This window comes from Acidimicrobiia bacterium (genome assembly GCA_036271555.1).
GTDB lineage: Bacteria > Actinomycetota > Acidimicrobiia > IMCC26256 > PALSA-610 > DATBAK01.
In genome coordinates, this window is sequence record DATBAK010000028.1 from 1 (window position 1) to 57671 (window position 57671).

Here is a 57671-nt window from a genome sequence, read left to right on the forward strand (position 1 = left end):
CAGACAGGGAGAGGGTGGCCCGTCCGATCACTCCCGGGTAGGCCGCTGGAACCGTCGGGTAACCGCCGGTCGAGAGGGATGGCCGCCCCGGGCGCGCGAGCGCCCGGACAGAATCCGGCGTACAGGCCGACTCACCACCACTTGAGCCTCCGACTGGGGCTTTTGCTCCGGTTCGAGGTGCGGCCGTCCTCGAATTGTCCTCAGGTTGTCGGAACCAGCGGGAGCTTGCCGAGATCGGCGTTACCGAACCCGTGTTGCTCGAGCGGCGCTCCCGAGACGTGACCGCTGGTAGGCGGGGTTCGTGGCGGACAGCTCGCCCGTCTGCGCAATGGCCTGAGCGTTCGACAGCCGTACCTCGCGAGGCGTCGACCTTGCGCCGTAGTCCTCCGCCGACCGCGGCGGCGAGCGGCCGCGCCGGCATGACCTGCGAGTGCGTCGTGGTCCCGCGCAAGTCGAGCATCTCTCGAGCAGGTCGTTGCGCAGCCGGTCGAGGTCGTCCGCCGGCAACCGGCCGCGTCGCGTCGCCTCGCTGATGAGCGCTTTTCGACTATCCGGGCGGCCGCCCTGCGAGCCCCGGCGCTCAGGGCGACAACGAGCACGCGAACCTGACGTCGCGAAGCGTTCCGAGCCAGAAGCGAACGTCGTCGGCTTGCTCGAACGGGTCGTCACTCATGAAGGCAACGCTACGACGAGCGCGTCACCATGGCACGCGTTGCCGCCACCATGTAATAAGCGGCTTGCATCGTGGCGACATAGCGCCAAATACCCTGCCACTTAGGCACTCGCATTCGACACTATGCGCAACGGGCGTCATGTTGTCTGAACTGCGGGTTCGCGCCGAACGGGGCTTGCTCGGCCTCGAACTGCCTGACGACGGCACAACTTCGTACACGGTGACATCGGACGCCGACGGCGACTACCGCCTGTCGAGCTGGTCGATGTGGCGGTGTCACGGCTTCGATGGCGGTGCGACTTCTCCCGCTCCGACGTAGCTCGCCAGCAGTTCGTCGTGCGCGGCGGCGGCCGGCCCCGACCAACCGACGACGCCCTGCCGCATGATGACGACGTCATCGGCAAGCGCGAGCGCGCGATGGGCGTACTGCTCGATGAGCAGCACGGCCACGCCGGCGGCCTTCGCGTGCGCAAGCGACTCGAACACGACGTCGACGAGCTTGGGCGCGAGACCGAGTGACATCTCGTCCGCGATGAGCAACCGCGGCGGCGCAGCGAGCACGCGCGCAAGAGCAAGCATCTGCTGCTCACCACCCGACAGCGTGCCGGCAGCCTGTGACCGCCGCTGGCCGAGGATCGGGAACAGCTCGACCGCGCGATCCAGCGCGCCTGCCCGCTCGCCGCGCGGCACGGCGAAGCGCAGCATCGCGCGCAGGTTGTCGCCGACCGAGAGGTGCGGGAAGATCCCGCGCCCCTCGGGCACGTACGCGACGCCCCCGCGGCTGAGCCGGTACGGAGCCCAGCCCGCGACATCGACGCCGTCGAGTGAGACACGGCCCGCCGCGGGAACCACATGACCCGCGACCGCTGCCGCGAGTGAGCTCTTGCCGGCGCCGTTCGCGCCGAGCACGGCGAGCACACCGCCCGCCGGGAGCGCGAAGCTCACGTCGGCCACCGCGCGTGCCTCGCCGTACGTGACGCAGAGACCGTCGACTTCGAGCAACGGCACCGCCGCGCTCACGACCTCGCCCCGAGGTAGGCGGCCTGCACCGCGGCGTCAGCGCGGATCTCGGGCGACGAGCCGGTGGCAATCACGCGACCGAAGTCGAGCACCGTCACCGAGTCGGCGAGTCCGAGCACCATGTCGACGTTGTGCTCCACGAGCACGAGCGCGACGTCTTCCTGCTCGCGCACCCGTCGCAACGTGGCCGAGAGCTCGGCCGTCTCGTTCGCGTCGAGGCCCGACGACGGCTCGTCGAGCAGCAACACCGACGGCTGTGCGGCGAGCGCGCGTGCGACCTCGACGAGTCGGCCCGTGCCGAGGCCGATGGCACGCGCGCTCGTGCCCGCGACGGAGTCGAGCCGGAGCTCCTCGAGGATCGCGTCGACGACCTCGTTCTCCCGCGGTGTCGGCCGGTTTCCGAGCCCGATGAGGTCGAGCGGCAACGCGCGCGCGAGCGACGCGAGCGTGCGGCGCTGACGGGCGCGGTACGCGACGACCAGGTGCTCGCGCACCGTGAGCTCCCCGAAGAGCTCCAGCCGCTGGAAGGTGCGCGCGATCCCTCGGTGCGCGCGGGCCTGGGGCGAAGCGCGCGTCACGTCGACGCCCTGCATCCAGACGCTCCCGCCCGCGGGCCGCAAGAGTCCCGAGAGCACACCGAAGCAGGTGCTCTTGCCCGCGCCGTTCGGCCCGATGAGCCCGACGATCTCGCCGGGCCGAACGCTGAGCCCGACGCCGTCGAGCGCCACGAGCCCACCGAAGCGGACAGTGATGTCGCGCGCCTCGAGGAGCGCGGAGGTCGAGTCGCTCATGTCGCCCCCGCGGCGCGTGCCGCGCGGCGGCGCGCCCGCGCGTCCCGTCGCTCGCCATGCTGGTGCGCGACGTCGACCACGATCCCCCGCGGCTCACGCGCGAGCGCGATCGCGCCGAGACCGAACAGCAACGTCGGGAGGTTGAGCCATCGTCCCGAGAGGTGGTCGGTGACGAGCTGCGGCAACACGGCGAAGGAGAGACCCGCGAGCAGCGCACCGGTGATGGAGCGCACGCCCCACGTCACCGTTACGGTGAGCCATACGACACCGATGAGCGCGTCGAACTGGTTCATGTTCGCCCGACCCGCGTAGCTCGCGTACAGGCCGCCGCCCACACCCGCGATGAACGCGCTGAGTCCGAAGGCGACGAACTTCGACCACACGATATTGATCCCGAGTGTCGCGGTCGCGGCCTCGCTCGACCGTGTGGCCGCGAGATTGAGCCCCGTCGTCGACCGCTTCACGTTGCGCACCAGCAGCGCGAACACGACGAAACACACGACCAAGAGGTAATAGAACTCCTTGTCGGTGTTGAGGCCGACGGGGCGCGGCACCTCCACTCCCTGGCCGAAGTTGCTGACGCGCGGTTCCTGGAAGTACGTGTTCTGCACGAGCTGCGTGAAGGCGAGTGTCGCGAGCGCGAGGTACAGGTCCCCCAGGCGGAGACTCGGCAGCGCCGCGAGCAGCCCGATCGGCACGACCACGAGTGCGGCGAGGAGGACGGCGAACAGGAGGGGAATGCCGTGGTTGAACGCGTACTGCGCGGTGAGCGCGGCCGCGATGCCCGCGAAGGTGATCTGGCAGAGCGAGATCATCCCGCCCTCACCCGTGACGACGACGTACGACAGGAACGCGATCGCGAGCGCGAGTCCGCTCGCGACGATGCTGAGCCACAACCCGTTCAGGAACGCGGGTGCGATCAGCACGGCCGTGAGGCACACCGCTATCGGGAACAGTCGCCGCCACAGCGGCTGCTGCGTCCCCGTGATCGCGACCGCGCGCGGCTCGATCCTCGCGCGCGTGTCGACCGCGAACCGCTCCTCACGCAGGCCGTTGTACGCGAGCAGGAACACGAGCATCACGATGAACGGGATGCTCGGACGGAGCCCGAGGATCAGCGGGTTGTTCGCGGACGCGAAGTGCGTCAGAAAGTGCTGGAATTGCTGGCTCGCCGACAGCTCCTGGAGCAGCCCGAGCAGCATCGACCCCGCGAACGCGAGCACGAGACTGTGCATGCGCGCGACGACCATCGCCGCGAAGGAGCCGAGCAGTAGAAACGTGAACTGCTCAATGGTGAAGCCGCGCAGCGCGCCGAGGAGCACGCCGGCTGCGCCCGCGAGCATCGTGCCGATCATCCACGACACCGCGGTGACGAACGAGGTGTTTACGCCGTTCGCGCCGGCCATGCGCGACGAGTCGACCGCAGCGCGCACCGAAAGCCCGTACGGCGTCGCGCGCAGGAGCACGGTGAGGAGCACGGCGATCGCGACGGCCGCGAGGACGACGACGACTTGGTTCGAGTCGACCGCGACGCCGACGATCTTGTACTCGTGCGGTGGCGACCAGAACATGCTCGGCCGCACGTCGGCATCGATCGTCGGATAGAGAATCGACGCGAGCGCGGGCAGCGCCACGGACAACCCGACGGTCGAGACGAGCCGCACGAACGACGGCGTCTCGCCGAGCCTCCGGAACAGTACGAACCACAAGAGCAGGCCGAGCAGCGGCGAGAACCCGAAGATCGTCACGACGCCGGCGACGTGCGCGTTCCAGCCCCAGTCCTGCACGGCTTCGTAGAACGTCACCGCGACGAAGAACGCGATCGCGCCGTGCGCGAAGTTGAACACCCGCGACGACGTGTACGTCAGCACGAGGCCAAGGGTCGCGATCGCGTAGACGCTACCGACGACGACGCCGGCGACGATATAGGTGCTCACGAACGACGCTCGCTCGGCGCCGCGATCAGAAGTGGATCGGCGTGCCGCATTGCTGCTGCCCGCCGAACTGCGGCACGAACTTCGCGTTCACCACCTTCACGTAGTACGCGCAGGCGAACTCCTTGCCGAATCCGGTCTCGAGGTTCACGGGGTCGAACGCGCCACCGCCTGTGTAAGCGGTCTCCATGCGCAGGTTGTTGATGAACGCCTTGCGCGTCGGACACGAGACCCCCGCGTCCTTGATGCCCTGGATCGTGATCTCGCCCGACAGCCAGCCGATGTAGCTGATCTGGTTCTGCACCGCGCCCTTCGGCATCGCCGCGTTGAACGCCTGAAACGCCGGAGGGTTCGACTCGAAGGGCTTGAACTCGAGGCCGAAGAACGCGCCCTCCATGCCCGGCAGCGAGAGCACACGCGGGTCGTAACCTCCGGGGAATTGCACCTCTTTCATCACGACGCCGTCCTTCTTCAACTGCGCGGACAACGACGTATTCGGGATGAAGTCCATGCCGGTGAGGACACCGTTGGCCCCCGACTGCTTGATCGCTTGCGCTTCGGCGGTGAAGTCACTCGCACCCGCGGGCACGCTCTCGTTGTCGTACACGATCTTGATCCCGCCGACTTGCGCGATCGCCTTCTTGTTGCGGGTCAGGAAGTCGACGCTCGCCGCATTCCCACCGCCGATGAGCGCGAGCTTGGTGACCCCCTCGCGCTTCATGAGGTCGGCGTCGCGGTTGTTGTAGACGTGCCCGGGGTCGGCAGCCGTCGGCAACCGGAACGTGAACATGTTCGTGTCGATGCTCCACGCGGGCACGCCGACGTGCCAGCCCGTGACGGGAATGCTGTGTGAGTTCAGGTACGCCGCGCCGCCACCAGACGCGCTCGTCACTTCGATGATCGCCCAGACCTTTGCGTTCTCGACGAGGTCGCGGACCTGTTGGAGGTTCTTCGTCTGATCGGCCGCATCGTCGCGGATGACGAGCTGGATCTTGCGCGTGCCGAGCTCGCCGTCGCTGTTCGCCTTGTCGATGCGCGCCTTGATGCCCGCGAGCGAGTCGGAGAACGACGCGGCCTGCGGACCGGTCTGCGGCGCGATCACGCCGACCTTGATGCTGGAGTCGCTGATACCGGGCTCGTCGACGCAAGGGTTCGGCGCCGCGATCTTCGTGAGCTTTGCGAACTGGTTCCCGGATGAGCTCGTCGGCGACGATCCGCCCGATCCCGACTTACTGCTCGTGTTGCTGCACGCGCCCAACCCGAGTGCCAGCACCGCCGTGGCAACGAGCACCAAACGATGACTCCGCACGAACGAACCCCCCGGCTCGAGCACATGGTCGCGCCCCGGTCGGTCCCTCCTCCGGAACCTGACGGGCGAGTCAGCAGTGTCGCACAGGATCAGGATCGACAGCGCGAATGGGCGCGACGTATCGCGCTCGCGACGCGACCTCGATCTGACCCCCGACCGGCGAGCGCACGACATCCGGAGCGAAACGAATGACGGTTCTCACGGGGTGGACCCTCGCTGCGCGCTGCGCACGGCCACGCCCTGCCACGTGCAGCGCGACGGATACGTCATCGTCTGCTCGACGGGCGGGCCGGCTGCGGCAGCGCGGCATCAGTCGCGGCTGCGATCGCGTCGCCATACCGCACTTCACCGCTTGAATAGACGTTGGTCCACTTGCCGTTGGCGTAGGTCGCGCACGGGTGCGTTCCGGGATACGTGATGCCGATCGGGCAGAGATGGATGCCGACCTGAAGCCCGATGTCGGTGCGCACATCGATTTGCCCGGCCGCACAGCCGTCCTTCTTCGGCTTCACCTCTGTCGGCAGGCAGGGGAGCGTCTGCGCGTACACGCCATCGTTCGACACCGAGCGATTCGCCGCGTCGGAGACCGCGACGTTCGAGTACGACGGCGCGAGGCTCTCCGCGATGCCGTAGACGCTCGTCACGGCTGCATTCCAGTCCGCATCCCTGCCGATCGGAGCACCCTCCAGGAAAAGGACCGTCGACGCGTGCGCGGCCGAAAAGAACGCGCTCAGGTCAGACCGGTATTTGGCGAGGTACGCCGGAGAGTTGTACGCAAGCGGCACACCATCGACGTCGTCCATGCACGGCGAGTTCGAGTTTCCTTCGGTCGCGAGAACGACCGCCGTCGGGTGGTACTTCGCGATGTCGCCGGGTAGTCGTTGCAACCAGTCGCAAGGCGCGGTGGTCGGCACCGCGAAGACATGCCGCGTCCAGACCTTGCCATTGATGCCTTTGGCAATGAACTTGGCCGACTCCCAGACGAGCGAGTCCCCGTAGATGAGCACAACGGGCTTCCTCACCGGAGCGGCAACCGCCGCGTGCGCGGAAACGACGCTGGTCGCGGCGATCACCGCGAGACCGATGGCGATGACACGGCGCGTCGACGCGCGCGGCGTCTGCAAAATCCCCACGAAGAAACCGCCCCCACAAGCCGCCCGTTTGTTGCGGGCGGAACAGTAGGCACGTGACTCGCCCCCTACAAGGACCAAATTCTGGCGCACTCACGCTGCGAAATGCTGAAACGAGCGTTGCCTTCGACGTCGGCTATAGCGACAATGCGCCTCGGCTCAGGCGCACGTGCACGGCGACGCGCCGCAACGAGGACAGCCGGCGGCGTAGCGCGCGACCGCGTCATCGAGTGAGAGACCGAGTTGGTTCGCCAACGAGGCGAGCCACGCGAGCGTGTCACCGAGCTCGTGCAACTGCTCGTCGCGCGTACCCTTCCGCACTGCCTTCGCGAGCTCGCCCACCTCTTCGGCGAGCCACGCGACCGTCGCCGGGATCCCCCGCGCGCGATCGCGACTGCCGTAGGTCGCTTCCATCTGCTGCTGTAGCTCGGCCAGATCCGTCATGAGACGAGAGTCTGGCCCGAAGCCCTAGAACCCGCGGCGCGCCGTGCGTTCCTCGCGCGCCTTGCGGCGCGCCTCGATGCTCTCGACGATCGCCTCGGCCGCTCGCGTACCACCGAGATGCTCGGAGAGCAGCGCGTCCAAGTCGACGTGTCGGGACGCGTGCTCAAAATCGTCATCGCGCGACGAACCGTCGCGTCCGCCCGTTCGTGACCGCATCGCCCGCCCTTCTGGTCGAAGGAGGAGTCGGCCTGTGTACGCGTCTGCTTGAAGCCTTTCGAGGCGGATCGAGGCCGCTACCCGACCTCGCCGGAGCTCCGGGAGGCGGATTCACCCCGGGCGGCCTCGAGCTTGCGCCCGAGCTCCTCGGCGTTCGCGCCGCAGTCGATCAGCGCGGGGAAGATCTCGCTCTCCTCGATCTTCACATGATCGACCACATTGCTCTGCAACGCCTCGAGCAGACGCGTGAGGTCCGTGGGCGGCGCCTCGTAGATCTGCGCGACCAGCGTGCGGATCGCCGCGTGCTCGGCCTCGGCGTCGTTCACGATGTCGTCGCCGCCGTCGACGATACGTCGGACCTCGGGATACAGCACCGACTCTTCGATCTCGGCGTGCAGCGTCAGCGCGTCGCACACCTGCCGGACGACGACGGGATCGGCGTCCTGACGCGCACGAGTGAGGAGATCGTCGATCTCTCGGTGGTCAGTGGTGAGGGATTCGAAGATGTCAGCCATTGCAGTCGTTGTCGCGAACCTGGGCTCCGGCGAAACGCTCGAGTCACTCAAGTTCGAGGACCGCCCCGCCGACGCGACGTTTTCCGGACCTCTGGCCGCGGTACACCCCGACGACCACGCCCCGGCAGCAGCTCGAGGGAGGGCCGGTCGATGAACTTCGGAATCGCAGTCTTGGTCGTGCTCGGCGTTTGGGCCGTCGTCTCGATCGTGGTGTCCGTGACCATCGGCAGCCTCGCGGAGTACCGCGACTCCGACCGCTTCCACTTCGTCGACACCGATCGGACCGACCAGGCCGAGCGCGAGGAACGACCCGACCGCATCGCGTCGTAGCGCCGCATCACGCGGACTCGACGAGCGCGCGGCCGTAGTAGTCGTTCTCGTCACGCACGCCCGGGAGCGCGAAGAAGTAGCCGCCGCCGACCGGGCTGACGTAGTCGACGAGCGGTTCGTCGACGAGGCGCTGCTGCACCGCCTCGAACTGGCGCCGCACATCCTGCTGGTAGCACGTGAACAACAGACCCAGGTCGAGGTTGCCGTTCGAGTCGATGCCGCGGTCGTAGTTGTAACCGCGCCGAAGAATGCGGCTGTCGTCGGTCGCCGCGGTGCGCGGGTTGGCGAGCCGGATGTGCGCGTCGCTGCGAATCACGAGCCCCTGCGGATCGCGCGTGTATGCGGGAACGTCGCGCTCGCGATTCCCGTCGAGCGGTGCGCCGGTGTCGCGCCGGCGTCCGATCATGTTCTCCTGCTCGTTCAACGACACGCGATCCCAGAACTCGACGAGGTTCCGGATGACGCGCGCGACGAGATAGCTGCCACCCGTCGTCCACGCGGGCTCGGGCGCGCGTCCCGACACCCACAACAGGTCGCGCGCCACCGACGCGTCGGCGATTTCCGGATTGGCGATGCCGTCCTTGAAGCCGAGAAGGTTGCGCGGCGTGCCGGACGGACGGGGCGGGCTGACGAATCCGTCGACGCGCCAGCGCGGTTGCATCGCACCGCGCACGTGCTTCGTGACGTCTCGCAACGCGTGCAGCACCGTGTCGGCGTCGTGCGCGCAGAGCTGCACGCTCACGTCGCCGTGGCAGCGCGCAGGATCGAGATCGTCGTTCGGGAACGTGCGCATCGGTGTGAGGTGCGCGGGCCGCACGCTCGCGAGCCCGAACCGCGCGTCGAACAGCGACGAGCCGACACCGACGATCGACGACAGCGCGTGGCGCGGCAGCGTCGGCCCGAGCAACCCGTTGTCGACGGGCGGTGCCGCGGGCCCCGCGTCCTCGGGCGCTCCCCCGTCGGCCAGGCGCCGGAGCCGGTCGGTCAACGTCCGGAGCAGCTCGCGCAGCTCGGCGCGGTCGCCGGCGACGACGTCGAACGAGCACAGGATCGTGAACGGCGTCGGCGGAGCGAGGATCTGCGCCTGGTAAAGCCCGTGGAACGGCGGCCGGTCGACCGCGCCGGCCGCCCCGGCCGACGCCGTGGCTCCGAACGCGTCGAGCCGTCCGCCGGCCGTCGCCGCAACCCCCGCGCCCGCGGCCGCGCCCGCGCCGAGCCGCAGGAACTTCCGGCGCGAGAAGCCGTCAGCTGTCATCGGAGCCCCGGGGTAGCTCGAGCACGTCGGGGATCGGGCTCAGCTGCTCGACCAACCCGCTCACCGCGGCGTCGATGCGCTCGCGATCCGCGCGCGACAGATCCGAGAGCGGCGTCCAAACGTCACCAACGTGCTGTGCATCGAGCAACGCGGCGAGCTCGCGCAGGCCCGATGTCGCGCGCGCGAGCAGCGCGGGATCGCGCGTGCGCAGCAGCGGCGCGATCGCCGACAGCGCGAGCTGGGTGCCGTCGACGTTCGCGCGCACGGTCGCGAGGTTCGTGTGACTTCCCTCGTCGGTGTCGCCGGTGAGCTCGAACTGCAACGAGTTCTCGAGGATCTCGTGCGTGCGCAACGACACGTCGTTCGGACCCGTCTGCAAGCGCGGGAACGCGGCCACGAGCGCGTGCACCGAATGATCGAGCTGATCCGCAACCGCAGCGGCACGCGACGACTCCGAAGACGCACCACCCCACAGATCCAGCTCCAACTCGTGAAAACCCTGGAACTGCGGATCGTCGACACCGCGAGGCAAGCCGTCGGCGCGCCCGTTGATCTCGGCGTCGTAGGCACCGAACGTGCCGTACGCCGCGCCCAATCGTTCGTACTGCATGTGCGCGACGAGCCAGTCGTGGCGCGCGGCGTCGAGCCGGCCCGCGTCGACGTCGGCGCGCAATGTGTCGGTCTGCTGCGCGAGCACGCCCATCGCGCGACTCACCGACGCGCGATACGTCGTGGTCGCCGCCGCGAGCTCGGTGTACGTGACCGGCACGAACGGATGCGCGTCGGTCACCGGCCGACCCGTCACCCGCACCACCGCCGAGAACGACACGGTGCCGTCGGCGCGGCCGCAGCGCCACGAGTACCGGCCCGGCGGCAGCGCGATCCGCAGCCCACGCGTCGTGTGCGCGGCCAGCACCTCGATCTCCGCGTACACCGTGCGCTGATCGGCGCCGACGAGCGAGACGTCGTACGTCTGCGCGGTCGCGTTCACGACCGACACCGTCGGATGACCCGATCGCGGCGCGCGCCAACCGCGCGCGCACGTGTTCGTCGAGATCTCCACCGTTGTCGACGGCGGCGCGGCGGCGCTCGTGCCGCCGCCACGGGTGACGACGATCGCGGCGATCGCGGCGGCGCCGAGCGCGCCCGCCGCGACCGCCACCCACTGGAACGTCCGCCGCCTCCTCACGAAGGGCAAGCGTAGGAACCTCGTCCGGGTCGAGCCGGCGCCTCCTCAGAAGCTCCGGCTCGATCCGGCGTCGTGCACCGCGGTGGGCGTGGTCGGCTCACCCGTCGCGGGATCGAGGTACAGCGGCCGCAAGGGCTTGGCGGCCGTGAAGTCGAACAGCCCATTGAGTGGGCCGGCGACCGTCGCGGCGGAGCCCGGGATCTGTCCGAGCTTCCAGTTCGCGGCGATGAACTTGTCGATCGACGACTGGTCGACGACCTTGTGGCCCACGAAGTCGGCGCGTGCCCGGGCCGAGATCACGATCAGCGGCAGGCGCGGCCCGTAACCGCAACGCCCCTGCTCGTTGCCGAGGTACGTCGTGCCCGTGCCGCACTGGTGCGAGCCGGTCAGCGCGTCGGCGGTGGTCTGCGACGGGTTCGTGACCCCGCTGAACGCGTGGTCGTACCAACCGTCGGAGTCGTCGTAGGCGACGACGATCGCGGTCGACTTCCACGTCGGCAGCTGCTCGAGCGCGTTGACCTCGCTCACCACGAACTGCTGCTCGTCGAGCGGGTCGGAGTAGCCCGCGTGCGCGTCCTGGTACGCGGGCGCCTTCAGGAAGCTCACGGCCGGCAGGTGGCTCGCGGGCAACGTGCCCGCGTGGATCGCGGCGACGAGCTGGTCGAACACGCTCATGTCGTACTGGTGGTTGGCGGTGTTGAACTTGCCCGGCTTCGCGGTGTCCTTGCCGACGACCGACAGCGACTTGGGCGCGAGGTGGTGCGGGTTCGCGGTCGACGCGTAGTAGTCGAACGGCTCGTGGTGCGGCACGTAGTCGGCCTTCGTGCCGTATTGCCCGGTGCCGCCGAGGGCGACGCCGACGTTGTGCGTCGCCGCGCACACCGCGCGCCCGGGCACGTTCAGCTGGTCGTAGTTCTTGGTCGTCGAGGCGGGACCGGTGTAGGCCGACGTCGGCGCGAAGCCGCCCTCGAAGAAGCCCCAGCTGAGACTCGCGGCGTCGAGGAGATCGCCGATGTTCTTGCCGGTCATCCCGACCGCGTCCCGGCTCGAGCAATCGTCGTAGTACGGCTGCGCGTCACCGATCAGCGAGTAGCCACCGTTGCCGTCGGCGACCGCGTCTCCGTTCACCGTCGCGGGCGGCGTGGGCAGCGCGCCGCGCACTGCATGCGTCGCGTCGATGCCGCCGGTGTCGCCGGCGGCGAGGTTGATCGCTCCGGGTGACGACGGGCCGAACGTGGTCGCGTAGAAGCTGTCGCTGATCGCGAAGTTCTGCGCGTAGTTCCAGAGCCCGGTCACGGTGTTGCCGTCGTAGTAATCCATGACGTCGCTCGCCGCGCAGGCGTGGCCGGCCGGCGACGACCCGCTCGCGGTGCCGACCGCAGCCGGGAACTTGTCCATCAGGCCGCCGTCGAACGCGTTCTGCTCGGGTGTGTACGAGTGATTCTGGTCGCAGGTGAGGATGTCGCCCGCGTTCGCCGGGTCGAGACGCGCGGGGTTCGCGCCGTTCGGGTTCGCCGTGAGGAGCTTGCCCTTCAGACCGTTCACCTTCGGCGTGCCCGCCTTCGCGGTGAACGGCTGACCGTCGGCGTTCGTCGCGTTGGGGTAGGTGCCGAAGTAGTGGTCGAACGAGACGTTCTCGCCGTAGATGACGACGACGTGCTGGATCGGCGTCGTGGCCGCGGGCGGTGTCGACGCGGAGGACGGCGTGACCCTCGCCGCGCTGCTCGCGCTGCTGACGCCGGGGAGCGCCAGGGCGCCACCCCCGAGTGCGGTCAGGGTCGCGACCGCGGCGACGAGCTTCCGGTGCTTCATGAAGGCTGGTCCTCTCGTCCGATCACCCACCGTAACTCGGAGGATCAGACTCCGGCCTGCCCGTCACAACCGAAGAGTGCGTGAACGGCAACCGACGGGTGCGTGGAGCTCAGGAGACCCGTGCGTCCTTCGACCGGGCACGCTGCGCAAACGATCGCGCCGCGCGCCCGTCGGCCTTCCCGCTCGACGGCCGCGCCGACGACAAGACGTCATGCGCGCGTTCCGAATCGTTCACCGGAACGTCGGCGAATCGCACCGCGGTCAGCAGCCCGATCACCACGGCCACGACGACCAGCGCGGCGCGCAACAGGAGCGCGTGGCGATCGGTGCCGACCGTGAGCCCGTGGATCGTCGCGGTCACGAACAGCGGAAAGCTCAGGAAGTGCACCGCGCGCCACGCCCGCTTCGACAACCGGTGCCGCAGCAACGACGTGATCTCCACTGCGAGCAGCAGGTAAAGGCTCACGATGCCCCATGCCATCGCGGCCGGATGCCACGAGCCGGTGAACGGCACGAGCGCGTTCACGATGCTGAAGTGCACGTACTGGTCGACGAGCACGGCACCCACATGGACCGCGGTGAACACGACCGCGAGGCCGCCGAGGTAACGGTGCAGGTCGAGGAGCCAGCTCGGACGCGGCCGTGAACCGAGCACCTTCGTGCTGAGGGCGAGTCCCCACAACACGCTGAACGCGAGGACCATCCACGCGACCACGCCCGACGATCGGGCCGCGTCCCACCACACGTTCACGACGCGACCTCCAACGCCGCGAACGCCACGCGCTCCGGTACCGCTCCGGCCACGAACCGCGAGAAGCCGGGCGTCGTCAGGACGCGGCCGTCGACCGTCACCGCGAGCGCCTCGGCCGCGGTCCCGCCGACGAGATCGAACACCCGCGCCGACCCGCGCAGCAGCTCCGCCTTGGCGAGCACCTCGGCCGTCCAACCCTCGCCCGCGACGACGCTGACGAGGGAGAGATCGGTCTCCGACGGCGCCCCGGTCGCGGGATCGATGAGGTGATGGCGGCGCTGACCTGCGACCCACCAGCGCCGCAACACGGTGGTCGAGGTCGCGATCGCGCCGTCGGCGAGCACCAGCGTCGCGATCGGTTCGGCGACGCCGGGATGTGTCACCGCGATCGGCCAACCGTCGTCCGAAGGACCGCGGCCGCGCACGCGCAGGTCGCCACCCAAGTTCACGCACACGCCCGTGGCACCGGCGGCCATCGCCTCGTCGGCGACGAGATCGGCCGCGAGCCCCTTGCCGATGCCGCCGGGATCGAAGCCGACACCGCACGGCATCCGCACGAGGCCGTCGCCCACCGCGATGCGGGTCGCGCCGCGCTGCAGCGCGCTCACACCCGAGTCGGTGATCGCGTCGAGCTCGGCGAACGAGCGGTCGTATCCCGCGCGGATGACGTCGCCGAGCACGGTCGGATCGAACGCGCCGCCCGTGAGGTGCCACGCCGCGATCGCGCGCTCGACCAGCAGCTGCGTCTCCGCGCTCACGCGCATCGTGCGGCCCGCGCGCCGGTTGAGGATCGAGATCTCGCTCAGCGGCACGAAGCGGCTCCATCGACGCTCGAGCTGCGCGACGCGCGCGATCGCGCTCGCGAGCAGCGCGGTGTCGTCGGCGACGACGATGAGATGCGCGTCGCTTCCCATCGCGCGGAACCGGGACTGGTGGACATGCGGGAGGGTCGGTGCGTCGATCACGTCGACGATGGTCGCCCGTCGACCTGGGAAGGAGCCGTGAGAAGTCTGCGGTGTCACCCAGCGGATCCGGAGCCGCTTCGCAGGCGCGCTCGCGACCATGAGCAACGACGAACGACGAACACTGCACGCACGAGAGTCAGGAGCCGACGCGATGACCCAGCCCGTCCCCGCCCGCCGCCGTCGCCCGCATCCCGCGCACCGCGCGCGTCGGATCGTGGGTGCCTCGAGTGTCGCCGGCATGCTCGCGCTGACCGGCTGCATGGCCGCGACGACTGCGGCATCGTCGACGTCGGCGAGCACGAACGGCACGGCCACGAGCAACTCGACCGACTCGAGCAAGACGTCGGCCACGACCGTGTCCGGCGCAACCAGTGCAACCAGCGCGACGACCGCGACCAACCCGCAGTCGGTGACTGCGTCGTCGGGAAGTTGAGCCCGACGACGACCGGCCTCAGGCCTCCAACACGTAGAGCGTCGACCGGTTCCGGTTGTTGTCGAACGACGCGAAGAACAGCAACCCCTCACCGACGGCGATCGACGAGCCCAGGTAGTCCTGCGCGGTGCCGACCTGGAAGAACGCGATCGGATCGCAGTTGGGTGCGCCGCATCCGGACGCCTTGAAGGCGTAGACGCCCGCGTCGACGGGCACGCCCGACGCCGGGCCCTTCGCGATCAGCACGATCCCGTTCGTCACGACGGGCGCGGATTCGGAGCCAGCCCCGAAGTTGCCGCCGGTCCACGTCGGCGTGCACGCGCGGTGCCCGCAACCGTCGGCCGGGAACGCCTCGACGACGCCTTCGCGGTTCGGGTCGAGGCTGCCCTGCGCGGCGACGAGCAACGTCGAGCCCGACACCGCGGGCGCCGCGCTCGGCGCGTCGTCGCCGAGGACGGCGTGCCACGACTCCGCGCACTCGGCTGCGCCGCATCCCGACGCGCGGAACACCGCGATCACGCCGCCGCCGTCGAACGTGCCGCTCGAGATGTAGAGGTTGCCGCGTGCGACCGTCGGCGAGCTGAATCCCACGCCCGACAACGAGGCCTGCCACACCGGCTTGCACGTCACCGCGGCGCACCCGCCGGCGGCGAACGCATAGAGATGACCGTGCAGCCCGCGGTACGTGCCGAAGTACACGAACCCGCCGCTGACCGCCGCCGCCGACGTGCTGTGGCCCGCACCCGAGCCCGTCCAACGCGGGTGGCACATGGTCTCACCACAGCCCGATGCCGCGAACGCGAGGAGCTTGCCGCCGTAGTTCGTGACGTACACGGTGCCGTTCGCGATCGCGATCGACGTCAGCGCGGCACTCCCCAACCACCCGCGCCACACCGGCGCGCACGTCGTCGCGTTCCCACAGCCGCGTGCGTCGAAGGCGTACAGGTGACGATCGCCCGACGCGACGAACACGGTGTTGCCGTCGACCGCGGGCGCGCCGTAGATGCCGTTGCGCGTGTGACCGGTCCAGAGCGGCTCGCAGTCACTGAACGCGTCGAGACATCCGGCCGCGTTGAACGCGTCGAGATCCCCGTCGGCGCTGCCGACGTAGACGATGCCGTTCGCGACGACCGGCGACGAGCTCGTCGCCTGACCACCGATGTCGCCGGTCCAGCGCGTGTGCATGGTCGTCACCGACGTGCGCGTGAACGACGGGTCGAGCGCGTTCACGCCGACGTGGTCCGCGCCGCCCGCGTACTGCGGCCACTCGTCGCTCGCGCGTGCGGTCGCGGACGCGGTCGCGGTCGCGGCGCGCGACACCGCCGGCAACGCGCCGACGATCGCGACGACGAGCCCCACCACGACCAGCAAACGGCTCCGGTTCCCGACCATCACGCACCCCCGAACGTCGTGGCGGACGCGAAGGGTACGGCTGCGCGGGCGCGTTCGTTCAGATGCGGATCAGAAGCCGATCAGGCCAGCGCCTGATGGGCGAGCATCACGAGCACGAGCGCCGTGAGCAGCAGGACCGTGAGCAGCCCGTAGAAGCCCGCGCGCGGCCGGCTGAACGGAAGCGGGCGCGGTTCGGTTCGCTGCACCCCGTCTCATCGGCGTGCGGGCCCGCTTCCTGAAACCGTGACCCCGAGGCCCTTCCCCTTACGGCCCGGTGTAGGTGACCCGGTGGACGGAGCCGTCGGCGAGGTTGACGTACCACATGTTGCCGGTCGCGGGATCGTTCTCGATGTCGACCGGGCCGAAGCCGGCAGCGTTGTGCACGAACGTCTGCAACGTCGACGAGTCCGGCAGGCCGTTCGCGCCCTTGAACATCACCCACATGCAGCCGCGCACGTAGTCGGAGAAGAACACCGCGCCCTGGTACGACGCGGGGTAGCTCGCGTTCAGCGCGGTGAAGTCGACGCCGCTGATCACCGACGAGCCCTTCTGTGTCGCGCAGGCGTCGTGCGGGCCGAGCTTCGAGCCATGGCTGTACTGGTAGTACGGCGGCACCGCGGGCGACGTCGTGTCGTTGTACAGCGACTGGCACATGTTCAACCCGGTGAAGCCGCCGTGCACGGCGTCACCCTCGTAGCAGGGCCAGCCGTAGTCCGGGGCGGGCTTGGTGGTCGGCGCCATGACGCGGTCGATCTCCTCCCACGTTCCCGCGCCGGCCTCGCTCACCCAGAGCTCGTTGGTGCCGGGCCGGAAGTTGAAGCGGAACGGGTTGCGGAAGCCGTAGGCGATGATGCGCGACGCGTTGCTCGACTTGTCGTTCTTGTCGAACATCGGGTTGCCCTTGACGCCCGCGCCGGTCAGGGGGTTCACGCGCAGCACCGAGCCGCTCAAGAGCACCGGCTGACCTGCGGGGCGCCGCGGGCTCTGCGACCGCAGCGAGCCGCCCTCGGCGGTCGGGCTCTGGTCGGGCGTGCCCGCGGGGTTCGGCGGGTCGCCGCACGCGTTCACCGGCGCCTGCGGGTTCTTCCCGGTGCCGCCGAGCTGGCCGAAGTCCTGGTCCGTGTAGCTCGCGCCCTCGCCGCCGCTCACGTAGAGGTCGCCGTCGGGACCGAACGCGAGGTGCCCGATCGAGTGGCTCGTGAACTGCTGGCACCACTGCTGGTTGATGAGGATCTTCTTGCGGCCCGCGCTGCCGTCGGGATTCACCGCGATGCGCACCAGCGTGCCGGTGACCACACAGCCGTTGATGGTGATCTTCGTCTGCACGCAGTGGTCGTGCCAGATCGGCGCCGTCTGTCCCGGTCCCGCGTCGACGGTGTAGAGCGCGTACACGAAGTCGTGTCCCGCGGTACCGAGTTGCGGGTCGACTGCGAGTCCGAGCAGACCGCGGTCGTAGTTGTCGAAGGTCTGACGCCGCAGGTCGACCCACAACGTCGGCGTCGTGTCGGACGCGTTGTCGTACACGACGATGTCGCCGCTCTTCTCCGACACGAAGATGCGGCCGTTGGGCGCGAACGCGACCGCGGTGGGCAGCGTGAGCCCGGTGAACACCGCGGTGTCGGTGAAGCCCGACGGCACGTTGGGTCGCGCCGCGCGACTCGGTGCCGACGCGCCGGGCTGCGCGGTCGCGGCGATCAGTGCGATCGCAACGAACAGCGCGAAGCCCGCGCCACTGAAGAGCCGCATCCGTGCACGCATCGTCAGCCTCCCTGGACCCACATCGGGAACGCGCGAATGGGCTCCCGAACGCGGTCGAGTCTTCCATACCGATCGCGCGCCGTCATCACGCTGCGCGACTATTCGCGAGCGCGAAAAAAACGCGACCGACGCGTCAGCCGGTTGGTCTAGTAGTCGTCGCTGCCGGCGCGCTCACGGGCGCGGCGACGGGCCTCGGCGTCGGTAGCAAGCCGGCCGGGCACCGTCCCTCGTGGCGTGCGCGGCTCGGACTCCGCGACAGGCCGATGACGTTTCCGGCGGGTGGGCTTGTCGACAGGCACGGCGACAGGATACGACACCGGCCGGGCATTGGCCGCACCGGCGACGAGTAGGACCCGGCCGCCGCACCGTGTGGGGTCGACGCAGGCGGCCCGGGCCCCACCCGCGAGAAGTCTGCCACCGGGTCGGGCGGCGCGCTCAGCGGCCCCGGGCCGAGGACCGGCGCCCGATCGCGGCCGACCGGCGGTCCGTACACTCGCCCCGGTGGTGGCGCCGGCAACCGGGATCGACATCGACCTCGACGACGACGGGCTCGCGCGCGTCGTGCGCCGGGCGCACCTCCCGCCGCTCCTGACGGCCCTCGCCCACACGACCGGGGACCTCTCGATCCTGCGCCCCGAGCTCCGCTGTGACCCGACCCGCGTGCGCGAGTCCCAGGGCGGCCTCACGACCGAGCAGCGAGAGGCGGCGAGGGCGCTCGCGGTCGACGTGCTGCGCCGGCTGCGGGACCGCCCCGAGCCGGAGCCGGAGGCCGACCGGGACCGCGATGTCACCGATCTCGAGCTCCTCCAACCGCTGATGGACTTCGTGATCGGCGAGCGCATCTCCGACGACTACGTGCACCTGCTCCTCGAAGAGCTCGCGCTGTCCGGCGACGACCTGCGCGCGCCCGACTGGCACAAGCACACGGTCGATCCCGACCGCGGGTTCCTCGTCGTGATCGTCGGCGCGGGCATGTCGGGGATCGCCGCCGCGCACCGACTCCAGCAAGCCGGCGTCGACTACGTGATCCTCGAGAAGAACGACGACGTCGGCGGCACGTGGTTCGAGAACCGCTACCCCGGTTGTCGCGTCGACGTGCCGAACCACCTCTACAGCTATTCGTTCGCGCAGCGCGACGACTGGCCGCAGCAGTTCAGTCCACAGGAAGTGCTGCAGCAGTACTTCCGCGCCGTCGCCGACGATCTCGACATCACTTCGCACATCCGCTTCCGCACCGAAGTGCTCGACGCGCGTTGGCGCGACGACGACACGTGGGAGCTCACGGTTCGCGACGCGCGCGGCGCGACGGAGATGCTCGTCGCGAACGTGCTCGTGAGCGCGGTCGGTCAGCTCAACCGGCCGAAGCTCCCCGACATCCCGGGGCGCGAGAGCTTCGCGGGTCCGTCGTTCCACTCCGCGGAGTGGGACCACGACGTCGACCTCGAGGGCAAGCGCGTCGCCATCGTCGGCACCGGCGCGAGCGCGATCCAGATCGTGCCCGCGATCGCCGACGCGGTCGACGAGCTCCTCGTCTTCCAGCGCACGCCGAACTGGATGATGCCGACGCCGCAGTACTACGCGCCGATGCCCGAAGAGATGAGCTGGCTGATGGCGCACGTGCCGTTCTACGCGCAGTGGTACCGCTTCTGGCTCTTCTGGCGCCTCGCCGAGGGTGCGCTGCCCGCCGCGCGCGTCGACCCGGAGTGGGCCGCGGCGCGCGCCGGCGGCGTGAGCGAGTTGAACGACGAGCTGCGCGCCGGCCTCACGCAGTACATCGAGCTCCAGTTCGCGGAGACGCCCGAGCTCCTCCCCCACGTGATCCCCACGTATCCGCCGCTCGCGAAGCGCATCCTCCTCGACAACGGGATCTGGGCGTCGACGCTGAAGCGCGAGCACGTGCACCTGATCAGCGACGGCATCGAGCGCATCACGCCGACGGGCATCGTGACGACCGACGGTCGCGAGCACGAGGTCGACGTCATCGCGTACGCGACCGGGTTCCACGCGTCGCGTTTCCTCGTGCCGATGCGCGTCGCCGGCCGCGACGGCGTCGACCTGCACGAGCACTGGCGCGACGAGCCGTACGCGTTCCTCGGGCTCACCGTCGCGGGCTTTCCCAACTTCTTCTGCCTCTACGGCCCGAACACGAACCTCGTCGCGAACGGCAGCATCATCTTCTTCTCCGAATGCGCGGTGCGCTACGTCGTCGAGAGCGTCCACCTTCTGCTCGAACGGCGTGCGCGATCGCTCGAGCTCCGACACATCGTCTACGAGGAAGAGCACGTGCGCGTCGATGCCGCCAACGCGCAGATGGCGTGGGGCGTGTCGAGCGTGAACAGCTGGTACAAGAACGCGCAGGGCCGCGTCACGCAGAACTGGCCGTTCACGCTGCTCGAGTACTGGGACCGCACACGCGCGCCGGACCCCGCGCAATACGACGTGCGCGAGCTCTAGCCGCGGCGCGCTACAGCGCCTCGACGACGGCCACGACCTTGCTCCGCTTCTCGCTCTTCTGACCCGCGAACTGCAACGCGAGCCGGGTGTTCGCGTCCGGGTAGTCGTCGAGCGAGCGCGCGATCTCGGTGCGCGCCCGCGGGAGCTGACCGGCGCGCGCGTAGAGCTTGGCGAGCTCGATGTGGGCGCGCGCGTAGAAGTAGTACATGAACGTGTTCGGGAAACCGATGTGCGCGTGGCCGGCGAAGCCGTCGGCCTTGTCGTTGGCGAGCAACTGCTTCGACAACGCGTCGCGATCGATCGTCTCGTCGGCCGTCGACGACACCACCTCGCCGACGAGCCCGCGCAGCTTCACCTTGAACTCACCGCGGTACAGGAAGATCATCCCCGGGTCGAGGAACGACGGGCGCGGCGCGAGCTCCGCGATCAGGTGCTGCACCGGCGAGCGGGTCGGGATTCGTGTGCGCAGGTGCAGCTCGCGCGTGATCTGGTCGCGGTACCAGGCGAACTGGATGCTCGTGACGACGACGACGGACACGTCGGGCCGGTCGCCGAACACCGACTGCCGGTAGACGATCGGGAACGCGTCGTCGGCCTGGTCGATGAACAGCACCGCCCCGTGCGGCAGCTCCGACAGGACGCGGGTCGCGTAGTTGTCGGCGAGCGCGGGTTGGCGATGATCGGCCGGACCGAAGTGGAAGATCAGCGACGGCACGATCGCGATCACGACGATCACGGCGACGACGGTCGTCCGGTAGCCGCCCGCTCGGGTGCGCCGGCGGGCGCGCTCGCGCGCCGGCGTGGTTGCACGGAAGGCGAGATCGGATGCGAGCTCGATCAGCGGCTCGGCGCCCACCGCGACCGCGATCGACATCCCGACGAACAGGTCGATCAAGTAGCCGCCGGTCGCAGTCGGGAGCCCCTTCGGCAGGACGCTCACCTCGGACGCGATCACGACCAACACGAGGTCGGCGACGACGACCACCAGGATCCAGAGCCGGCGGTCCCATCCGAGCCGCCGCCACGCCACCACGAAGCCGGCGATCCCGACGACGATGGCACCGAGGCCGAGGTCGCGCACGATCGCGCCGATGTAGCCGCGCAGGCGGATCGCGAGCTCGCTCACGGCGTGGTTCGAGAGGTTGCCGTTCGTCGAGCGGAAGTCCTGCTGGGTGAACTGCCGCAGGAGCCGGTGGACGTTGTCGACCTCGCCCCAGTTGACCGCCGGATGCTGCGACGCGCGCCACATCATGAACCCGCACGTGCCCGCGGCGAGGACCACGAGCGCGGCGACCGATCCGACCGCGCCGCCGACGCGCACGCGCCGCTCGCCGAAGGCAACGAGCACGGCGATGCCGGCGGCCATGATCACCGCAAGCTCCCACGACGCACCCGCGCACACACCGAGCAACGCGCCGGCCACGATCAACCACGCCGTGCGACCGGTCGCCTGCCACCGCGTGGCCATGAGCGCGGCCAGCGTCACCAACAACCCGGAGAACGCGAAGTGCTTCGCGAAGTCGGCGTTGAACCAGAAGCTCGCGGTCGTCGCGAGCACGGACGCGCCGAGCGCGGCGCCGACGCGTGACGCACCGAACGCGCGGGCGAGGAGGAACACCACGCCGACGGTGAACGCGGCACAGAGCAGGCTGAACCCGTTGACGCGCGCGGCCCAACTGCCGATCGCGACGATGTGCCCGAAGATGCCGGCGGCCGCGACGTAGCTCGGATAGCCCGGCGCGTGGAGCACACCGAACGTCTTCGCACCGGCCACCGACTCCGGCGCGTCGCCGAGCGCGACGTGCGTCGAGAACGTCGTGAGGAACAGCGCGGCCGCGACGACGGTCGCACCCGCGGCGCAGAGGAGATCGGTGCGATCGAACGAGGCGGCGACGCCCGATTCGACCTCGGGTTCGGGCTCGACCGGTCCTGAACGACTCGGGGCCGCGGGTTGTTCGGAGCCGCCGCCGGCAGGCCGCCGACGCCGTCGATTCCCCTTGGCCATGAAGCTGAGACGCTAGCCGGGGCGTACTCGCGACGACCGGTAGCATCGCCCGCCATGCGTCGAGGCAATCGGAGTCGAAAAGCAACCGTGTGCGCGGCGTGTCTCGTCGCGTCGCTCGCCGCATGCTCGAGCAGCGGTCACAAAGCGGGTTCGTCCTCGTCGACGACGCGCCACACGACGACCACGGTCGCGCCGGCGACGACACTGCCGACGCCGGCGTCGATCACGACGGTGAAGACGTGGTTCGCCGCGCACGGTCAGCCGCTGATCGAGTTCGAGCGCGTCACCGCGCCGCTGGCGACCGGCAAGGTCCCGACCGCGGCCGCGTGCCTGAAGTTCATCAAGACCGACCTGCCGCACGTCACGAAGGACCAGAACACGCTCGTGGCCCTCGCCGAGCAGATCCCCAACGCCGACCTCGAGAACGCGGTCGAGCACGACGTCGCGCAGAAGCTCCTCGTCGGCCGCGGCTGCGGCGAGGCCGTGCTGTCGAACCGGCCGATCCCGGTGGGCACGCCCGCCGCATGGGCATCAGTGCGCGGCTACTCCGACACCGCGCACCTCTGGCTCTCGCGCTTCGGCATCACCGTCTGAGTCTCTGAGTCTTCGGTCGCGCTCGCTGCGCTCGCCGCTCCGCGACGCGGGATGGGAGCCGGCAAGGCCGCACCGCTCGCTCCGCTCGCGCGCTCGGCCGCTCACGGTCGCGGGCTGCGAGCGCGCCCGAGAGGAATGCAGCCACCACGCGGAAGGTGCCGGGCGGAGAACCGCCCGGCACCTTCACGAGGATCGATCCTCGACCACACGATCGGTCGAGGGATGAAACTGACCGACTAGCCGATCTCGGCGCCGCCGATGCCGACGGTGAGGGACTTGATGCCCGCACCGACGCAGAGGTTCAGCTCCTGGACGATGTCCAGGTTGCCGATGGCGTTGATCCAGCTGTTGTGGCCGTTGTGCGCGCCGGTGCCCTTGAAGGCGTCGCCAACAACCGTGTCCGAGATCGGCGTGGTGCCGTAGTCGTTGCCGATCAGGAACTGGCCGTAGGAGCCCGCGAAGGGAGCCTGCGACGCGTCCACGGTGAAGGTGCCACCCTGGTCGCCCGAGATGGTCGACTGCGAGTAGGTGCCGAGCTTGCCGCCAACCGTCTCGGTCGGCGTGAACTTGCGGCCCTTCGGCGCCGTCCACTTGGTCGTGAACGTGCCACTCGCGGTGCCCGCGCCCTCGAGACCGAGGCAGCCCGTGCCACCGGTGCTCACGAGCGTGGCGCTCGCCGCGCCGGCGAAGACCAACGCGCTGTCGGTGTCGTCGACCACGGTCGGCGACGTGCAGCCCAGGAGCTTGGCCTTGACGGTCACGGTCTCGTTGCCCGTCGTCGGACCCGTGAGGGTCAGCGGCGTCGAGAACTTGAGCGAACCGGTAACGGTGTTGCACGTCGCCACCGCATTGGTGACGTCGAACGGCGGCGGTGCCGTGGCACCGGCCGGAGCAGCCATCGCGACTGCGCCGCCCGCCAGCGCGAGCGTCGCAACGCCCGCAAGTACGCGTGTACGGATCTTCAAGTGAAATTCTCCTCCGTCGAGTGGTTGCCGGGTAGACCGCCACACCCGGCGTCTTTTCAACCGGAGATCCGCGCGTGCTGAGGTGGGCCCCGCCCAACACAGTCCTTGAAGATCCCCCCGCCCGGCCCCGAAGCGCCGGACCTATATCCCCCGATCCCCTGTGCGAGCAAGACCGTGCAGTCGCAGGAAATCGTGCCCACATTCCGTGAACCTGTCAACTACCCGTTTCAGTGGGCGGGTCGCGACACCGAAGCGAAAGCGAATGTCCCTGGTCAGACCACGTGCGGGACGGGCGACGGCCCGGAACGGGCGTCTCCGTGCCGTCGCCTCCGCGCCACGATCATCTCCGCGACACCGGTGCGTACGCGTCGACGCGCGCGCACGAAAGCGGCTCGACGTCACGAACCTGCACCGCGCTCCGCGCGAGTGTCAGTGTGATGCACATGAGCGCGACGCGTCGACGGACTGCCGGCATCACGTTCGCCATCGCGATGGTCGGGGCGACGCTCGGCGTCGTGCTCTCACCGGGCGCGGCGCGCGCGTCGAGCGAAGCCTTTCCCGCCGGCTTCCACTCGCAACGCGTCATCGGAAAGCTCGCCAAGGGGACCGGCGGTCTGCCGAACGCGTTCGCGTTCGCGCCCGACGGTCGCATCTTCGTCGCGCGCAAGACCGGCGTCGTCGACGTGTACCACCGCGGTGTGAAACACGTGTTCCTCGACCTCACGCACGAGGTCGACAGCGCGCAGGGGCGCGGCATGCTCGGCCTCGCGCTCGATCCGCACTTCGCGTCGAACGGGCGCGTCTATCTCATGTTCACGTACGCGGTGCGATCGGCGCGACCCGGCGCGAAGACGAGCGTCGAGGGCAAGATCATCAGCATTCGTGGGCGTTCCGGCGATCCCGACGCCGCCGCGCCGTCGACGCGCGTCACGCTGCTGACCGGATACCACTCGTCGGCACCGCAACACGCCGACGGCGCGCTGCGATTCGATCACGCCGGTCATCTCTACGCGGGTTGGGGTGACGGCACGCTCGACAAGGTGAAGAAGACGGGATTGTTCGCACAATCGCTCGACGATCTGCGCGGCAAGATCGTGCGCATCGACGCGAAGACCGGCGTCGGCGTGCGCGGCAATCCGTTCTTCGACGCCGCGCATCCGAACACGATTCGCTCGAAGATCTACGTCTACGGCCTACGCAACCCGTACCGCTTCACCGTCGACCAGCAGAACGGCACGGTGTACGTGGGCGACGTCGGATGGACGCACTACGACGAGCTCGACGCGTTCCCCGCGCACAGCGCGAACCCGAAGCGCGATCGCAACGGTGGCTGGCCCTGTTACGAGGGCAGCGACGGGCACTCAACGCCGCAGCCGTCGTACCAGACCGATCGGCTCACCAAGGCCGCGTGCAAGAAGGTGTATCCGCCCGGCCACCTGCACGGCACCGGGGTCGGCGCGCACGCGCCGCTGTGGTCGTACCCGCACAACGAGACCGCGTGCATCATCGGCGGCCCGAAGTACACGGGCGGCTCGAACTATCCGAACAAGTACAAGGGCCAGCTCTTCGTCGCCGACTGGGCACGCGACACGTTCCACACCGTGAACCCGACGACCGGTGTCGCGACGTCGTTCGGCTCGGGATGGGGCGACCCGCTCGACATCCAGATCGCACCCAACGGCAACGTCGCGTACCTCGCGCAGTCGAGCCAGACATTGCGCGAGATCGTCTACAAGCGCTGAGCGCGACGCGCGCCGTGTGCGCCCAACACGCCGCCTACGAGGGGGGCGTGCCCTTGCCGGTCGCCTCGAACTGGTACGCGAAGAACGCCGGCTTCTTGTGCTTGAAGTCGTTCGACACGAGCCCGAACCACATGGACTTGTCGGTCGGGTCGGTGCCGTTGTCGCGGAACTCGTAGACGAAGAACGGTCCGCTCCACGGGAACGCCGCCCACTGCTTCATGCCGTCGACGAGGATCTTCGACTGCACCGCCTCGGTGACGTGCCCGTCGTTGCCGACGCCGCTCGTCGGCGCGCCGAACTCCGTGCCCCAGATCTTCTTCGCGCCGTCGCCCTTCGAGCTCATCAGCTGACGCACCTTCGTGAGCAGTCCCCACGTGCGCGTGGCGCAGCCGTCGGACGGGACGCACGGGTACGAGTACGGGTGGAAGCTCAACGCGTCGAACGTGCCGGCCGCGCCCTTCTGGTACAGCTGCGCGATCCACTTGTCGGCGGCGATCGCACCCTTGTGCGTGCGCGTCCCGCCGACACCGCCGTTCATCACGATCATCTTCTTGTCGACGCCCTTGACCGCCGGGTACACGTCCTTCATCAGGCGCGTGTAGTCGCAGGTGTCGGGCGTGGGCCAGATGCCGGGGATGTTCGGCGAGTTCTCGACCTCGATCGCGCTCACCATCGCCGATCCGTAGCGCTGCGCGACGAGCGCCGCGAAGTTCGCGTACGCCTGCAGGTCGAACGGCGGTGTGACCGTGCACCCGGGAACGTTCGGCGGCGACGCGCCGGCCCACAGCGGCGGGTTGTCGATGATCGCGTCGAGCTGCATGCCCTCCGCCTTCACCGACTGGACGAGCCGGTCGACGAGCGTCCAGTCGTCGCCGTCGGGACCGTGCTGCTGCACGAGACCCCACGGGATGATGGCGCGCACCCAGTGCACGCCGATCTTGCGCATCGTGTTCATCTCGAAGTCGAACGTCGAGTCGGGCAACTGCGTGAGGTCGGCGCCCATCGACATGCCGAAGAACGTTTTCTTGAACGGCGCGACCGGTCCGGCTCGGCGCGTGTTCGGGCGCGCCGTGGCACCGACCGCGCCCGTCGACACACCGATGCCGACCGCGCTCGTCGCGACGATCACCGTGCAGACTGCCGCCCGCCGCAGGAACCGCATCCGAGCCGTGCTCCCCTGTTCGCCCCCAGCGCTGTGGCTCCGCCACGCGGAGTGGGATGACGGTAGACGGAGCCGTCGGGGGCGCGCAACGGGGGTCTGCTCCCTCGGGATCGCTTGACCCACCCCCGTTGCCCCCGCTACACAGTGACCCTGTCACTACCGACCGTGGTCGCGGGGCGAACGGGGAGCGAAATCTTGCGCCATCCAACTCGAGCGCGGGTGATGTCCGCGCTCGCGGTCGCGTTGCTGATCCTCGGACTCACCGGCATCGCGCGCGCGACGAATGCCGCGGCCGCGAGCACGACCAACATCACGCTCGACGGGCCGGCCGTCGTCGTACGGCTCACGACCGCGGGCCAGCCGTCGCAGCTGAAGTTCGCGGGCACGGCGGGTCAGTCGGTGTCGGCGGTGTTGTCGCACTCGACCGTCGGTGCCGCGTGTCCCGCGATCGCGGTCGCGTTGCTGCGGCCCGACAGCTCGCAGCTCGGCTTCGGCGCCAGCGTGTGCGGCGCGAACGGCTTCCTCGACACGCACACGCTCGACGCGACCGGCACGTGGACGATCGTGTTGACACCGCAGGGTTCCGACACCGGTCACGTGACCGTGCGCGCGTTGTCGGTGACCGATCAGGTCGGCACGATCGTGCGCAACGCGATCCCGGTGGCGGTGCACATCACGACGCCCGGCCAGAACGCGCGCTTCACCTTCTCGAGCAACACCGGCCAGCAGATCTCCGCGATCCTCTCCGGCTCGACGTTCGGCACCGCGTGCGACGCGGTGGAAGTCGTGCTCGTGCGACCGGACGGCACCACCTTCGGGAGCGCCGCGCCGTCGTGCAAGGACACCGCGTTCCTCGACGGGCAGACGCTCGACGCGAGCGGTAACTGGACGATGGTGGTGGATCCGCAGGGCGCGGGCGTCGGGAACGCGAACCTCGCGGCGTACAACGCGAACGACGTCACGGGACTCACGAAGGACGACGGCAGCGTGTTCGCCGTGCCGGCGATGAATCCCGGACAGAACTCGACGGTTCACATCAACGGCAGCAACGGTCAGAAGATCTCGGCACTCGTCACCAAGGCGAACTACCCCCAGTGCTTCCAGCTGTCGTTGCGCCGCCCGGACAACAGCGCGTTCGGCAACGTGGTGAAGTCGTGCACCAAGAGCGACTTCCTCGACGCGCAGACGCTCGATCAGAACGGCATCTGGTCGATCGTCGTCGACCCGCTCGGCACGTCGGTCGGCACGTCGAAGCTCCAGGTCTGGGACGCGAGCGACGCGACGAAGGCGATCACGCTGAACGGCGCGCCGATCAGCGCGACGCTCGACCCCGGTCAGAAGGGCGAGTACACGTTCACGGGCACGGCCGGCCAGCAGGTGTCGGCGACCGTCACCGGCGCGACGATCAAGGGCTGCCCGGGCTACGCGATCAACCTCCTGCGCCCGAACGGCAGCGTGTTCGCGTCGGCGAACGGCTGCAACGACAAGGCGTTCCTCGACTCGCAGACGCTCGACACTGCCGGTCCCTGGACGCTCGAGATCGATCCGGTCGGGAGCGCGAGCGGCGACCTCACGTTGAACGGCTGGACGTTCGCGGACGACGACGGCACCGCCGACCTCTCGGGCAAGCCCGCGTTCCTCGACTTCACGCGGCCCGGACAGAACGCGGTCTGGTCGTTCCACGGCACGAACCACCAAAAGGTCTCCGCCTACGTGACCGACGCCGACCTGCAGGGCTGCGACTTCACGCTCACGTTGCTCCGCCCGAACGGCAGCGTCTTCGGCTCGCCGGTCGACAGCTGCACCGACACCGCGTTCCTCGAGCCGCAGGTGCTCGACCAGACGGGCACCTGGACGGTGCGCGTCGATCCGACCGGCACGAATCAGGGCGAGGCGACGCTGCAGGTGTTCGACATCGTCGACGAGTCGCAACCGTTCAAGCCCGGACCGGACATCCGGACCTTCACGTCGGAAGCGCCGGGCACGAACGCGGCGTACCACATCAACGGCAAGACGGGTGATGTGCGCACGGTGACGATCACGGGCTCGACGTACGACGCGGGCGCGTGTCCCGCCGTCGTCGTCACGCTGCGCCGGCCCGACGGCAGCACGCTCACGTCGCAGTCGACGTGTAGCAACACGCTCACGATCGCGAACGTGACGCTCGACGCGAACGGCTCGTGGACGTTGTTCGTCGATCCGCAGGGCCCCGCCACCGGCACCATGGTGATCCGGCTGAAGTAAGCGCGGCGGAGCGCGTACGCTCGTCGGGACGTGAACGATCAGCGCCGCGGGCCGCGCCGCGTCCTTACTCCGATCTTCACGGTCGTGATGGTCGTTGCGCTCGCGGTCGGTGGTGTCGCGATCTACCGCGGTGTGCGGCACAAGTCGACGAGCTCGTGTCGCGTCGACGTGCACGACACGCCGCCCGACGTCGTCACGCTGTCGACCGATCAGGCCGAGAACGCGACGACGATCGCCGCGGTCGCGAAGCGCCTCGGGCTCGCCGACCACGCGGTCACGATCGGGCTCGCGGCCGCGCTGCAGGAATCGAAGCTGCAGAACCTCGGGCACGGCGACCGCGACTCGCTCGGTCTGTTCCAGCAGCGTCCGTCGCAGGGTTGGGGCACACCGCAGCAGGTGATGGATCCCGCGTACGCGGCGAACGCCTTCTTCACGCACCTCGCGCGCGTCGCCAACTGGGAGAACCTCCCCGTCACTACCGCCGCGCAGGAAGTGCAGCGCAGTGGCGCGCCCGACGCGTACGCGGGGTGGGAGCCGGAGGCGCGCGTGATCGCGCGCGCGCTCACGGGCGAGACGCCCGCGGGGCTCGCGTGCTCGACGCCGTCGTCACGACCGCCGACGATCGACGCGTCGCTCACCACGACGATGACGCGCGAGCTCGGACCGGTGACGTTCGGCGCGCCGGTCGCAACGCACCGGGGCTGGACGATCGCGTCCTGGCTCGTCACGCACGCACGCCGGTTCGGCATCTCGGCCGTCGAGCTCGACGGCTACCGATGGACCCCCGGCTCCGGACACTGGTCGAAGGTCACGCCGGCCGTGAGCCAGGTCTCGGTCGAGCGCTACTCGACGACCTGAGCACCGGCTGGGCGGGCTGCACGCGGCCGAGGGCCGTCGGCGGCGGGCTCGGCCAGCGGGGACGAGGGATCACTTCTTCCAGACGGGCGGGCGCTTCTCCATGAACGCGCGCGCGGCTTCGGCGATGTCGCCGCTCGTGCCCGCGAGGATCTGCGTGCGGTTCTCGAGGTGGATCGCAGCCTCGAGGCTCGACGCGTCGACGTTGGCGTGCATGACCTCCTTCGTCATGATCACGCCGAACGGGCTGTAGCCACAGATCGTCGCCGCGAGCTCCATCGCGGAGTCGAGCAGGTCGGCGTCGGGCACGACGCGCGCGACGAGCCCGATGCGTTCGGCCTCCTCCGCGTCGACGTCGCGCGCCGTCAGCATGAGCTCGTGCGCACGCCCCGCACCGATGAGGCGCGGGAGCGTGTAGCTGATACCGATGTCGCAGCCGGACACGCCGACCTTGATGAACTGCACGCCCATGCGCGCCGACTCGGCCATCACGCGGATGTCGGCGGCGCACGCGAGTGCGAACCCGCCGCCGTACGCGGGCCCGTTGATCGCGGCGATCACCGGCTGCTGGATGTCGCGCACGTGCGGCACGAGCGCGGCGATGTGCGCCTGCGAGCGCATGCCGCCACGAGGACCGCCACCGATGCCCGCCGAGACCGACGCGGAGCCGACCGCCTTCAGGTCGAGACCCGCGCAGAACCCGCGTCCCGCGCCCGTGAGGATCACGACGCGGCACGAGTTGTCGGCGTGCACGGCGTCGAGCGCGGCGTGCAGGTCGTCGACGAGCTCGAACGACATCGCGTTGAGCCGCTCGGGACGGTCGAGCGTGATGACCGCCACGTCGTCGTTCGGGCGATCGATGCGAACCGTGTCCATGACTTCTCTGCTTTCTGGTCGGGCTCGCAAGCATCGCCCTCCCTGAGGCCTCAGCCGCCGGCCGAGGCCGCGCTGCTCGCTCCGCTCGCGCGCTCTGGTCGGAACGGATATTCACTCAATGCGGCACGAGGCCGCCGTCGGCGATGAGCACCTGGCCGGTGACGAAGCTCGCGGCGTCGGAGGCGAGGAAGAGCACCGGCCCGACCATCTCGTCGGGATCGGCGGCACGCGCCATGTGACTCGCGGCGGCCATGCGCGCCGCGGATTCCGGCCCGGTGTTGCGCACCATGTCGGTGTCGACGGTGCCCGGCGCGAGCGCGTTGACGCGGATGCCGCGCGGTGCGAAGTCGGCGGCCAGCGAGCGAGTGAACGACATGAGGGCCGCCTTCGCCGCGGAGTACATCGCGACCGGCGCGGAGAACAGGAACGCGCCCGCCGAGATCACGTTCACGACCGACGCGCACGGGCTCGCCTCGAGGTACGGCAGCGCGGCCTGCACGAGGAAGATCGGGCCGCGCAGGTTCACGTCGAACGACTTCTGCCACGCGTCGGCGGTGAACTGTCCGATCGGCTGCGCGAGCGCGTTCGCGGCGTTGTTCACGACGATGTCGAGCCGGCCGAAGCGGTCGACGGTCTGCTGCACGAGCGCGGGCAGCGCGTCGAGGTCGCCCATGTGGAGCGGCACGCCGAGTGCCTCGCCACCCATCGCGATCAGGTCGGCCTCGGTCGCCGAGCAGGCGTCGGGCTTGCGGCTCGCGACCACGACCTTGGCGCCCGCGGCGACGAAGCCCTCCGCGACCGCACGGCCGATCCCGCGGGTTCCCCCGGTGACGATGGCGACCCGGCCGGTCAGGTCGAACTGCGCCCGCAACGTGGCCTGGTCCATGAGCAGCCTCTCATCAGTGGGTCGAGAGCATCGCGCGTGCGAGCACGGCGTACGCTCGGTGCCACCGATCCTGCCGGATGGAGACGCGAGGCAGCGAGTGCGCAACGTCATCGTCATCCTGGCTTCGTTCCTGGCGTGCGCGGTCGAAATGGTCGAGGCGCTCACGATCGTGCTCGCGGTCGCCGTGACCCGCGGGTGGCGCTCCGTGCGACTCGGCATCGCCGCCGCGCTCGTCGCGCTCGCCGCCGTCGTCGCCGCGATCGGTCCGGCGCTCACGCGCCTTCCGTTGGGCGCGCTGCGCGTGACCGTCGGCTTCCTGCTGCTCGTCTTCGGACTGCAGTGGTTGCGCAAGGCGATCCTGCGCGCGTCGGGCTACCTGCCGCTGCACGACGAAGACGCGATCTACGCGCGCGCCGTCGGCAACGCGAGCCGCGCCGAGCGCGACGACGCGGGCGTCGACTGGTACGCGTTCACACTGTCGTTCAAGGGCGTGTTCCTCGAAGGGCTCGAGGTCGCGTTCATCGTCGTGACCTTCGGCGCCGCGCATCACGAGTTCACGCTCACGATCCTGGCGGCGGCGGCCGCGCTCGTGGTCGTCACCGCGGTCGGAGTCGTCGTGCACCGCCCCCTGAGTCGCGTCCCCGAGAACACGATGAAGTTCGCGGTCGGGCTCATGCTCACGACGTTCGGCACGTTCTGGGGCGCCGAGGGCGCGGGCGCGCACTGGCCGGGCGCCGACGTGATGATCCTCGGCGTGCTCGCGTTCTACGCGGCCTTCGCGTTCGCGTCGGTCGCGCTACTGCGGGCCCGCGCGACCCAGGCGGCGCGGCTCGCCGCCGTGGCGACATGAAGCGGATCCGAGCCTTCGGTGCCTTCTGGTACGACTTCGTCGTCGGCGACGACTGGCGCCTCGCGGTCGTGAGTGCCGCCGCCCTGGGCCTCTGCGGCCTGCTGGCCCACCACGGCGTCCCGGCCTGGTGGCTGGTGCCCGTGGCGGTGGCGGTAGCGCTGACCCTCACGCTCGTCCGCCTTGTGCCGATTGAGTCCGGGGTGGGCGATACCGTGCCCGCCAACAAGCCGCCCGATGCGGAGGTCGAAGCGTGAACCGTGCCCTGCCCCGCGCCGCCGCCGCGGTGCTCGCGAGCGTCGCCGTCGTCGCGTCGTTCGCCGGTACCGCCGGTCCCGCGTCGGCGACGACTCGGAGCGCGGCCGCGCCGTCGGCGCGCCCCGCTGCGGTCGAGTCGCACGCCGCGCCCGCCGGCGGTTACGACGTGCTCGACAACCTCGGCGCGGTCTACACGCTCGACTCGTCGTGGTTCGGCAGCCTCCTCGTGCACAACCTGAGCGCGCCGATCGTCGGCATGGCGCTCACGCCCGACCGCCAGGGCTACTGGCTCGCGAACAACCAGGGCGACGTCTTCGCCTTCGGTGACGCGAAGTTCCTCGGATCGCTCAGTGGTCTCGCGTTGACCCGTTCGATCACCGCCATCGCGAGCACGCCGAGCGGCAAGGGCTACTGGCTCATCGGTGGCGACGGCGGCATCTTCGCGTTCGGCGACGCGGGCTACTACGGCGGCACCGGCGGGCTCATGCTCAACAAGCGCATCGTCGACTTCGCGCCGACGCCCACCGGCAAGGGCTACTGGCTCGCGTCGCGCGACGGCGGCGTCTTCGCGTTCGGCGACGCGCGCTTCTACGGCTCGGCCGGCCGGCTGCGGTTGAACCAGCCGATCGTCGCGATGGCCCCGACCGCGAGTGGCCACGGCTACTGGCTCGTCGCGTCCGACGGCGGGATCTTCGCCTACGGCGACGCGCCCTTCCACGGTTCGACCGGCTCGATGCGACTGAACCAGCCCATCGTCGGCATGGCCCGCACCCCGGCCGACAACGGCGGCTACTGGCTCGCCGCGGCCGACGGCGGAGTGTTCGCGTTCGGTGACGCGCCGTTCCACGGATCGGTCGCCGGGCACACCGCGGGTACCGTCGTGCAGATGGTCGCGTCAGGAGCCTCGGGTCCCGTCTGAGGGAGTCGGTCGCGCTCGCTCCGCTCGCCGCTCCGGACGCCTCAGTTCCCGGTTCGGGCGGGACGCAAAGCGACCCGCCCGTCTTGGCGGAGAACGGAGTTCCGATGGCCATGCGCGAGGACTGCCGGCACTTCTCGAGCCGGAGCTACCCGGGCGGTGAGACGGCGCGGTTCTGCATCCTCGACCTCGCGCCCGAGGCACCCTGGAAGTGCCCGGACGACTGTCCGAAGTACGAGTCGTCGTTGATCGACGGGACGTTCGAGGTGGGCGAGCTCACACGCACGCCGGTCGAGGCCGAGCCCGACGAGTCTCCCGACGACATCGAAGCCGTGCTCGACGAGGCCGAGGACATCGTGAACCACGCGGAGCTCGACGCGGCGCGCGATGTCGAAGGCGGCACCGGCGCACGGCGCTGGTGGCCCTTCGGTCGCGGTCGGCGCGGTCGTGGCGACGGCGGCGCGGGCCGGCTGTCGCAGCGGTAAGAACGGGCGGGTCGCTTCGCGGGCCGGCCCCGACGTGGGGCTGACGGGTCGGGGACGGCGAAGCGTGCGAGCCCGACCAGAGGACAAGAAGCTCAGTTGCTGTCGTGCGGCTCGAAGCCGCGCGGCCACACGGTCGTCTCGTTCCAGACCGCGCCGCGCAGGCGCACACCGCCGAGCCGCGCCCCCTCGAAGACCGAGCCGGTCAGCGTCGCGTCGCGCAGGTCGGCGCCGGTGAGGTTCGCGCCGTCGAGCAGCGCGCCGTCGAGCTGCGAGCCCTTCAGCCGCGCACTGCGAAGGTCCGACCAGCGCAGGTCGACGCGACGGAGATCGGCCTGGGTGAGGTTCGCGCCCCGCAGCCGCGCGCGCGGGATGTCGAGCCGCGCGAGCTGCGCGTGCTCGAGGTTCGCGCCGGAGAGATCCTCGCCCTGCGACAGCCGCTTTCGAAGCGCTCGGTCACGGCGGCGCCACACGATGATCACGCGCCGAAGTGTGCCAGACCACGCGAAGCCCACTTTCGATGGCAACATCTCGCTTCATGACGACTGCAACGAGGTTCGCGTGAGCGTCCGCATCGACACGCAGAAGGTCGTCGACGACGCGCGCGCCGCCACCGGCCTCTCCGACTTCGGCGAGGACTCGTGGCAGGAAGGCCTCGAACGACTCGCCGACTCGCTCGCGTCCGAGGGGGCACTCAACGAGCTCGGATTCCAGATCGCGCAGGGCGAGGCGACGATGTACCTGGCCAACCGGCTCGGCATCATCGACTACCGCAAGCAGCATCCCGAGATCGCGTCCGTCGACGTGCGCCCGCCGATCGTGATCGTCGGCCAGGGCCGTACCGGCACGACGATCCTGCACGACCTGCTCGCGCAGGATCCCGCGAACCGTGTGCCGCTGACGTGGGAGGTCGACCGACCCTGCCCGCCGCCCGAGCGCGCGACCTACGACACCGACCCGCGCATCGCGGAGGTCGACGCGACGACGGCCGGTGTCGAGCTGCTCATCCCGGGCTTCCTCGCGATGCACCCGATGGGCGCGCGGCTGCCGCAGGAATGCGTGCGGATGACCGTGAGCGATTTCCGCAGCATCATGTTCCCGACGCAGTACCGGGTGCCGTCGTACGGCAAGTGGATCGTCGACGAAGCCGACATGGCGCCCGCGTACCGCTGGCACCGCATCTACCTCCAGCACCTGCAATCGCGACATCCCGCGGCGCGGTGGGTGCTCAAGTCGCCCGCGCACATCTGGTGTCTTGCCGACCTCTTGCACGAGTACCCCGACGCGTTGCTCGTGCAGACGCACCGCGATCCCGTGCGCATCATCTCGTCGCTCAGCTCGCTCGTCGCGCTGCTGCGCCGCATCGGGAGCGACTCGTCGACGATCCCCGACGCCGCGTCGGAGTTCGCCGACTACGTGATCGAAGGGCTCGACCGTTCCGTGACCGCGCGCGACGACGGCACGGTGAAGCCGGATCGCGTCGTCGACGTGCAGTTCCGCGCGTTCATGGCCGACCCGTTCACGACGATCCGCACGATCTACGAACGCCTCGGGCTCGAGCTCGAAGCCGATGCCGAAGCACGCATGCGCGCGTTCCTCGCGGCGCACCCGTCCGACGAGCACGGCACGCACACCTACACGTTCGCCGACACCGAGCTCTCCGAGGGCGAGCTGCGCGATCGCTCCCGCCGCTACACCGACTACTTCGCGATCGAGGCCGAACCGGTGTAGTGGTACTGCGTTGTTCGGCTATACGCCGACAACGCAGTACCACCGGGGGCCCGTGGAAGCGGGCTACTCGATCGGGATGTTGGGGTTGCCGTTCTCGTCGAGGGTGTGCAGGTACTCGGAGATGCCCCAGCCGGTGCGACCTTCGTAGGTCCAGCGCGCGAGACCCTCGTTCAGGATCCCGCGATCCATCCGGTGCGGCGCGACGCGGAACACGTCGGCGCGCAGCTCGTGCACGCGCCCGAGCTTGTCGGTCGCGCGCACGTGGCTCACGCGGTGTGTGATGCCGTCGTCGGCGAGCTCCGTGCGCACGTCCCACTCGCGGATGCTCGAGTGCTCGCCATCGCGCCACACCCAACCGCGATGGAGATCGCCCGCGTCGGTGCCGATGCGGATGCCGCCGAAGTGGACGTCGTCGCCGATGTTGATCGAGAACCAGCGCCACATACGCGAGCCGGTGCCGCCCCAACGCCGCGGACCCCACGACTTGTCACGGTTGCCGCGCGCGTCGCCGAGCTCGTACTTCGTGCCGTCGATCGCGATCGCACCCGTCCAACGGCCGGCCTGCTCGAGGTGGCCCTTGCCGACCGACTGGCGCGTCTTCGCGCTCGCACCTTCGCCTTCGCGACCCTGGCCGTCGGCACCGATCGCCGGCATCAGCGCTTCGAACGTCGCGTCGAGCACGAGGTGCGCTTCGCGATGACCTTCGGCGGCGCCCGGCGCGAGCGAGCGCACGAGCACGTCGGTGTCGGCGGTGAGGTGCCAGCGCTGCAGCGGTTCCTCGCGCTCGTAGCTGACGCCGCCGACGGAGAGCCCCGTGTCGACCATCGACGTCTGCTCGCGGATCGCGGCCGAGTGCGCGAGCTCGTCGCCCGGCAACCAGACCGACATGCCCGCGTCCATCGTCCCGTCGTTGGGGCGCACCGCGACACGCGTGAAGAAGCCGGTATCGCTCACGGGGTCGTAGGCGTTGAAGTAGTACGACTCGCTCCAGGCCTGGTCGCCTTCGACGGGGTGGGCGAAGTCGTGCTGGGCATCGAGAATCGGCATGAACCGAGCGTAGGCCCGCGCCGCCGCCGCCGGAAAAGGGCGATGATGACGGCGTGCAGACGGTGTACGACGCGGCGGGCGGCATCGACGGCCTGCTCGCACTCGCCCACGCGTGGCACGAGCGCGTGCTGGCCGACGAGATCGTCGCTCACGCCTTCAGTCACGGCTTCCATCCGGATCACACCGAACGCCTGGCCGCGTACTGGGCCGAGGCGTTGGGCGGACCGACGACGTTCTCGACCGAGTACGGCGACGAGACGGCGGTCGTGCGCATCCACAGCGGCAACGGCGAGCACGACGAGATGGACCGGCGCGGGATCGACTGCTTCGACGCGGCGCTCGCCGACACCGGCCTCGCGGACGACGCGCGACTTCGGCAGGTGTTGCACGACTACTTCGCCTGGGCGACGACGACCACGATGGCGCGCTACCACCACTCCGCGGCCGACGTACCCGACGGGCTGACGATCCCGCGCTGGTCGTGGGACGGGCTGGTCGGCGGCTAGCTCGCGAACTTGAACGTCGCCGCGAACTGCCGGAACGCTTCGTCGCGCCGCACGCGCGACACGATCCGAACCATCCACACCTTGTGCGAGTCGAGCACGATGCGCTCGTCGTAATAACGCGTCGTCCCCGTCGAGTCGACGTTCTTGAAGACGAAGTCGCGCGTGATCGCACGACCGAGCTTGCCCGGCGCGTCGAGCGCGATGCGCGTGCCCTGGTACTGGCGAACCTGCGCGCCGACGAGTGCCGTGAGCAGGTTGGCCGAACCCGGCGGCGCGCTCGCGGGAAGGTCGAGCCACGCGATCTGGAAGTCGATCTCGTCGTCGACGAGCGCGCCGTCGCGTTGCGCGGTGACCGTCCCGTAGCCGGTCGCGACCTGCTCGGTCTGCCGCGTGCCCTCGACCGGGAAGTCGGCCTTGAACCCGGCCCCGCTCGGGTGCGCGGTCCAGTGCTGGTGATCGTCGAGGTAGCGGCTCAGCTGATCCTTCGTGTTGTCGCCGACGAGCGCGTTGAACTGGTGGTACGCGCCCACGCCCGCGACGATCCCGAGAACGAGCAGCACGCCCAGCACGAAGGCGGTGCGCACCGCACGGCCGACACTCTGAGGCCGGAAAACGTCCACCGCCACCCGGAGAGTGTGGCAGACGGGGCCCTCGGCAATACGATGCCCCGACCCGGGCGCCGACCGCGCCGCAGCCGACGCGAACCACGGAGGCGCGGATGCCCCTCGCAACCGCCGAACACGCCCTGCTCGAGGAGCGGCGCCCGCTGACGCGCGCCGAGGTCGACGCGGTGGCCGCGCTGCCACTCGACGAGCTGCCGTCGTTGGTCGCGCTCGCCCACAGAGTCCGGCTCGACTACATGGGTGCCGCGGTCGAGCTGGAGAGCCTGATCAACGCGAAGTCGGGCGCGTGCCCGGAGGACTGCGCGTTCTGCTCGCAGTCGGTGCGGTTCGCCACCGACGTCGACGTGTACGCGTTCCTCGACCTCGACGAGGTGCTCGCCGCCGCGCACGCGACGCGAGCGGCGGGCGCGACGCAGTTCTGCATCGTGGTCGCGGTGCGCGGCCCCGAGGAGCGATTGCTACGCAAGGTGATCGACGCGGTGCACGCGGTTCGCGACGAGACCGGCCTCGAGGTCGCGTGCTCACTCGGATTGCTGAACGACGAGCAGGCGGCGCGGCTCGCGTCCGCCGGCGTGCGCCGCTACAACCACAACCTCGAGGCGTCGCGCGCGGTGTTCCCGTCGATCTGCACCACGCACACCTACGACGACCGTGTCGCCACCGCGCGCCGCGCGATCGACGCGGGGATGGAGCTGTGCTGCGGCGGCATCCTCGGTATGGGCGAGACGCTCGCGCAGCGCATCGACTTCGCGTTCGAGCTCGCCGCGCTCGAGCCGTGCGAAGTGCCGATCAACCTGCTCGATCCGCGGCCGGGCACGCCGCTCTCGGACTCGACGGTGCTGTCGCCGCGCGAGGCACTGCAGGCGATCTCGCTGTTCCGGTTGGTGCTGCCGCGTGCGTGGCTGCGGCTCGCGGGTGGACGCGAACGCGTGCTCGGCGAGCTCCAGGCGCTCGGATTGCTCGCCGGTGCGAACGCGCTGATCGTCGGCAACTACCTCACGACGAACGGCCGCCCCGCGTCCGACGATCTCGCACTGCTCGAGGCGCTCGGCATGCCCGTCGCCGACGGCCCCGGCGAGGGCCGCGTGATCGTCGACGCGACCGGCTCCACCTCGCTCCCCGCGCGCCGCACGATCCCGGTCGCGGTCACCGGCTGACCCGCCGTCTGCGCTGGGTCCAACCGCGCGCGGAACCCGCGACTGGCGAGCCGTCGATCCCTCTGAGCGGTACTGATTGCTCGTGAAACGTGAAGGACCGGCGGAGCTGCCGTGCATGGGCGCCCTCGCCACGGTTGGGGCATTCGTGCGCGGCCGCCGACTTTCGGGCTCAAGCCCGGAGGTGTGACGTCTCGTTGTAGGTGAGGAGCAACGGGGGGCCGTCGCCGCGGCGGTCGAGACGCGTGACCGACGCGACGTCGAGGTGCATGCGCCACGTCGCGTCCGTATCGGAGCCGAGCGCCCACGCGACCGCGGCCTTGATCGGCGAGACGTGGCTCACCGCGACGACGAAGGAGTCGGCGCGCAGCCGATCCGTGCAGAAACGCGCGACGCGCTCGCCCACGGCGATCAGGCTCTCGCCACCGGGCGGCGCGAACGCGGCGTCGTCGCGCCAGCGCGCCCACTGCGCGCGACTCACCGAACCCAGCGGCTGACCGTCCCAGTCGCCGTAGTCGACCTCGACGAGCCGCTCGTCGACCTCGACCGCGATACCGACGGCCTCGGCGATCGCGCGCGCGGTATCGGACGCGCGCTGCAACGGGCTCGTCAGCACGAGGTCGGCGCCGCAGCCGACGAGGCTCTTCGCGACGAGCCGCGCCTGCTCGAGACCGAGCTCGGTGAGCGGCGGATCGAGTCGCCCCTGGAAGCGACCCTCGCGGTTCACCGCGGTCTGCCCGTGCCGCACGAAGACGATCACGAGCCCGCCACCACGAGCCGGCCCCGGCGCACAAGGTCGCGCCGGCGCGCCGGCGAGCGCAGTCCGAACCGCACCCAGATCCAGCGCAGCGCGAGCAGCCCGAGCAGCTCCTCGATCGCGATCACCGGCACCGCGGGCAACAGCGCGTCGTGGCCGAAGTCGGCGCCGAACGCGGGCCACCAGAACAGGTGCTGCGACGCGAACGCGCCCGACAGCGCGATGCCGCAGAACCAACCGATCGGCAGGCCGATGATGCGCCGGCGCAGGAGCCGGTGACCGCGTCCGCTCGTCGCGAGCATCACGAGCGTGAGCAGCGCGACCGGCGCGAGCAGGCTGTGTGCGAACGCCTGGTGCCCGACCGGGAGATCGATGACGAGCGGGAGCAGCGCGCCGAGCGCGACGGCACGGAAGTCGAGTCCCGCGCTCTGGAAGACGTTCCACACCGCGAACACCGCCCCCGCCGTGTACCAGAAGAACAACGCGTGCGCCGTTCAGGAGGAGGGTACGAGGATCGCGCCGCAGTTGTCGCAGGACGCGATCTCGTCACCCGCGTCGTGCCGGATGCGGTCGACCTCGGTCGCGGGGATGGAGAGGCGGCACCCTTGGCACGTGTCGCCGATGAGCCGGGCGACGCCGGCGCCGTGGTTCTGCTGCCGCCGGCGGTCGAAGTCGGCGAGCAACGCGGGGCTGATGACCGAGGCCTCCCCCGCGCGCGCCGCCTCTTCGGCGCCGATCTCCCCGTCGAGCTCGCCCTCCGCGACCGCGAGGTGCGACTGCAGCTCCGCGACCTCCGACGCGATTCCGGCGAGATCACCTTCGAGCGCGGTGAGCTCCGCGTCGAGCGTCTCGCGCCGCTCCATCACCTCGAGCTCCTGCTCCTCGATCTGGCCGCGGTGCGTGTCGAGCTGCGCGATGTCGGCCTGCATGTCGAGGAGCTCGCGCGGAGAGGAGACCGTGCCCGAGTAGAGCTTGCTGTCGACCTGCTTCGCCTTCGCCGCGAGACCCTGCGCCTCGTCGTCGAGCCTCCGTTCCTCCGCGAGCGCGCCGTCACGATTCGTGCGCACGGCGTTCGCGCGCGCCGTCAGCTCGGTCGCGCGTGCGTGCCGCTCGCGCAGTGCCTCGCGCTCGGGCAACGACGCGCGGCGGTAGCGAAGGCGGTCGAGCGTGATATCACGCTCCTGGACGCGCAGCAGCGCCTCGAGCTCGGCGCGCGCGGTCATGGTCCGTGTCCCGTCGTCGGTGTATGCGGTGGCTTCGGCTGATTCTTCTTCGGGTTCGTGGTGATCGTCGGCTGGGTGGTCGGAACCGTCGTCGGTGCGACCGTCGTCGGCGGCGGTGGCGGTGGCGCCGTGTCGCGTCCCGTCATCGCGATGTACTCGTGCGGCGGCCAGAACGACTCGTCGGGCTCGGCGAACTGCGCGACCGGCAGCGGCGCCAGCGCTTCGGTCATGAACGCGTCCCAGATCCGGGCGGGGATCGTGCCGCCGAACACCTCCGCGCCGAAGAAGGGGTTCATCGAGATCTCACCCGCGGGATCGCCCATCCACACCGCGGTCGTGATCTGCGGCGAATAGCCGACGAACCACGCGTCGACGTTCTCGTCGGTGGTGCCCGTCTTGCCGGCAACGGGTCGCGGGAAGTTGCCGAGCGTGCGCGCCGCCGTGCCGTCGCGCACCGGACCGAAGAGCATCTGCGTCTCGGTACGCGCGATGTTCACCGGCATCACCTGCTTCGGGTGATCGCCGTTCGGTCCGATCTGGAACACGATCTTGCCGTCGGGTCCCTGCACCTTCGTGTAGAAGACCGGCGGCTTGTGCACGCCGTCGTTCGCGAGCGTCGAGTACGCCGACGCCATGTCGAGCGGCGACACGCCCTCGGTGCCGAGCGTGAGCGACGTGTACGGCTTGAGGTTCGGGTTCGTCACACCCATCTGGTGCGCGACGTCGATCACCTTCTGCGGCCCCGCCTGCCCGCGCTTGGGGCCTTCGGCGTTCAGGTTGTTCGGGTCGGTCGGGTCCGCGCCGAGCGCCACGATCAGGTGGACGAAGGCGCAGTTGATCGAGTCGGTGATCGCGTGCTTCAGCGTCATCACGCCCCCGCCCTCCCCGCCGGGCGAGTACGGCTTGCCGTCGTTCGTGAGCCCGGGCGGGATCGTGCAACCGGACGACCCGTCGATCGTGTCGTCCGGCGAGTAACCGTTCTCGAGCGCGGTCGCGAGCGTGAACACCTTGAACGAGGATCCGACCTGGCGGTTCGAGCCCGTCGCGTAGTTGAACTGCTGCGCGAGGTATCCCTGCCCGGCTTCGTCGCCGCTCCCGCTCACCATCGCGCGCACCGCGCCGTTCGAGTTGTCGATCGCGACGAGCGCGCCGGTGACCGGGATGTTCGGTTGGCGCGCGGCCGCGGCGATCGTCGTCTTCACCGCCTGCTCGGCTTGGTACTGCAGGGTCGGGTCGTAGGTCGTCGTGATGCGAAGGCCGCCGTGGTAGATGAGGTTGCGGCGGGTCGGCAGGTCGGGCCCGAGACGCGGATCGGCGAGCAGGCGCTGCACGACCTCCGAAACGAAGTAGCTCTGCGGCGCCGTGTTCGCGGCGTTGTACGTGTGCGTCGGCAGCGGCACCTTGTCGTAGAGCTTGACCGCGGCGTCGCCGATGACACCCGTCTCGTGCATCGCGACGAGCACTTGGTGTCGGCGGGCGCGCGCCGCCTGCGGGTGCAGGACCGGGTCGTAGCCCGACGGCGCCGAGATCATCCCCGCGAGCAGCGCGGCCTGTGGGATCGACAGCTGCGACGGCTGCTCCTCGAAGTAGCGCTCCGACGCGGCGCGGATGCCGTACGCATCGCGGCCGAAGTAGACCGTGTTGAGGTAGCGCTCGAGGATGTCGTTCTTCGTGTAGGTCTCTTCGAGCCGGATCGCGAGGACGGCTTCGCGGACCTTGCGCTTCAGGTCGCGCTTCGGATTGTCGATCAGCGTGTTCTTCACGAGCTGCTGCGTGATCGTCGACGCGCCCTGCAGCACCTCACCGCTGTGCACGTCCTTGAACAACGCGCGCAGGATCGACTTGGGATCGATGCCGCGGTGCGAGAAGAACGTGCGGTCCTCGATCGAGATCACCGCCGAGACCGCGGCCGACGAGACGTCGCGCAGCGTGACCGGCGCACGATCCTCCGTGGCGTAGAGCACCTGCATCGGCTTGCCGTAGCGGTCGAGGATGATCGAGCGTTGCTCGAGCGCCCGCAGCACGGGCGTGACCGCGCTCTCGCTGGTGGTGTCGAACGCGAGCGAGCGCGTCGTCGGCACCGCGAACGCCAGGGCACCCGCCATCGCCGTGCCGCCGAGCACGACGATCACCAGGAAGAAGGCCAGGTGCTTCAGGGCGGGTTTCACCGTGCACGACGTTATTCGGTGACCGAGCGCGCGTCGGTTCCCCCTGATCAGCCCGCCTGAGGGCCGAAGGCACCTCTCACCTTTTCTTCATCTGGGGTTCCTTACCTTGACTTCCGGCGGGACGAGTGGTGAAACCCCACCGTCGCCACTCCCCCGCCGTTTTTCTTCCTCTCAGGTTCGCAGCGGGCCGCGCGACCGAGGGTCTGGCACAGTGTCGAGCCATGCAGCCGGCGTGGGGATGGCGCGTGCTCGCGATCCGCTTCGTGATCGCGCTGTCGGTCGTGAGCGTCGCGACGGCGAGCTCGTTCGCCTACGCGTACTGGTTCGCGAACGAGCAGATCAACCGCGCGCCCGTCGCAGCGATCCCGACGGGCGTGCTTGCGCACGTGGACTCGACACAGCCTGCGAACTACCTCATCGTCGGATCCGACAGCCGCGCGTTCGTCACCGACGACAACAGCGTCGCCGCCGATCACTTCGGCACGCCGAAGGACCTGCCCGGCAATCGCGCCGACACGATCATGATCGCCCACGTCGACCCGCAGGCACCAGGGAAGGGCTTCCTCGTGTCGATCCCGCGCGACACATGGGTCTCGATCACGGACCACGGGCACCAGAAGATCAACGCGGCGCTCAACTACGGCAACGGCCCGGCGACGCTGATCAACACGATCAAGTCGAACTTCGGCGTCTCGATCAACCACTACCTGAAGATCGACTTCGTAGCGTTCACCGACATCGTGAACGCGATCGGTCACGTCGACATCTTCTTCCCCGCGCCCGCGTACGACGAGAAGACCGGTCTGTACGTCAAGAACCCGGGCTGCAGGGCGCTCGGCGGGCTGCAAGCACTCGCGTACGCGCGCTCGCGCTACTACCAGTACCGCGCCGCGGGTGACGGCACGAACCCGAAGGACTGGACGGAAGACCAGCGCTCCGACCTCGGCCGCATCGCCCGCCAGCAGTACTTCATCCGCAGCCTGGCGCAGAAGGCGATCAAGGACGGCGCCCGCAGCCCGCTCACCGCGCGGAGGATCCTCGAGAAGATCGTCCCGCACCTCGAGCGCTCGAAGGAGGTCGGTCTCGCGCAGTTCCTCTCACTCGTGCGCGCGTTCCGCAGCGTGAACCCCGGCGCCGTGCAGATGCTGACGGTGCCGACGGTCTTCCAGAAGGTCGAGGGCCAGGACGCGCAGATCGTGATCCACGCGCAGGCGCAACCGATCTTCACGCTGCTCGGCAGCTTCACGAAGCAGACCCAGTCGACGAAGCCCGTGCCGCGCGCACAGATCACCGTGCAGGTGCTCAACGGCTCGGGCGTGAAGGGCATCGCCGGCACGACGCAGCAATCGCTCGTGCAGGCAGGCTTCGCGAACGGCCCCGCGTCGGCAGACGCCGACAACCACGCCTACCAGCTCACGCAGGTCCGCTACTCCGCGGGCCACCAGCAAGAGGCGCAGCAGGTCAAGGCCTACCTCGGCGGGGTCGGCGTCATCACCCCGGCCACCACGGCGCAGGCCGCGCACGTCGTCGTCGTCACCGGTGCCGACTTCACCGGTGTCGTCACGCCGGGATCGCACACCGCGACGACCACTGCGAGCCCGCCGCCCACCACGGTGTTTCCGAACCCCGGCAGCACGCCGGGCCTCAAGATGCCGAACTTCGTCGGCGCGGAACCGGTCGGCTGCGGCTGAGCCGCACGTGCGCGTCGGGCTCGTACGCTTCGTCCTCCTCGACGCCTCAGCGGCCGGCCGAGGCCGCGCTGCTCGCTCCGCTCACGCGCGAACCGAGCTCGGCTACAGCCAATGCCAGAGCTGGAGGGCCTTGAGCACCGCATTGGCGTAGAAGGTCCGGCCCGGCGGGCGCAGGTGATACCCGTCGTTGTAGAAGTACGCGTTCTGCGGGTTCAGCAGATCGCCGAGGTTGTGCCAGTCGAGGATGCGCGCGTTCGGGTAGCGGCTCACGCCCTGCGCGAGCTGCGCGTTGTCGGTCGCCTCCCACGAACGCGGCACCTTCAACGACACGAACATCACGTGTCGTTGCGGACCGGCGATGCGCATCACCTGATCGACGAAGTCGACGCCGAGCGCGCCGTTGTTCCCGCAATGCACGATCACGAGCGGCGCGAGCACGTGCTGTGACGCGAACAGCTGCAACACCTGCAGGCACGTCCCCGCGTGCCGGCTCACCGCCGCGTTCACGAGCACGCCGCCGCCCGTGGGACCGGTGAGCGTGTACTCGAGCTTGGTCGCGGCGCCGAGCATCACGGAGTCGCCGACCGCGGACACCTTCCATCCCGATGACGCGAGCTGCGTCGGCTGGGTCGGAGGCGGCGCGTGGCCGGGCCGCGTCGTGGTGGTGCCGCGGCGCGCGGTCGTCGGCACGGTCGGGATCGCGCACTTGCCGGTGAGCACGCAGTCACCCCCACCGACCGACGTGTGCCCACCCGTGATCTGCAGGTTGTTCGGTGCCGGCGCGGCCATCGCGGCGGCACCGACGAAGAGCGTCGTCACCGCGAGGATCGCGGCGCCCACGCGCCAGCGGCGCACGAGCAGCTGCCGGCGCTCCCCCGTCGAATGCCGCAGCTCGCGCCACGCGGCCGCGAACGCGCCGCTGCGCACCGGCCGCTCGAGCGCGCGGTACGACACCTCGACGACACCGAGAACGAGCACGACCCTCACGAACAGCACCACCGGCCCCGCGACGTCGAGATCGAAGTGCGGCCGGGTGAACTCGAAGATCGCGATGCCCCACAGATAGATGCCGTACGAGCGCAGGCCGATCCACTGGAGCGGCCGCGAACCGAGCATGCGACCGACCGTCGCGGTCGGGCTCACGATCACGGTGATGAGCACCGCGCTGAAGAGATCGGTGAGCGGGAAGCCGACGACATAGAGCCATGTGCTGGTCTGGCGCGCGAACACGAAGAGCACGAAGAGGCCGAGGAGCGCAGCGGCTCCCGCGCCGTCGAGGATCGTCCGGGCGCGCGCGCCCGCGGCGATCGAGCGGTGCCGCGGTGGATACGCGAACGCGAGCAGCGCGCCCGACAGCGGCCCGTACGCGCGCGTCTCGGTGCTCAGGTACGCGTGGTTCAGGTTCGAGTGCAACGCGAACCACACCATGAGCATCCACGAGCAGATGCAGAGCGCGATCGTGAACGCGCGCAGGCGCGTCAACCCGAACCAGCGGCCGAAGATGAACAGCAGCGGCCACACGACGTAAAACTGCTCTTCGACCGCCAGCGACCAGAGGTGCTGGAACGGCTGGCGCTTCCCGAAGTCGGCCGCGAGGTCGACGTACGACACGCCGTGGAGGATGTGCCACCAGTTCTCGCCGTAGAAACCGAACGCGAGGTCGCCCTTCAGGCGGCCGAGATCCTCGTGGTAGAAGACCGCGATCAGGAGCCCGGTGACGAGCATCATCGCGAGCAGCGCGGGCCAGAGCCGGCGGATGCGGCGCGCCCAGAACTGACGCAGGTCGACGCGGTACGTCGTGCGCGCCTCCGCGAGCAACAGGCTCGTGATGAGGTAGCCGCTGATGACGAAGAACACCTCGACACCGAGGAACCCGCCGCGCAGCAACGTTCGGTCGTCGCGGTAGTGGTACAGCAGCACCGCGAGCACCGACACCGCGCGCAGCCCGTCGAGCCCCGGGAGATACGGCAGCCGCGGGCCACGCTCGACGAAACGTCGCGTTCCCACAGGGCGCGCCGCGCCCACGTCCGCTGTCATCGTGTGCCCCCGAGCCACCCCCAATGCTACGGCGCAGCGGGCGGCGTCGGCCGCGCGCGAACGCGCGGGCGGGCGCCGATCAGCTTGCGATCCCCACGATCGGCGCGGGGACCGCGACGCCACCGAGCGAACCGAGGAACTTCGTCGTCGAGAAGTCGAAGACACCGCCGTCGGACGCGACCATCAAGTAACCGTTGCCGTAACGGACCATCCCGACGACGGGCTGGTTCAGATGCGAGCCGCCCATCGAACCGTGGAAGGCGGCGTCGCCGAACGCGAAGATCCCGCCGTCGGACGCGACGAGCCAGTAGCCGCGGTTCGTCGGCGTCGGCACGATCCCGTTGACGGGACGGTTGAGGCGGATGGCACCGGTCGACCCGTAGAACGCGGCGTCACCGAACGTGAAGATGCCGCCGTCGGCCGCGACCATGTAGTAGCCGTGCCCGGTCGGCGTCGCGACCGACCCGATCACGGGTTGGTTCAACGCGACGGACGACATGTCGCCGTAGAAGTGCGCGTCGCCGAACGTCAACGCGCGTCCGTGGCTCGTGAAGAGCCAGTAGCCGTTGCCGCTCGGCGTGACCGAGAGGCTCGACACCGTCTCGCCCGCCGCGAGTCCGCTCGCGTTGCCGAGACTGTGCGCGGATCCGAACGCGAACACCTGCCCGGCGCGGTTCACCACGTAGTAGCCCTGCCGTGAAGGCGCGGGCTCGAGATGCGTGACCCCGGTCGTCGGCGCGTTGCCGTGCCACTTCGACAGACCGAAGCCGTAGACCGCGCCGGTCGAGCCGACCATCCAGTAGCCCGCGGGCGGCGGCGGCACCGGGCCGACGACCTGCGTGATCGTCGAGCCCCGGTTCCCCGCGTGGGTCGCGTCGCCGGTATAGCTCACGGACACCCCGTACCGACCCGCCTGCGAGAAGAAGATCGAGCAGCTCGCGTGGCCGGCCGAGAGCGTCTTCCCGGTGCAACCACCGATCGCGACGCCGCTCCGCTTGAACGTCACGGTGCCGCCCGACGGCGTCGGCGACACGGTCGCGGTGTAGGTGACCGCGGTCGCGCCGAGCGTCGCGGGATTGCGCGACGAGTGCAGCGAGGTCGAGGTCGTGATGAGGTCGTGGTCGATCTGGATCAGCTTGGCGAGGTTCGGCGAGCCCCACCCGGTCGCCTCGTCCCATCCCGAGCGCGCGGGCACGCCACCGGTCGCGCCGGTCGTCACGTCGTGGAAGATCTGGTGGTACACGGCTGGGTTGTTCGCGAGCAGGTACAGCGCCGGTGTCGCGAATCCGAGCGCGGGCTTGCTCGCGTCGATGCGCGCCTGCGCCCAGTCGGCGGTCATGCCCGCCCACAGCGGCGCGGCGAGGCTCGTGCCGCCGATCTGCGCGGCGCCGCCCTCGTAGTACACGTATGCACCGGTGGCCGGGTTCGCGTCGGCGCTGACGTCCGGCTCGGCCCGGCCGCTGCACGTCGGTGCGCTACCGACTCCGGTCTGCCACGACGGCCGCGCGAACACCGACGAGCACCCGCGCCCGGCCGCGCTCCACGTCGACTCCGACTGGTACGCGAACGAACCGCTCGCGAGGTTCAGCGTGGTGCCGCCGACTGCGACGACGTACGGGCTCGTCGCCGGATAGCTGATCTCGGGGAGGTCGCCGGTGGAGAAGAAGAACGTCTTGCCGCTCGCAGCCGCGTGCTGGAGCGACGCGTCCATGTTCGGATCGAATCCGTCGGACGGAATCCCCCAGCTGTTCGACACGACCTTCACCGCGGTGTCGTTCGCGGCTGCGTTCACCGCGTTCTCGAGCGATGCGACGAACGGGTGACCGTCGGAGGTGCTCGCGAGCCAGTACTTGAGGTGCGCGCCCGGTGCGATGCCGTGCGCCGACTCGACGTCGAGCGCGGTCTCGTCGAGCTCGCCGACGTCGCCGTCCTGGGTGCCGCCCAACGTGCACGCCGACTGCGAGCACGGGATGAAGTCGAGGCCGTTCGCGCCGGGCGCGCTGATCACGAGCGGGGTCGTGGTCGTGTGCGTCGCGAACGTCGTGAGGTCGCTCTGCTGGACGGGCGCGCCCCAGAGCGTGAAGCCGATCCCCTGAGTCGTCGTGCGACCGCCGGTGTTGTAACCGGTCTGGAAGTCGTGCGGGAAGAAGCCGCCGCCGCGCACCGCGGCCACTGCGTACGAACGCGCGACCGCGTAGTCGTCGAGTCCGCTGATCCAGCGAATGCCGAGTGACGCGGGCACCGCGGGCGCGACGTCGTTCGAGTAGAAGTCGCGCGCACCTTCGCGGTAGTCGCCGACCGACACGGAGAACGCGCGCTCGATCGCGTCGGTACTCCCTTGCACGCTCACGAGTAGCCGGTCGGGCGAGACCGACGTGACGCGCAGCCCCGCCGCCTGCAACCACTGCTCGACCGACGCGACGGACGCGCTCGTCGGCGCGTAGCGCGCGGCGTACGCCGCGGCGCTCAGGTAATGGCCGTACGACGCGCTGCCGGGCGTGCTCGCGGCGCGGATCACGTCGTCGAGCTCGGCCGAGTTCCGAACCTGCAATCCCACGTTCAACGTGAGCGGCGCGCCGGCCGCGTGGGCACGGATCATCGCCGCGTGCACCGGTCCCGATGCGACGACCGAAGGCACGTTTCCGGCGATGCGCACCCGCACGTCGGGCCTTCGCGCCACGGCCGCGGAAGCAGCGTTGGGCGCGACAACGACCACGGAGAGCGAGAGCGCGAGGCAGGCGGCGGTGGTGCCGACCGTCCGCCGGGCGCGACGAGACACAGGGGCTGGGACCATCACGCCACTATACGGACCGGCTCCCTGCATCGATTTCACCGAAATTTTCCCCCGTTTCCGTATCCTGCGAAGGGTGGGAACGAGGCCGAGATGACGCGACACGACCGTCACGACCGCCTCCTCGGCACCCTCTGCGTCGTGGCCTGCCCGGCGATCACCGGCTGCGGGCTCGGCGTCGTGGCCGTGCTCTTGCTCCCGCCCGGCGCAGCCGGGCACACGCTCACGGTCGCCACGCGCGTCGGCGGTGCCGGCTTCGTCGTCAACCTGCTCGCGATCGCGGCGGCCGCGGTCACGAGCGACCGGGCGCGCCGCGTGCGCCCCGCGGCGCCGGTGGATCGTCATCCGGGCGGAACGACGACGCGTACCGCCGTGCATCGAGCCACCGCAGACCCGGCAGATAGCGCAGCTCCAGCACGAGCAGCACCCCGAGCGCGGTGAGCGTGCCGACGACGAAGTGACCGGTCCCGACGACGACGCCGATCGCCGCCGTCGCGAAGATCGCCGATGCCGTCGTGACTCCGCGCACCATCGTGTTCTCGGTGTGCAGCACGACGCCCGCGCCGATGAACCCGATGCCGGTGATCACACCGGCGAGCGCCTGGGGCGACGAGGCGTACAACACCGCGGTGAGCGCGGCGGTCGCGGCGCCGATCAACGAGAAGGTGCGATCGCCCGCGGATGAGCCGCGCAGCTCGCGCTCGAAACCGACCGCGAACGCAAGCGCGAGGCCGAGCCCGATGCGCGCGACGAGCTCGCCGGTGCTCATGCCGTCAAATGTCGCACGCCGGGTCGCGCGACTGGTGCACCCGCGCGGTCAGCGCAACGCGTCCGCGAGATGCAGCCTCGGGACCGCCGCGCGCGCCATCGCTGCACGCGACCTGGCGTTCGCAAGCCACGCAGAGCGCGCCGGCATGCGCCGAAGCCGCGCCGCGGGCGCGGCCACGGCTCCGGCACCCGACGTGAACGTCAGTGGGATCGATGTGGTCACCCCGCCCTCGCTGTCGACCTCGAGCGTGCAGGTCACGTTGGCTTTGGCGCAGTCGAGGTTGGTGCCGTCCTCGTCGAACCGGCGCGCCACCGGGAACGTCGTCGACAGCGCGCCCTTCGCCGTCGTGACCCCCGAGCCGTCCTCGGTACCGAGGCACACGCCGTCACGGGGACCAACTAGGCACTCGCTGGTGGAGTACTCCGCCGACGGCGGGAAGTTCGTGCCCTTGAGGTGCAGGATCTCGCCGTCGCGGTACGGCGCCGCGGGCGTAACGGTCAGCGCGGGCGGCGGCGGCACCGGCGCCTTCGGGTCGAAGGAGAGGTTCGCCATCGCGTTGTCGCCGGCCGAGTCCTCGACGAGAAGGAAGCACGCCGGTTTCACCTTCGCGCAATCGACGGTCGGTCCGGTCGGGTCGAGCAGATCGGGGATCTTGCGCTGCAGAAGCGGGGTGGCCTGGAACGCTCCGCCGGAGTCCGACTGCGCGAGGGTCTGCAAGAACGCGCACTCGCTGAAATCGCTCCCTGCGCACTCGAGCATGAACAGGAAGTCGTTCGCATTGAAGTGCTTTCCGGTCACGTTCACGCGCGCGTAGTACGGAAGGTTCGTCGACGGCTTCACGACGAGCGCCGCCGGCGGCGGAGGCGGCACGCTCGCGTCGAACGCGAGCGGGGCGATCGCGTGGTAGTCGACGTCGGTTTCGTCGAACGCCACGAGCTCGCACGCGCCCGGCTTCTTCGCGCAGTCGAACCGGGCTCCCAGCCCGTTCGAGATCTCACGCCGAACGCTCAACACGGTCGAGAACGTTCCCTTGCTGCCCGATGCAGAGACGAAGGTGCCCGTGCCACAGAGCAACGAGACGGTGATGCACTCTTCGATCTGAACACCGTCGTTTGGGTTCTTGGCGAGAACGAAGCCACTGCCTGCGACCTTGACGGTCTGCTCGTCGAGCAGCTTCGTCGCGGGCTTCGTGGTCAACGACGTCTTGGGAAGTGGAACCTTCGGATCGAATGCGATCGATGCGGTCGTCGCAGTGCTGAACACCGAGCCCGGCGATGCGAGCACCTCGCACGCGACCTTCACGCAGTCTGCGAACCCGTCGTCGCCCAGCAGCGTGCGATGCACGGTCAACTTCAGCGTGAGGGCTCCCGCCGCGTCGGTCGTGCCTTCGACGTAGTTGCCGATGTCGCAGGCCGCCGGATCGGTCGTGCCCTTCAGGCACTCGATCGCGACCACGTCGCGCTTGTGGCCGAAGCCCGTGAGCGCGACCTTGACCGTCTGCCCGGGCTTCAGGGCGGTGTGCGGTGTGACCGTGATGCTCGGCGCCTTGGCCGTCGCGGCTCCGGCCGGCACGACACCGGCACCCGTGATCGCCGCGACCAGCGCGACGATCCCCGCGAACGAGCCCGCCGCCCGACGATGTGCTCGCATATCCCCCACGTCCCCCAGTGCCGGCCCCACCGACAGTGGCGGCAGCGTAACCGTGGGCCGACGAACGCGTCGAGGGCCCGCCGTTGATCGCGGCGGGGCCTCGCTGAGGTTGATCCTCGGAAATCGGATCTAGTCGATACGGCCTTCGCCCTTCTGGTTGGCGCCGCGCTCGGCCATGTCCTCGTAGTTCTTCGCCGCCTCGGGGTCGAGCTGGTTCTTCTCGGCCAGCTTCTCTTCCTCGGGCGTGGGCTCGCGGTCCGCGTGCGCCTTCGTCTGCGCGTCTTCGCGCTCGGTCTCGCGCGTGCGGCCGGTCGGCCGGGTCGAATCGCTCGGAGTCATGTCGTTTCTCCTCCGCAAGGGGTCAACGGTTGTACCAGCGCGTGCCTTCGCCCGAACGGAACGCGAATCCCGCGAGCCAGGCGATCGCGACGATCACGGCGAAGAGCCAGAAGATGTGTGCCGCGAATCCGAGGCCACCGAGCAACAACGCGATCAAGAGGATCAAGAGGACGAGACCCATGACGATCAGCTCCTTTCGAGGTGGCGCAAGGCCTACCCACGTCGCGTCAGCGTGAACCTCAGCGATCGACGGCTCGTTCCAACTGCGCCTTCGTCATCTTCGAACGGCCCGTGATTCCCTTGTGTTTCGCTTCCGCGTAGAGCTGGTCGCGCGTGCGTCCGCCTGCACCACGGTGTGAACGCAGTCCGCCGCGCCGACCCGAGGAGATGTCGTCGGTCGACGTCGGGCTCGCTTCCTTCGCCTCACCGTGCTGCGCGCGCTCTTTGTTCACGGTGCGCGCCGCGATCTCCTCGGCGAGGTCTTCCGAGCGCCCGCGGTCCTCGAGGCTGTCCTTGATGTGCTCGTACTGCCGCTCGCGCTTGTCGCTCCATGCCTGCGGTGGCATCTCGCACCTCCTGACGTCGACGTACGGACGTCGGGTGTACCCGGCGCGCCGAGGCGCGACACCACGACTGCCTACGCGACCTCGGCGTCGATGTCGACGGCGGCGGAGACGAACTGCGAGTTGTACAGCCGGAAGTACGGGCCGTCGCGGTTCAGCAGCTCGCTGTGCGATCCCTGTTCCACGATGCGTCCGTTCTCCATCACGAGGATCACGTCCGCGCCTCGGATCGTCGATAGGCGGTGCGCGATCACGAAGCTCGTGCGCTCGTGGCGGAGCGCGTTCATCGCTTCCTGGATCAGCACCTCGGTACGCGTGTCGACCGAGCTCGTCGCCTCGTCGAGGATCAGGATCGCAGGATCGGCGAGGAACGCGCGCGCGATCGTCAGCAGCTGCTTCTGGCCCGCACTCACGTTGTCGGCTTCTTCGTTGATCAGCGTGTTGTAACCGTCGGGCAGCGAGTGCACGAAGCGATCGACGTACGTAGCGCGCGCCGCCTCGAAGATCTGCTCCTCGGTCGCGTCGGGGTTGCCGTACGCGATGTTGTCGTGGATGCTCCCGCCGAAGAGCCACGTGTCCTGGAGCACCATGCCGATCTTCGAGCGCAGCTCGGAGCGCGGCATCGACGCGATGTTGCGACCGTCGAGCGTGATCTCACCGCTGTTGAGCTCGTAGAACCGCATGATGAGGTTCACGAGCGTCGTCTTGCCCGCGCCGGTGGGGCCGACGATCGCGATCGTCTGGCCGGGCTCGGCGACGAGCGACAGATTTTCGATGAGCGGGCGGTCGGGGTCGTACGAGAAGGTCACGTCGCGGAACTCGACGCGGCCGCGCACCGGCGGCGCGTTCACGGTCGCGGGCGCCTCCGCGCTCTGCTCGTCGGCGTCGAGGAACTCGGTGACGCGCTCGAAGGACGCGATGCCGGATTGGAAGACGTTCATCATCGACGCGACCTGCGTCAGCGGCATCGAGAACTGGCGCGAATACTGGATGAACGCCTGGATGTCGCCGATCGTGATGGCGCCGGTCGAAACACGCAGACCGCCGACGATCGCGACGATCACGTACTGGATGTTGCCCATGAACATCGTGAAGGGCTGCATCAGGCTCGACATGAACTGCGCGCCGAACGACGATTCGTAGAGCTCGTCGTTGGTGTCGCGGAACCGCTGCTCGACCTCGTGTTGGCGGCCGAAGCTCTTCACGACCGCGTGCCCGGTAAAGGTCTCCTCGATCTGCGCGTTGAGCAGACCGGTCTGCTTCCACTGCGAGATGAACTTCGGACGAGACCGCGCCGCGATCGCGCGCATACCCCAGATCGAGATCGGCACCGTCGTGAGTGCGACCACCGCGAGGAACGGCGAGATCGTGAACATCATCACCGCGGTGCCGATGAGCAACAGCACCGACGTGAGCATCTGGCTGAGTGTCTGCTGCAGGCTCTGCGCGACATTGTCGATGTCGTTGGTGACCCGGCTCAACAGGTCGCCGCGCGACTGCTTGTCGATGTAGCTCAGGGGCAGCCGGTTGACCTTGTCCTCGACATCCGAGCGCAGCTTGAACATGAGCCGCTGGATGACACCGGCAAGCATGTACGCCGCGATGATCGCCAACCCCGACGACGCGACGTACAGCTCGACCGCGTGGAACAGCGTGGTGTGCAAGGCGGCGAAACGGATGCCCTTCCCGCTCTGCACGCCCTTGACGATGATGTCGGTGCCATGGCCGAGCACGCGGGGGCCGAACACGTTGAGGGTGGCACTCGCGACCGCGACGGCGACGACGACGCCGAGGACCACCCACATCGGACCGAGCATCCTGGCCATGCGCCTGATCGACTTCTTGAAGTCCTTCGATCGCTCACCGGGAACGCCCGCGGAGTTCCACCGGCCGGCGGCGCGCGTCTCCGGCGCGGAGAAGTCGAGCTCTTCGTCCTCCTGCTGGTCGTCGACGATCGTCATGCGGCCTTCTCGCCGATCTGCGACTGCACGATCTCCGCGTACGTCGGGTTGTCACGGACGAGCTCGTCGTGCGTGCCGCGGCCGATCACGACGCCGTCTTCGAGGACGAGGATGTCGTCGGCGGTCGAGATCGTCGACACCCGCTGCGCGACGATGACGACCGCGGCGTCCTTCGTGTACGGCACGAGCGCGGCGCGCAGCCGCGCGTCGGTCGCGAGGTCGAGGGCGGAGAACGAGTCGTCGAACACGTAGATGTCGGGCTTCCGGATGAGCGCGCGCGCGATGGAGAGTCGCTGGCGCTGACCACCGGACACGTTGGTACCGCCCTGCTCGATGCGCGCGCGCAGACCTCCGGGCATGGCCCGTACGAAGTCGCCGGCCTGCGCGACCTCGAGCGCCTCCCACATCTCGTCCTCGGTCGCGTCGGGCTTACCGAACTGGAGGTTGCTCTCCACCGTCCCCGAGAACAGGTACGGCCGCTGCGGTACGTAGCCGATCGTGCTCCAGAGCACGTGCGGGTCGAGGTCGTGCACGTCGACGCCGCCGACGAGCACGTTGCCCGCGGTGCTGTCGAACAGCCGGAGAATGAGGTTCGCGAGCGTGGTCTTGCCCGCGCCCGTGCTGCCGACGACGGCCGTGGTCTGCCCGGGCGCGGTCGCGAAGGAGACGTTGCAGAGCACGGGGTGCTCGGCGCCGGGATAGTGGAAGCCGACGTCGCGGAACTCCAACGCTCCGTGCGTCACGACGTCGCGCACCGGGTCGACGGGAGGAACGACGCTCGGGTCGGTGTCGAGGACTTCCTGGATCCGGTCGGCCGAAACCGCGGCGCGCGGGATCATCGAGATCATGAAGGTGGCCATCACCACCGACATCAGGATCTGCACGAGGTAGGTGAGGTACGCGATGAGCGTGCCGACCTGGATGTGCCCGGAGCTCACCCGGTTCGCGCCGATCCAGAGCACGCCGACGCTCGACAGGTTGATGAGCAGGTTCACCGTCGGGAACATCGCCGACATCAACCGGCCGGCGCGCAGCGAGACCGCAGTCAGCTCGTCGTTCGCTTCGGAGAACCGCTGCGCTTCCTGCGGCTCACGCACGAACGCGCGCACGACGCGTACGCCCGTGATCTGCTCGCGCAGCACCCGGTTCACCTGGTCGATGCGCTCCTGCATCAGCCGGAAGGCCGGGACCATTCGCGACACGAGGAGACCGAGCACGACTCCGCACACCGGCATCGCGATCACGAGGATGATCGAGAGACCGACGTCCTGGTTCAACGCGAGGATGACGCCGACAACCAACGTGATCGGCGCGGCCACCGCCATCGTGCACGCCATCACGACGAGGATCTGCACCTGCTGCACGTCGTTCGTGATCCGCGTGATGAGCGACGGCGCACCGAACGAGCCGACCTCGCGCGTCGAGAAGTCGGTCACCTGGTGGAAGAGGTTCTTGCGCAGGTCGCGGCCGAAGCCCATCGCGACCTTGGCACCCCAGTAGACCGCGGCGGCCGCGAACAGGATCTGAACGATCGAGACGACCACCATCACCCCGCCCCACGACCAGATGTAACCCTGGTCGCGGCGGAAGACGCCCTTGTCGATGATGTTCGCGGTGATCGTCGGCAGCGTCAGCGCCGCGGTGGTCTGCACGGTCTGCAGAAACACGATGAGCAGCAGCTGGCGCTTGTACGGCGCGAGATGCGATCGCAGCAGGCGCCTCAGCACGCGCCACCGCCGCGCGCGCTCGATGGCGAGAGACCGACGCCGTGCAGGAACAGGTACACGAGCTCCTTCGGCGACTTCTGATCGCCGATGAGCATGGGATGCGTCGTCGAGAGCGTGAGCGCGCGCAGCAGTCGCGCGGCGGCGAGGGGCTCGACGGTGATCTCGTCGCGGTGCTTCTCGAACAGCCGCACGAGCGCGCCACTGTCGGGCATCGGCCGGCGCGTCAACTCGTGGAAGCGCGTGCTGACACTCGACACGACGCGCCAGACGTCGATGACGCGCTGCTGCATGATGACGATCGCGGCGGCGAGCGCGTCCTCGAAATCGAGGTTCACCGCGATCTCGCCGAGCGCCGCCTCGAGCGGCAGTTGATCGAGCGCGGCCTCGATGACGGCGACGATCACTTCGTCCTTGTCGGCGAAGACGCGGAAGATCGTGCCCTCGGCGATGCCCGCGGCCTCCGCGATCTGGCGGCTCGTGACCCGGTCGCCGTGCTCGAGCAGCAGCGGCAGGGCCGCGGCGACGATCATGGAGCGGCGCTCGTCGGCCGGCAGCGCGCTGGCGCGCGTCGTCCTGGTGGCCGTCCCGGGAGCACTCACGGCGGTGAATTCTAGCGTGAGTGAGTCCTCACTCAGAATCGGACGAAAGCCCATAAGCGGTGCTCTACCGCCGATGCGGCCGTCGCGGATACGTTTCGCCCGAACGCGCGACCTGGGTAGAACCCGCGTTCC

52 protein-coding genes are annotated in these 57671 nt (G+C 69.5%); 15 read left to right on the plus strand and 37 right to left on the minus strand.

Translation table 11 applies throughout. The annotated features are described in order from the left end of the window. Positions 1 to 949 precede the first annotated feature (949 nt). The 7 genes from VH914_08390 to VH914_08420 form a co-directional block, all read right to left on the minus strand. Positions 950 to 1693 carry an ABC transporter ATP-binding protein gene (locus tag VH914_08390; protein HEX4491205.1) on the minus strand — a complete coding sequence of 248 codons (744 nt, stop codon included), beginning with the start codon at positions 1691 to 1693 and terminating at the stop codon, positions 950 to 952. Then, entirely contained in the window at positions 1690 to 2484 is a 795-nt protein-coding gene (locus tag VH914_08395) for an ABC transporter ATP-binding protein (protein ID HEX4491206.1), read from the minus strand. The genes VH914_08390 and VH914_08395 overlap by 4 nt, the downstream gene beginning before the upstream one ends. Beyond that, positions 2481 to 4421 (minus strand): ABC transporter permease, encoded by a 1941-nt coding sequence (locus VH914_08400; protein HEX4491207.1) that lies wholly within the window; start codon positions 4419 to 4421, stop codon positions 2481 to 2483. Before VH914_08400 ends, VH914_08395 begins: the two co-directional genes overlap by 4 nt. A 25-nt stretch (positions 4422 to 4446) precedes the next feature. Then, positions 4447 to 5709: an ABC transporter substrate-binding protein gene (locus VH914_08405; protein HEX4491208.1), complete on the minus strand. Its 1263-nt coding sequence runs from the start codon at positions 5707 to 5709 to the stop codon at positions 4447 to 4449. 284 nt (positions 5710 to 5993) lie between these two features. Next, positions 5994 to 6860: a hypothetical protein gene (locus VH914_08410; GenBank protein ID HEX4491209.1), complete on the minus strand. Its 867-nt coding sequence runs from the start codon at positions 6858 to 6860 to the stop codon at positions 5994 to 5996. Positions 6861 to 7016: 156 nt separating this feature from the next. Next, positions 7017 to 7301: a MazG nucleotide pyrophosphohydrolase domain-containing protein gene (locus VH914_08415; GenBank protein ID HEX4491210.1), complete on the minus strand. Its 285-nt coding sequence runs from the start codon at positions 7299 to 7301 to the stop codon at positions 7017 to 7019. A 293-nt stretch (positions 7302 to 7594) separates the two neighbouring features. Next, complete coding sequence (locus VH914_08420; protein ID HEX4491211.1) at positions 7595 to 8032, minus strand: hemerythrin domain-containing protein; 438 nt, start codon at positions 8030 to 8032, stop codon at positions 7595 to 7597. A 150-nt stretch (positions 8033 to 8182) separates the two neighbouring features. On the opposite strand from VH914_08420, the gene VH914_08425 reads away from it, so the two are divergent. Continuing rightward, a complete protein-coding gene (locus VH914_08425; GenBank protein ID HEX4491212.1) occupies positions 8183 to 8362 on the plus strand; it encodes a hypothetical protein in 180 nt (59 codons plus the stop codon). Between the two features lie 7 nt (positions 8363 to 8369). Here VH914_08425 and efeB read toward each other — a convergent pair whose 3' ends face one another. The 5 genes from efeB to VH914_08450 all read right to left on the minus strand — a co-directional run bounded on the left by efeB (position 8370) and on the right by VH914_08450 (position 14334). Further along, positions 8370 to 9617, minus strand: coding sequence for an iron uptake transporter deferrochelatase/peroxidase subunit (gene efeB, locus VH914_08430; protein HEX4491213.1), 1248 nt, complete (start codon positions 9615 to 9617; stop codon positions 8370 to 8372). Beyond that, the gene (locus tag VH914_08435; GenBank protein HEX4491214.1) at positions 9607 to 10806 is read right to left on the minus strand and encodes an EfeM/EfeO family lipoprotein; all 1200 of its coding nucleotides are present in this window, start codon (positions 10804 to 10806) and stop codon (positions 9607 to 9609) included. Before VH914_08435 ends, efeB begins: the two co-directional genes overlap by 11 nt. Positions 10807 to 10851: 45 nt before the next feature. Further along, the gene (locus tag VH914_08440) at positions 10852 to 12618 is read right to left on the minus strand and encodes an alkaline phosphatase family protein (protein ID HEX4491215.1); all 1767 of its coding nucleotides are present in this window, start codon (positions 12616 to 12618) and stop codon (positions 10852 to 10854) included. Between the two features lie 109 nt (positions 12619 to 12727). Further along, positions 12728 to 13369, minus strand: coding sequence for a ferric reductase-like transmembrane domain-containing protein (locus tag VH914_08445; GenBank protein HEX4491216.1), 642 nt, complete (start codon positions 13367 to 13369; stop codon positions 12728 to 12730). After that, on the minus strand, positions 13366 to 14334 hold the full coding sequence (locus VH914_08450; GenBank protein HEX4491217.1) for an FAD:protein FMN transferase: 969 nt from the start codon (positions 14332 to 14334) through the stop codon (positions 13366 to 13368). Before VH914_08450 ends, VH914_08445 begins: the two co-directional genes overlap by 4 nt. Before the next feature lie 151 nt (positions 14335 to 14485). On the opposite strand from VH914_08450, the gene VH914_08455 reads away from it, so the two are divergent. After that, positions 14486 to 14767, plus strand: a complete 282-nt coding sequence (locus tag VH914_08455; protein ID HEX4491218.1) for a hypothetical protein — start codon at positions 14486 to 14488, stop codon at positions 14765 to 14767. A gap of 18 nt (positions 14768 to 14785) precedes the next feature. Here the strand turns inward: VH914_08455 and VH914_08460 are convergent, their stop codons facing one another. The 3 genes from VH914_08460 to VH914_08470 form a co-directional block, all read right to left on the minus strand. Continuing rightward, on the minus strand, positions 14786 to 16159 hold the full coding sequence (locus VH914_08460) for a PQQ-binding-like beta-propeller repeat protein (protein HEX4491219.1): 1374 nt from the start codon (positions 16157 to 16159) through the stop codon (positions 14786 to 14788). Between the two features lie 80 nt (positions 16160 to 16239). After that, positions 16240 to 16365, minus strand: coding sequence for a hypothetical protein (locus VH914_08465; GenBank protein ID HEX4491220.1), 126 nt, complete (start codon positions 16363 to 16365; stop codon positions 16240 to 16242). A 58-nt stretch (positions 16366 to 16423) separates the two neighbouring features. Continuing rightward, positions 16424 to 17917, minus strand: a complete 1494-nt coding sequence (locus VH914_08470; GenBank protein ID HEX4491221.1) for a PQQ-dependent sugar dehydrogenase — start codon at positions 17915 to 17917, stop codon at positions 16424 to 16426. Positions 17918 to 18418: 501 nt separating this feature from the next. Here VH914_08470 and VH914_08475 point away from each other — a divergent pair. Then, positions 18419 to 20371, plus strand: coding sequence for an NAD(P)/FAD-dependent oxidoreductase (locus VH914_08475; protein HEX4491222.1), 1953 nt, complete (start codon positions 18419 to 18421; stop codon positions 20369 to 20371). A 10-nt stretch (positions 20372 to 20381) separates the two neighbouring features. Here the strand turns inward: VH914_08475 and VH914_08480 are convergent, their stop codons facing one another. Beyond that, positions 20382 to 22376: a DUF2723 domain-containing protein gene (locus tag VH914_08480; GenBank protein ID HEX4491223.1), complete on the minus strand. Its 1995-nt coding sequence runs from the start codon at positions 22374 to 22376 to the stop codon at positions 20382 to 20384. Positions 22377 to 22430: 54 nt separating this feature from the next. Between VH914_08480 and VH914_08485 the strand changes: the two genes are divergently transcribed. Continuing rightward, positions 22431 to 22970, plus strand: a complete 540-nt coding sequence (locus VH914_08485; GenBank protein HEX4491224.1) for a hypothetical protein — start codon at positions 22431 to 22433, stop codon at positions 22968 to 22970. 236 nt (positions 22971 to 23206) lie between these two features. Here VH914_08485 and VH914_08490 read toward each other — a convergent pair whose 3' ends face one another. Next, entirely contained in the window at positions 23207 to 23935 is a 729-nt protein-coding gene (locus VH914_08490) for a hypothetical protein (protein ID HEX4491225.1), read from the minus strand. Between the two features lie 443 nt (positions 23936 to 24378). Between VH914_08490 and VH914_08495 the strand changes: the two genes are divergently transcribed. Beyond that, positions 24379 to 25677: a PQQ-dependent sugar dehydrogenase gene (locus VH914_08495; GenBank protein HEX4491226.1), complete on the plus strand. Its 1299-nt coding sequence runs from the start codon at positions 24379 to 24381 to the stop codon at positions 25675 to 25677. 34 nt (positions 25678 to 25711) lie between these two features. Here the strand turns inward: VH914_08495 and VH914_08500 are convergent, their stop codons facing one another. Then, complete coding sequence (locus tag VH914_08500; protein ID HEX4491227.1) at positions 25712 to 26839, minus strand: hypothetical protein; 1128 nt, start codon at positions 26837 to 26839, stop codon at positions 25712 to 25714. Positions 26840 to 27061: 222 nt separating this feature from the next. Here VH914_08500 and VH914_08505 point away from each other — a divergent pair, with 222 nt between their 5' ends. Together VH914_08505 and VH914_08510 are read left to right on the plus strand one after the other, a co-directional pair. After that, positions 27062 to 29083 (plus strand): hypothetical protein, encoded by a 2022-nt coding sequence (locus tag VH914_08505; protein HEX4491228.1) that lies wholly within the window; start codon positions 27062 to 27064, stop codon positions 29081 to 29083. Positions 29084 to 29113: 30 nt separating this feature from the next. Beyond that, positions 29114 to 29941, plus strand: a complete 828-nt coding sequence (locus VH914_08510; protein ID HEX4491229.1) for a hypothetical protein — start codon at positions 29114 to 29116, stop codon at positions 29939 to 29941. A gap of 69 nt (positions 29942 to 30010) precedes the next feature. On the opposite strand, the gene VH914_08515 is transcribed toward VH914_08510, so the two are convergent. Then, positions 30011 to 30814, minus strand: a complete 804-nt coding sequence (locus VH914_08515) for an enoyl-CoA hydratase-related protein (GenBank protein ID HEX4491230.1) — start codon at positions 30812 to 30814, stop codon at positions 30011 to 30013. Between the two features lie 115 nt (positions 30815 to 30929). After that, positions 30930 to 31700 (minus strand): SDR family oxidoreductase, encoded by a 771-nt coding sequence (locus VH914_08520; protein HEX4491231.1) that lies wholly within the window; start codon positions 31698 to 31700, stop codon positions 30930 to 30932. A 97-nt stretch (positions 31701 to 31797) separates the two neighbouring features. On the opposite strand from VH914_08520, the gene VH914_08525 reads away from it, so the two are divergent. The 4 genes from VH914_08525 (at position 31798) to VH914_08540 (ending at position 34206) form a co-directional block, all read left to right on the plus strand. Further along, positions 31798 to 32550 carry a hypothetical protein gene (locus VH914_08525; GenBank protein HEX4491232.1) on the plus strand — a complete coding sequence of 251 codons (753 nt, stop codon included), beginning with the start codon at positions 31798 to 31800 and terminating at the stop codon, positions 32548 to 32550. Then, positions 32547 to 32804 carry a hypothetical protein gene (locus VH914_08530; GenBank protein HEX4491233.1) on the plus strand — a complete coding sequence of 86 codons (258 nt, stop codon included), beginning with the start codon at positions 32547 to 32549 and terminating at the stop codon, positions 32802 to 32804. Before VH914_08525 ends, VH914_08530 begins: the two co-directional genes overlap by 4 nt. Next, complete coding sequence (locus tag VH914_08535) at positions 32801 to 33724, plus strand: hypothetical protein (protein ID HEX4491234.1); 924 nt, start codon at positions 32801 to 32803, stop codon at positions 33722 to 33724. Before VH914_08530 ends, VH914_08535 begins: the two co-directional genes overlap by 4 nt. Before the next feature lie 104 nt (positions 33725 to 33828). Then, positions 33829 to 34206 (plus strand): hypothetical protein, encoded by a 378-nt coding sequence (locus tag VH914_08540; protein HEX4491235.1) that lies wholly within the window; start codon positions 33829 to 33831, stop codon positions 34204 to 34206. A 92-nt stretch (positions 34207 to 34298) separates the two neighbouring features. Here the strand turns inward: VH914_08540 and VH914_08545 are convergent, their stop codons facing one another. After that, complete coding sequence (locus VH914_08545) at positions 34299 to 34685, minus strand: pentapeptide repeat-containing protein (protein HEX4491236.1); 387 nt, start codon at positions 34683 to 34685, stop codon at positions 34299 to 34301. A 79-nt stretch (positions 34686 to 34764) separates the two neighbouring features. Between VH914_08545 and VH914_08550 the strand changes: the two genes are divergently transcribed. Further along, complete coding sequence (locus VH914_08550) at positions 34765 to 35934, plus strand: sulfotransferase (GenBank protein ID HEX4491237.1); 1170 nt, start codon at positions 34765 to 34767, stop codon at positions 35932 to 35934. A 63-nt stretch (positions 35935 to 35997) separates the two neighbouring features. On the opposite strand, the gene VH914_08555 is transcribed toward VH914_08550, so the two are convergent. Next, entirely contained in the window at positions 35998 to 36981 is a 984-nt protein-coding gene (locus VH914_08555) for a hypothetical protein (GenBank protein HEX4491238.1), read from the minus strand. 53 nt (positions 36982 to 37034) lie between these two features. On the opposite strand from VH914_08555, the gene VH914_08560 reads away from it, so the two are divergent. Further along, on the plus strand, positions 37035 to 37487 hold the full coding sequence (locus VH914_08560) for a group II truncated hemoglobin (protein HEX4491239.1): 453 nt from the start codon (positions 37035 to 37037) through the stop codon (positions 37485 to 37487). Here the strand turns inward: VH914_08560 and VH914_08565 are convergent. Next, on the minus strand, positions 37484 to 38071 hold the full coding sequence (locus VH914_08565; protein HEX4491240.1) for a hypothetical protein: 588 nt from the start codon (positions 38069 to 38071) through the stop codon (positions 37484 to 37486). The genes VH914_08560 and VH914_08565 overlap by 4 nt on opposite strands. A 134-nt stretch (positions 38072 to 38205) precedes the next feature. On the opposite strand from VH914_08565, the gene bioB reads away from it, so the two are divergent. Then, a complete protein-coding gene (gene bioB / locus VH914_08570; GenBank protein ID HEX4491241.1) occupies positions 38206 to 39267 on the plus strand; it encodes a biotin synthase BioB in 1062 nt (353 codons plus the stop codon). Positions 39268 to 39436: 169 nt separating this feature from the next. On the opposite strand, the gene VH914_08575 is transcribed toward bioB, so the two are convergent. From VH914_08575 to VH914_08590, 4 genes are read right to left on the minus strand one after another with little or no spacing between them, the layout of a single operon-like run. Further along, entirely contained in the window at positions 39437 to 40024 is a 588-nt protein-coding gene (locus tag VH914_08575) for a histidine phosphatase family protein (GenBank protein ID HEX4491242.1), read from the minus strand. After that, entirely contained in the window at positions 40021 to 40503 is a 483-nt protein-coding gene (locus VH914_08580; protein ID HEX4491243.1) for a hypothetical protein, read from the minus strand. Before VH914_08580 ends, VH914_08575 begins: the two co-directional genes overlap by 4 nt. Positions 40504 to 40515: 12 nt before the next feature. Continuing rightward, positions 40516 to 41244 carry a C4-type zinc ribbon domain-containing protein gene (locus VH914_08585; protein ID HEX4491244.1) on the minus strand — a complete coding sequence of 243 codons (729 nt, stop codon included), beginning with the start codon at positions 41242 to 41244 and terminating at the stop codon, positions 40516 to 40518. Beyond that, the gene (locus VH914_08590) at positions 41241 to 43412 is read right to left on the minus strand and encodes a transglycosylase domain-containing protein (protein HEX4491245.1); all 2172 of its coding nucleotides are present in this window, start codon (positions 43410 to 43412) and stop codon (positions 41241 to 41243) included. The genes VH914_08585 and VH914_08590 overlap by 4 nt, the downstream gene beginning before the upstream one ends. Positions 43413 to 43633: 221 nt before the next feature. Here VH914_08590 and VH914_08595 point away from each other — a divergent pair, with 221 nt between their 5' ends. After that, complete coding sequence (locus VH914_08595) at positions 43634 to 45103, plus strand: LCP family protein (GenBank protein ID HEX4491246.1); 1470 nt, start codon at positions 43634 to 43636, stop codon at positions 45101 to 45103. A gap of 102 nt (positions 45104 to 45205) precedes the next feature. Here VH914_08595 and VH914_08600 read toward each other — a convergent pair whose 3' ends face one another. From VH914_08600 to VH914_08645, 10 genes are all read right to left on the minus strand, one after another. Next, positions 45206 to 47140: an acyltransferase family protein gene (locus VH914_08600; protein ID HEX4491247.1), complete on the minus strand. Its 1935-nt coding sequence runs from the start codon at positions 47138 to 47140 to the stop codon at positions 45206 to 45208. 79 nt (positions 47141 to 47219) lie between these two features. Beyond that, positions 47220 to 49802, minus strand: coding sequence for a protease pro-enzyme activation domain-containing protein (locus VH914_08605; GenBank protein ID HEX4491248.1), 2583 nt, complete (start codon positions 49800 to 49802; stop codon positions 47220 to 47222). A gap of 421 nt (positions 49803 to 50223) precedes the next feature. Continuing rightward, positions 50224 to 50700, minus strand: coding sequence for an MgtC/SapB family protein (locus VH914_08610; protein ID HEX4491249.1), 477 nt, complete (start codon positions 50698 to 50700; stop codon positions 50224 to 50226). 48 nt (positions 50701 to 50748) lie between these two features. Continuing rightward, a complete protein-coding gene (locus VH914_08615; GenBank protein ID HEX4491250.1) occupies positions 50749 to 52350 on the minus strand; it encodes a neocarzinostatin apoprotein domain-containing protein in 1602 nt (533 codons plus the stop codon). 129 nt (positions 52351 to 52479) lie between these two features. Then, on the minus strand, positions 52480 to 52689 hold the full coding sequence (locus VH914_08620) for a hypothetical protein (GenBank protein ID HEX4491251.1): 210 nt from the start codon (positions 52687 to 52689) through the stop codon (positions 52480 to 52482). 22 nt (positions 52690 to 52711) lie between these two features. Beyond that, positions 52712 to 52870 carry a hydrophobic protein gene (locus VH914_08625; protein ID HEX4491252.1) on the minus strand — a complete coding sequence of 53 codons (159 nt, stop codon included), beginning with the start codon at positions 52868 to 52870 and terminating at the stop codon, positions 52712 to 52714. 58 nt (positions 52871 to 52928) lie between these two features. Beyond that, positions 52929 to 53255 (minus strand): plasmid stabilization protein, encoded by a 327-nt coding sequence (locus tag VH914_08630; GenBank protein HEX4491253.1) that lies wholly within the window; start codon positions 53253 to 53255, stop codon positions 52929 to 52931. A gap of 71 nt (positions 53256 to 53326) precedes the next feature. Beyond that, positions 53327 to 55213, minus strand: a complete 1887-nt coding sequence (locus VH914_08635) for an ABC transporter ATP-binding protein (protein ID HEX4491254.1) — start codon at positions 55211 to 55213, stop codon at positions 53327 to 53329. Beyond that, the gene (locus VH914_08640) at positions 55210 to 56940 is read right to left on the minus strand and encodes an ABC transporter ATP-binding protein (GenBank protein ID HEX4491255.1); all 1731 of its coding nucleotides are present in this window, start codon (positions 56938 to 56940) and stop codon (positions 55210 to 55212) included. Before VH914_08640 ends, VH914_08635 begins: the two co-directional genes overlap by 4 nt. Then, positions 56934 to 57539 (minus strand): TetR/AcrR family transcriptional regulator, encoded by a 606-nt coding sequence (locus VH914_08645; GenBank protein HEX4491256.1) that lies wholly within the window; start codon positions 57537 to 57539, stop codon positions 56934 to 56936. Before VH914_08645 ends, VH914_08640 begins: the two co-directional genes overlap by 7 nt. Between the last annotated feature and the right edge of the window lie 132 nt (positions 57540 to 57671).

What these genes read in the sequence shown, in the direction of transcription:
- VH914_08635 (HEX4491254.1), bottom strand. Translation starts at nt 55,213, where the DNA reads ATGACGATCGTCGACGACCAGCAGGAGGACGAAGAGCTCGACTTCTCC.
- VH914_08540 (HEX4491235.1), top strand. Translation starts at nt 33,829, where the DNA reads ATGGCCATGCGCGAGGACTGCCGGCACTTCTCGAGCCGGAGCTACCCG.
- bioB (HEX4491241.1), top strand. Translation starts at nt 38,206, where the DNA reads ATGCCCCTCGCAACCGCCGAACACGCCCTGCTCGAGGAGCGGCGCCCG.
- VH914_08425 (HEX4491212.1), top strand. Translation starts at nt 8,183, where the DNA reads ATGAACTTCGGAATCGCAGTCTTGGTCGTGCTCGGCGTTTGGGCCGTC.
- VH914_08585 (HEX4491244.1), bottom strand. Translation starts at nt 41,244, where the DNA reads ATGACCGCGCGCGCCGAGCTCGAGGCGCTGCTGCGCGTCCAGGAGCGT.
- VH914_08440 (HEX4491215.1), bottom strand. Translation starts at nt 12,618, where the DNA reads ATGAAGCACCGGAAGCTCGTCGCCGCGGTCGCGACCCTGACCGCACTC.
- VH914_08455 (HEX4491218.1), top strand. Translation starts at nt 14,486, where the DNA reads ATGACCCAGCCCGTCCCCGCCCGCCGCCGTCGCCCGCATCCCGCGCAC.
- VH914_08470 (HEX4491221.1), bottom strand. Translation starts at nt 17,917, where the DNA reads ATGCGTGCACGGATGCGGCTCTTCAGTGGCGCGGGCTTCGCGCTGTTC.
- VH914_08620 (HEX4491251.1), bottom strand. Translation starts at nt 52,689, where the DNA reads ATGACTCCGAGCGATTCGACCCGGCCGACCGGCCGCACGCGCGAGACC.
- VH914_08630 (HEX4491253.1), bottom strand. Translation starts at nt 53,255, where the DNA reads ATGCCACCGCAGGCATGGAGCGACAAGCGCGAGCGGCAGTACGAGCAC.
- efeB (HEX4491213.1), bottom strand. Translation starts at nt 9,617, where the DNA reads ATGACAGCTGACGGCTTCTCGCGCCGGAAGTTCCTGCGGCTCGGCGCG.
- VH914_08515 (HEX4491230.1), bottom strand. Translation starts at nt 30,814, where the DNA reads ATGGACACGGTTCGCATCGATCGCCCGAACGACGACGTGGCGGTCATC.
- VH914_08395 (HEX4491206.1), bottom strand. Translation starts at nt 2,484, where the DNA reads ATGAGCGACTCGACCTCCGCGCTCCTCGAGGCGCGCGACATCACTGTC.
- VH914_08520 (HEX4491231.1), bottom strand. Translation starts at nt 31,700, where the DNA reads ATGGACCAGGCCACGTTGCGGGCGCAGTTCGACCTGACCGGCCGGGTC.
- VH914_08420 (HEX4491211.1), bottom strand. Translation starts at nt 8,032, where the DNA reads ATGGCTGACATCTTCGAATCCCTCACCACTGACCACCGAGAGATCGAC.
- VH914_08480 (HEX4491223.1), bottom strand. Translation starts at nt 22,376, where the DNA reads ATGGCCAAGGGGAATCGACGGCGTCGGCGGCCTGCCGGCGGCGGCTCC.
- VH914_08460 (HEX4491219.1), bottom strand. Translation starts at nt 16,159, where the DNA reads ATGGTCGGGAACCGGAGCCGTTTGCTGGTCGTGGTGGGGCTCGTCGTC.
- VH914_08495 (HEX4491226.1), top strand. Translation starts at nt 24,379, where the DNA reads ATGAGCGCGACGCGTCGACGGACTGCCGGCATCACGTTCGCCATCGCG.
- VH914_08610 (HEX4491249.1), bottom strand. Translation starts at nt 50,700, where the DNA reads ATGAGCACCGGCGAGCTCGTCGCGCGCATCGGGCTCGGCCTCGCGCTT.
- VH914_08530 (HEX4491233.1), top strand. Translation starts at nt 32,547, where the DNA reads ATGAAGCGGATCCGAGCCTTCGGTGCCTTCTGGTACGACTTCGTCGTC.
- VH914_08555 (HEX4491238.1), bottom strand. Translation starts at nt 36,981, where the DNA reads ATGCCGATTCTCGATGCCCAGCACGACTTCGCCCACCCCGTCGAAGGC.
- VH914_08500 (HEX4491227.1), bottom strand. Translation starts at nt 26,839, where the DNA reads ATGCGGTTCCTGCGGCGGGCGGCAGTCTGCACGGTGATCGTCGCGACG.
- VH914_08625 (HEX4491252.1), bottom strand. Translation starts at nt 52,870, where the DNA reads ATGGGTCTCGTCCTCTTGATCCTCTTGATCGCGTTGTTGCTCGGTGGC.
- VH914_08505 (HEX4491228.1), top strand. Translation starts at nt 27,062, where the DNA reads ATGTCCGCGCTCGCGGTCGCGTTGCTGATCCTCGGACTCACCGGCATC.
- VH914_08485 (HEX4491224.1), top strand. Translation starts at nt 22,431, where the DNA reads ATGCGTCGAGGCAATCGGAGTCGAAAAGCAACCGTGTGCGCGGCGTGT.
- VH914_08600 (HEX4491247.1), bottom strand. Translation starts at nt 47,140, where the DNA reads ATGACAGCGGACGTGGGCGCGGCGCGCCCTGTGGGAACGCGACGTTTC.
- VH914_08595 (HEX4491246.1), top strand. Translation starts at nt 43,634, where the DNA reads ATGCAGCCGGCGTGGGGATGGCGCGTGCTCGCGATCCGCTTCGTGATC.
- VH914_08415 (HEX4491210.1), bottom strand. Translation starts at nt 7,301, where the DNA reads ATGACGGATCTGGCCGAGCTACAGCAGCAGATGGAAGCGACCTACGGC.
- VH914_08615 (HEX4491250.1), bottom strand. Translation starts at nt 52,350, where the DNA reads ATGCGAGCACATCGTCGGGCGGCGGGCTCGTTCGCGGGGATCGTCGCG.